We start from the raw sequence: 51,728 nt of genomic DNA, 5'->3' as shown, positions 1-51,728 counted from the left end.
AGCTTTGCTGAGCTGAAGGGCGGCAGTTGGCGACTGCGCAACCAAGCCCCCCAGCGGAACTCATGGAAGGGAATCAAAGGCGCCGAGGTGATCACCTTCTCGCGCTTCAACTTCCAGACCAGGCTGCGGTAGGGATCGTCCTGGGTTCCCAGCAGCGTGGGGGGTAAGACCGACGGATGCTGGGGCCCCAGGCCGCGACCGTCATAGAGGTAGAGCCATCCCCGGCGCTGCAATTCAGCCAGGACCACCGCGGGATCGGCGCTGTCCACCTCCAGCGCCACATAGCCGAAGGCCGTGGCCTGGGGATCCAGCTCAAGCAGGGCGCGCAGGCGATGGTGACGATCCACCATCCAGAGCTCACCGGCGGCTGAGCGCACCAGCGGCGTGGGTTTGCGCTTTAAGTACTGACGCTGCTCTTTGGGGTCATCCTCAGCAAAATCCCTTTGGCGGCTGACGATCTCCGCCATGCCCACGCAGAGCTGAGTCGGATGCAGATCCTGAATCGGAACCTCGAGCAGCGCGTTCTTTCCGCCCTTCGGGGGTGGCAAGGGATGAAACGGAGGCAAACGCAGGGCCATGGACCGAACCTAAACCGGGTTTTTCAACTGCTGCTGTCACTCTTGGCCGTTTTTTGTGTCGGCGTGAACAGTGCCTGGGCTGCGGATTCAACCAGCTGCCAGACCCTCACGGATCCCCAAGTAGCCGCTCTATTTGACCGCTGGAATGCGGCCCTGGCCACTGGGGATCCCGCCCAGGTCAGCGCCCTCTACCGCCCGGATGCGCTGCTGCTGCCCACCCTCTCGAACCAAGCACGCACCACGACGGCGGGAATCGAGGACTATTTCAAGGGCTTCCTGAGCAAACACCCCACCGGCCGCATTGATGAGCGGGTGATCCAAAGCGACTGCAACGTGGCCATCGACGCCGGCAACTACAGCTTTGAACTGGACGGTCAGGGCTGGGTTCGGGCCCGTTACACCTTTGTCTACGCCTACCAGGATGGAGCCTGGAGCATCGAGCACCACCACTCCTCGCTGCTTCCCTAGGCCGCGGCCTTGAGCATGTGCCGCAGTTCGCCCTTCGGGAATTCCGTCAGGGCGGAGGGCGAGGGGACCGGGGTGGACTTCAGCCGTGCTCCCTCTTGGTGCTCACGGATGGTGAGGCCATAAATCTCGAGGAAGAAATCGAGATCAGCCACCGAGCCCGTCAAACCACAAAGGCGGTAGAGCTCACGCAGAGGAGTCCAGGGCCGGTCCAGGACGAGGCTGTTCAGCTGATGCAGACGAAAACGTCTCAGGGCCTTGAGCGGTGGTTCACCGCAATGGCTATGGAAGAGGTTCTGCAGGGTGCGAACACTGACGTGAACATGGGACGCCAGGTCCGGCATCCGCAGATCGCTGGCGTAATGCTCAGCGACATACAAGGCCAATGCGCCCATCACTGCCACGTCGGCTGGATCCATCGCTCGCTGTTGAACAGAGCGCTCCAACCGAGGCGAAGTAAAAACTTCGGTCACAAATTACGAGAACTTGCGATCCCGTGAGGGCGAATATCACGGAATCCTGCGCACCATGCAAAACCTGCATAACGCTCAGCGTGAACGGCCTCGAGCGGCGACGGTTGTCGGGGCCAACAAGCAATGGGGAGCGCCGCGCCAGCGCCGCTGGCGGCGCCGCTGCAACCAGGTCAACAGCAGCCGCAGGGCAATAAAGCCGTAGAGGCCAAGCAACACCAAGCTCGCGGCATCTTTGGAGCTCGCCATGACCAGGGTCAATGCGCAACCCTGTCATCCAAGCGGCGCCTGATCACCCGTCAATCGGCATTTGTGCCGAGCTTCAGGCAACCTTCACCCCCTTCCAGAACGCCACCCGTTCGGTGATTTCTGCGGCGGCGGGCTTGGGGGTCTCGTAGCTCCAGGCGCAGTTGGCATTGACCTCACCGTTGACCACCACATCCCAGTAGCGGCAGGTGCCCTTCCAACCGCAGCTACTGGTGTGGCTGCTGTCGCGGAAGAACTCCTGCTTCAAAGCCGCCCGGGGGAAATAAGGATTGCCCTCCACCACGACGATGTCGTCGCTCTCGGCGATGACGGTTCCGTTCCAGCTGGCTTGCATGCTTGAGGGGATGCCATTGCCGCCATGATCTCGCCTGAGCCAAGCAAGTCGGGGCCCCGCTGGTTCGTTAGCGGAGATCTCGATGGGTTTCTCGGCCTGAGCCTGGACAACCTGATCCAGATCCTGCTGATCCTGGGGCTCTGCCGCGGGGTGCTGGGCTACCCCGATGCCCTGGTCTTTGGAACCATCCTTCCCGCCACCGGCATCAGCCTGTTAATCGGCAATGGTGCCTACGCCCTGCAGGCCTTCCGGCTGGCGCAACGGGAGAGACGCAGCGATCGCACGGCCCTGCCCTACGGCATCAACACCGTCAGCCTCTTCGCCTACATCTTTCTGGTGATGCTGCCGGTGAAACTCACCGCCCTGGGCCAGGGGCTGGATGAGGCCAGCGCCGTCCGGCTGTCCTGGCAGGCGGGCCTGGTGGCCTGCCTGGGCTCGGGCTTGATCGAGGCCTGCGGCGCCTTCTGCGCAGGCTGGCTGCGGCGTTGGCTGCCCCGGGCCGCCCTGCTCTCCACCCTGGCAGGGATTGCCCTGGGCTACATCGCCCTGGGCTTTTTGCTGCGCACCTATGCCCAACCGCTGGTGGGTCTGGCGGTGCTGGCGGTGATCCTGGCGACCTACTACGGCAAGGTCCGCTTCCCGATTCCGGGTGGCCTGCTGGCGGTCCTCGTCGGCAGCGCTCTGGCCTGGAGCAGTGGACTGATTGACGCCAACCCGGAGCGCTGGGCCCAGGAGGCCGCCCAAATCGGTTGGCGCTCGCCCCAGCTGCAGCTCGGGAGCCTCTGGGATGCCCGCGGGCAACTGCTGCCCTGGCTCGGGGTGATTGTTCCGATGGGGCTGTTCAACGTGCTCGGTTCACTGCAGAACATCGAGAGCGCGGAGGCCGCCGGCGATCGCTACCCCGTGCGCAGCTCACTGTTGATCAATGGCCTGGGAACGGTGGTCGCCGCTGGCCTGGGCTCCTGCTTTCCCACCACGATCTACATCGGCCATCCCGGCTGGAAGGGGATGGGGGCCCGCATTGGCTACTCCTGGCTGAACGGCCTGCTGATGGGCGCGGCCTGCCTGTTGGGGCTGTTTGGGGTGGTGGGCCAGATCGTGCCGATCGAAGCCGGGATGGCAATCGTGCTCTACATCGGCCTGGTGATCACGGCCCAGGCCTTTGAGGCCACACCCCGCGCCCACGCGCCAGCGGTCGCCCTGGGGCTGATGCCGGGCCTGGCGGGATGGGGGGCCCTGCTGATCAAGGCGGGGCTCCGCGCCGGTGGAGCCGGCGGTGCCGAGACCCCCTTTGGCCCTGGCTTGCTGGAGGCACTGCAACAGGCCGATGTCTGGGCTGCGGGTGCCTTTGCCCTGGAGCAGGGCCAGATCATCACGGCCATGCTCCTAGCGGCGATGGTCGTCTACGCGATCGAGCAGCGCTTCAAGGCCGCCTGCCTGGCGGCCCTGGTGGCCGCCGCCTGCTCCTGGTTTGGCGTGATCCACGCCTGGCAATTCAGCGCCAGCGACACCACCCTGCGATTGGGCTGGGGTGTGGGCGCAGCCTGGGCTCAGGGTTATCTGGCGATGGCCGCGGTCTTTGCCGCCGCCAGCCTCAAGGGCCGCCTCACCAGAAACGGCTCATGATCTCCAGCCGCGCGACCCCCAGCGGTGCTGGCACCGGGTCGGGGCCAGCGGGCAGGGCCTGCACCGCAAAGACATAGGTGTCAGCCCAGGTGGGATTCAGCGGCGGGCGCAGGGCCAGGGTCACCTCCTGACCGGGTTGCGGAGGCTCCGGGAAGACCGCCCGCAGCGTGCGCGTGGCCTGATCAAAGGTGGCCTCCACTGGCACGGCAGCACCCTCCCGCCGGGGGCGACCAATGAAGGCATGGGCACGCTGGGGCGCCAAGGAGAAATTGCGATCCACCCCGCGGATCTGGGTGATCACCAAGCCCCCCAGTCCGGCCCCGGCGTTCTCAGCCAGGGTGACGGTGAAGTAGTACTCCCCCTGGGCCTGATTGACATACCAGTAGTAGTTGGTGAAATCCACTTTCCAGGGTGGATTGGTGAAATAGGTCTGGCCCCGCAGCTCCAGGGCCGCCGCGGGCTCAGGCCGGATGCCGTCGGCCGCTGCACCAAGCAACAAACCAAGCGCCGTGCAGGCGGCGGCCGATGACGCTCTCCAGGCGGCCATAGCTGCATTGGTGTGGATGGTTGAACGCTAGCCAGCGTTTTTGAGAGCAGTTGATATCTTCAAAGCACTGCAGCGCACCTCGATGAACCGGGCTGAACTCGATGCCATCGAACTGATGCTGCGGGACCTCAACACCCGCCACGAAGAGATCCGCCACCGGGCGGCCTTCCGCGGTTGCACCCGCGAACTGGTCACCCTGCAGCAGGAACTGGTGCAGTACCTGATGGCCAAGAAGGCCCAGATCAGCGGCCGCTAATTCCGCCTAGGCCTCAACGAGAAAGGGAACGGGGTTCTGATCGCGGCGGTGCTGCACCGGCAGCGCTTCCGCTTGGGCGTTGCCATCGAGGGCGGCGGTGGTCTCCAGGGCGGCGCGCAGCAGACGGCCGGCATGCAGGGACATGTCCCGCGGCACCGAGATCCGATCGCGCAGGTAACGCAGACCCGCGGCCGTGCCGGCGGGTGGAGTAATCGCACCGTTGGCCGGCTTCAACAGCAGGGTCAGGGCCGCGCGCAGTGCCTGATCAAAAGCCGCTGAGGGGGCGGGATTAATCGCCAGCAAGCGCTCGCGGTGGCGCAGCACCCGGGCCACGGCCTCAAGGGCTGCCCCCTCGGGCGCCGGCTGGCGGGTCTCGATCACGGCCGGATCCTCCACGGGCCAGGGACCCTGGTCGATCAGCTCAGCGACGCGGCGTTGCTCGGCCGTGCCGCTGGCCAAGCAGCAACCCATCTGCGGCGGAAGGTCATGGGCATGGGTGTGGAAATCGCTCTGGGTACCCAGGTAGGTGCGGCGCTGCTCCAGCGCCGTGAACCAGCGGTCGATGGCCGGGTGCTGCTGGCGAATCCCGTAGCCCTTGTAGTAGGCGAGGGAGGCGTTCATCCGTTCGAGGTAGGGGATGAAGATCACATCGGCACTGCTGAAGCGCTCGAGGAAAAACGGACCAGGGGTGGCCTCCAGGGCCTCCTCCACCAGGGTCGCGATCCGGGCGAAGTGCTGTTCAGCCGGAGCGCTGTGCGCCCCTTGGCCCTCGCAGTAGCAGAGCCATTGGCACCAGGCGCGAAACAGGCGGCGCTCCAACTGCCGCAGGGGGAAGACATCGGGATCACTCAGGCCAGCCTCCAGCGGCCCAAAGGCATCCTCCAGGGCCTGAAGGATCACATCGCTCTCGGTGTAGAGGCGCCCGTCGAGCTCCAGGGCCGGCAGCATTCCCGAGGGGACAACCTGCTTGTACCAGCGCTCCTTCTCGCCGTAGCAGAACATCGTCACCTTGCGGATCCGGTAGGGGATCCGCTTCTCCTCCAGCCAGAGCCAGACCTTCTGGCAATAGGGACACCAGGCGTGGTGATCGCGATAGAGGGTGACGCGCACCTCCGATTCCGGCCGGCCAAACAGCCGCAGCCGCGCCTGGGCGTTGGTGGGGCCCTCCTGACGCAGCTGCAGCAGTTGCTCTTCGCTCTGCAGGGGCAGCAGCTCGGCAAGGTCCTCCCAGCTCAATGCTTGCGGGCCCGGGGAGCTGAACATCAACAGGAGGGCGGGACGATCTTCTGTTTTAGGGAATCAAAGCGGCAGCGCGGGTGCCTCTAGGCAACACTTGAGGCAAGCAAGGGCGAGGGCATGAGCGACCACTTCGATCTGATCGTGATCGGCGCAGGCTCAGGCGGACTGGCCGCCGCCAAGCGCGCTGCCTCCTACGGCGCCCGCGTGGCCATCGTTGAAGGGGATCGGGTCGGCGGCACCTGCGTGATCCGCGGCTGTGTGCCCAAGAAACTGATGGTCTACGGATCCGCCGTTCGCCACCAACTCAGCGATGCCGTGAGCTACGGCTGGAGCCTGGGCGAGGTGAGCCATGACAGCAGCGTCCTGCTCCGCAAGGTGCGCGCCGAGGTGGATCGCCTCAACCAACTGCACATTGGCTTCCTTGAGAAGGCTGGCGTTGAGCTGGTGCGCGGCTGGGGCCGTCTCGCCGACGACCGCAGCGTCAGCGTCCAGGACAGCAGCGGGAAGGAGACCCGGCGGCTGAGCGCCGAGCGAATCCTGATCGCCGTTGGCGGACGCCCCCATCGCCCCGAGATCCCGGGCGCCGAGCTGGGCTGGATCTCGGACGACCTGTTTGAACTCGAGCAGTTCCCCAAGCAGGTGGTCGTGGTCGGCGCCGGATTCATCGCCTGTGAGTTCGCCTGCATCCTCAATGGCCTGGGGGTCCAGGTGACCCAACTGGTGCGCGGCGATCACCTGCTGCGGGGCTTCGATCGGGAGTGCGGCCAGGCCGTGCTGGAGGCGATGGAGGCCGAGGGCATCACGGTGCGCCTCGCCCACAGCCCCGCCGCCATCGAAGGCGAACCGGGGGCGCTAACGGTGGTCACCCAAAGCGGAGAGCGCATCGCCTGCAACGGCGTACTGCTCGCCACGGGCCGCCGCCCCTTCCTGGCGGGCCTCATCCTCGAAGCCGCTGGGGTGGCGATGGAAGGCCATCGCATTCCGGTCGACGCGGATCAGCGCACCAACGTGCCCCACATCTACGCCGTGGGAGACGTCACCGACCGGGTCAACCTCACCCCGGTCGCCATTGATGAGGGCCGGGCCCTGGCCGACAGCATCTGGGGGAACAAGCCGCGCCAGGTGGACCATGACCTGGTGGCGGCTGCGGTCTTCTCCCAGCCGGAGCTCTCCAGCGTTGGCCTCAGCGAAGAGGCCGCGGTCGAGCGCTACGGCAAGGACGGCATCAAGGTCCATCGGGCCCGCTTTCGTCCCATGAGCCAGGCCCTACCGGCCCGTGATCCCAAGGTGCTGCTCAAGCTGGTGCTCGAGGCCGGCAGCGGCAAGGTGCTGGGCTGCCACATGGTGGGCGAGCACGCGGCCGAGATCATTCAGATGGCGGCCATCGCCATCGGCATGGGAGCGACCAAGGCGGATTTCGATCGCACCATGGCGCTGCATCCGACGATCTCAGAGGAGTTCGTCACGCTGCCCAACTAAGGCCATGCGCACACTCTTGATCAGCGGCGCCAGCCGCGGCATCGGCCGGGCCATGGCCGAGCGGCTCCTCGCAGGTGGCCATCGCCTGAGCCTTGGCCTGCGCAACCCAGGCGACCTCAAAGGCAGCCCCCTCGACCCCGAGCAGGCCGGCGCCGAGCGCGTGCTGCTGCATCCCTATGAGGCGGCCGAGCCCACGAGCGCCGAGGCCTGGGTGCAGGCGACGCTGGAGCACTTCGGAGCGCTCGACAGCGTGATCCACTGCGCTGGGATCTTCTCGCGGGTGCCGCTGCTGTTTGAGAGCGGCCAGGAGCAGGAGATCCAGCGGCTGTTCGACGTCAACGTCATGGGGCCCTGGTGGCTGACCCGGGCCGCCTGGCCTCAGCTCCAAGCCCATGGCTCCGGGCGCGTCGTCGTGCTGGTCTCCATGAGCGGCAAACGCACCAAGGGCCGCCTGGCGGCCTACAGCACCAGCAAGTTCGCCTTGATGGGGCTCTGCCAGACCATGCGCAATGAGGGCTGGGAGAGCGGGATCCGGGTGACGGCGGTCTGCCCGAGTTGGGTCAACACCGACATGGCCGCTGCGGTGAAGGCCCTGCCCCCCGAGCAGATGACCCAGAGCGAAGACCTGGCCGCCCTCACCAGCCAGCTGCTGGATCAACCCAACAGCTGCGTGCCCTTTGAGCTGGCGGTGAACTGCAACCTCGAGGCCTAGCGCTCGAACTTGTACTGACGGGTCAGCTGGAAGACCGTGCTGCTCAGCAGCAGCAGGGAGATCAGGTTGGGGATCGCCATCAGACCGTTCAGGATGTCGGCGACGGTCCAGATCAGATCAAAGCTGGCCACTGAGCCCAAGACCACCACGGCAACCCAGACCAGACGGAAGGGCTTGATGCCCTTCACACCCACCAGGAACTCCAGGCAGCGCTCGCTGTAGTAGCCCCAGCCCAGGATGGTCGTGGCGGTGAAGAAGACCGTGCCGAAGGTCACCAGCCAGGCACCACCGGGCAGACCCCAGTCAAAGGCGGCCATGGTCAAGGCAACGCCCTGGGGAGCCGTTGCCCCTTCCATGGGCAGCCATGCACCGCTGATGACGATCACCAGGGCGGTCATCGTGCAAACAATGATCGTGTCGATAAAGGTGCCGAGCATCGCGACGGAGCCCTGCAGCACCGGATCACCGGGCTTGGCCGCCGCCTGGGCGATCGGCGCGGTCCCCAGGCCTGCTTCGTTGGAAAACACGCCGCGGGCGATCCCCTTCTGGATCATCACGCCGATAGCACCACCGGCCACGGCCTGGGCCGAGAAGGCGTCTTGGATGATCAGCGCCAGGGCCGCGGGAATCTCACCCAGGTGAGCCAAGAGAATCGTCAGGGCGCCGCCGACGTAGACGATGGCCATGAACGGCACGACCGCCGAGGCCACCCGTCCAATCCGTTCGATGCCGCCGATGATCACAGCAAAGGTGATCGCAGCAAAGACCACACCGGTCACCAGAGGCGGGATCCCAAGACTCACGTTCAAGGCCTTGGCCAGCTCATGGGCCTGAACGCCATTGCCGATGCCAAAGCCGGCGAGGGTGCCAAAGAGCGCAAATAGAACGGCCAGCCAACCCCAGCCGCGGCCAAGGCCATTGCGGATCACGTACATCGGACCACCAACGTGCTCGCCCAGCTCATCCACCTCGCGGTGATGGACCGCCAGCAGCGACTCGGCGTACTTGGTGGCCATGCCCACCAGGGCAATCAGCCACATCCAGAAGACCGCGCCTGGACCACCAACGCCAATGGCACCGGCGACACCGGCAACGTTTCCGGTGCCGATCGTCGCTGCCAGGGCTGTCATCAACGACTGAAAGGCCGTGACATCACCCTCGCCGTCGGACTGACGAATCGAGGCCCAGGTCTGCCGCACGGCATAGCCGATCCGGCGGAGGGGCATGAAGCCGAGGCCCACCATCAGGTAGAGCCCCGTCAGGCCGATCAACCAGAGGGTGTAGGGCCCCCACACCACTGAGTTGATCTGATTGAGCAGATCCTGCATCCGATCCCGCCGGTCAAACCTGGCGGGATCGTGTCACATCTGCTGGCGTTCAGCTATTGGCGTTGAGGGCTTCGAAACGGAAGACCTGACGACCGGCCGGGGTGTCACCAAAGGCCTCGGTTTCCACCACCCGCTCGCTCAGCACCCAGGGACCCTCACCGGCCAGGGGAACAAAGGTGTCGGTGAAACGGCTCTTGCCGCCGCGGGCCTCGCCGCTGGCGGGATCGGCGTACTGGCTGGTGTAGCTGTGGCTGAGGTAGCCGCTGCCGGTGTCGGTGGTGCTCTCGGTGAAGATCGTCACCACGGTGCCGTGGATGTGGCGGTGCACCATCGTCACCACGTCGTCCTTGATCCGGTAGCGGTCGCCGGCGTTCTTACCGCCGACGATCACCTCGGTCCCAACCACATCGGTCTCACCGGCGGTGAAGGTGTTCTCGCCGTGGGTCTGCTCGAAGCTGCGGCGCACGCGGTGGATGCAGACCTCCCAGAGCTGGGAGGCGATCGCCTTATGGATCTCCTCGTTCTCGATGCCCTCCACCTGGGCCTTCAGGTCAGCGCCCACCTTGAAGCTGCCTTCGACGCGCTGGTCCTCCTGCTCCCAGATGCAGCGGCCGCTGTAGCCACCAAAGCCCGGGGCCCAGGTGTAGCGGTTTTCATAGGCCGCCCGGAAGGCAGCCGTGCAGTCAGAGCCTGAGCTAACCGGAGCAGAGCTAGGGGCGACAGTCACGGATACGCATGCAGCAAGGAACCAGCGTAGGGGGATGAAGCGATCGGTGATTTCACGGACGACTTAGCTCCACGCAGCCCATAGCGTTGAAGCCATGGGAGCAGGAACCAATGCTTCTGCGGAACAGAACTAAGATGAACGGGTGATCCGCTCGTTTCGATGCGCAGACACCGAGCGACTAGCGCAGGGATGGGCGATCCCCCGCTTTCAGGCCTTCGAACGGGTAGCCCGGCGCAAGCTTCGCCAGCTGGACATTGCCTCGCGCCCCGAGGATCTGCGCATTCCCCCCGGCAATCGACTGGAAGCACTGCGCGGCGACCGAGCTGGAGAACACAGCATCCGGATCAACGACCAATTCCGCCTTTGCTTTGTTTGGTCAGATTCCGGCCCTGAAGCCGTTGAGATCGTTGATTACCACTGATGACTGCCACACATCGCCTAAGCCCCATTACCCCAGGTGAACTGCTCGTTGAGGAGTTTCTGGTTCCGCTCGGGGTCAGCCAGTACCGACTGTCGAAGGCCATCAAGGTGCCGGCATCCAGGATCAGCGAAATCGTCTCCGGTCAGCGATCGATCAGTGCGGATACCGACCTGCGACTCTGCCGCTTCCTGGGCCTCAGTCCCGGGTACTGGCTTCGTGCTCAAGCCGCCTACGACACAGAGATTGCCGGAGCGGAGCTCGCTGAGGAGATCGCCAAGATTCAGCCCTTGGTGAGCAGCTGAGTCCCTATCCGTGGATGTCCTGCAGGGCGCGCACCTGCATCTCCTGGGCCTGAAGGGCGGCGATGCCCTCAACTGCGGCACGGGCACCGGCCAGGGTGGTGACGGTCGTGACGGCGTAGTCGATGGCCGCGCGGCGCAGGTACTTGTCGTCGTGGGCGGCCTGACGACCGACCGGGGTGTTGATCACCAACTGGATCTCACCGGAGCGAATCGCATCCTCGATATTCGGGCGGCCCTCGTGCACCTTCAGGACGGTCTCAACCTTGAGGCCGGCCTCCGCCAGCGCGCGGGCGGTGCCTTCGGTGGCCACCAGACGGAAGCCCATCTGATCAAGGCGCTGGGCGACGGGTAGCAGGGCTGACTTGTCGCGGTCATGGGTGGAGAGGAAGACCGTGCCGCTGGTGGGCAGGGCCTCACTGGCGCCCAACTCCGCCTTGGCGTAGGCCAGGCCGAAGCTGGTGGCCGTGCCCATCACCTCACCGGTGCTGCGCATCTCCGGACCCAGGATCGAGTCGGCGCCGGGGAAGCGCTTGAAGGGCAGAACCGCCTCCTTGACCGCCTGCAGGGGCGGCTTGGGCTCGCTGGTCAGACCGATCTGATCGAGGGTCTTGCCCGACATGATCCGGCTGGCGATCTTCGCCAGGGGCGCACCGGTGGCCTTGGCCACGAAGGGCACGGTGCGGGAAGCCCGGGGGTTGGCCTCAATGATGTAGACGAGTCCGTCCTTGATGGCGAACTGCAGGTTGATCAGGCCGTTGACCTGAAGGGCCAGGGCCAGGGCTTCAGACCACTGGCGAATCGTGGCCAGGGCCTCCTGCTCCAGGCTGACCGAGGGCAGCGCGCAGGCCGAGTCACCGGAGTGCACGCCGGCCGGTTCGATGTGCTCCATCAGGCCGCCGATGACGACCTTGCCGGTGGCATCACAGAGGGCATCGACATCGACCTCGGTGGCGTTCTCGAGGTACTGGTCAATCAGCACCGGGTGATCCGGCTCGACATTCACCGCCTCGTTCATATAGCGGTTCAGCTCGTCCTCGCCGTAGACCACCTCCATCGCCCGGCCGCCCAGGACGTAACTGGGGCGCACCACCACGGGATAACCAACACGCTCGGCCACCACGCGGGCCTCCGCTTCGCTGCGGGCCAGGCCATTGCGGGGCTGACGGATGTCCAGGCGACGCAGGATCGCTTCGAACTGCTCGCGGTCTTCCGCCGTGTCGATCGATTCGGGCGAGGTGCCCCAGATGCGGGTACCCGTGGCCTGACCGGCGGGGGACTGCAGCCAGTTCAGCAGGGGAATCGCCAGCTTGAGGGGGGTCTGGCCGCCGAACTGAACAATCACCCCCTCAGGCTTCTCGGCCTCGATCACGTTGAGCACGTCCTCAAAGGTGAGGGGCTCGAAGTAGAGGCGATCGGAGGTGTCGTAGTCGGTGGAGACCGTCTCGGGGTTGGAGTTCACCATCACCGTTGCGAACCCCTCCTCCTGCAGCGCAAAGGAGGCGTGGACGCAGCAGTAATCGAACTCGATGCCCTGGCCGATCCGGTTGGGGCCACCGCCCAGGATCATCACCTTGCGCCTGGACTCCGGCTGAACCTCGGACTCCGGAGCGATCAACTCCAGGCTGCCGTCGGGGAGCAGACGCTCCATCGGCCGCTCATAGGTTGCGTAGTGATAGGGCGTGCTGGAGGCGAACTCAGCGGCACAGGTGTCCACGGTTTTGAACACCGCATTGACGCCCAGGTTCTGGCGATGGGCGCGCACCTCCAGTTCCTTGCTGCCGGTGGCCCAGGCGATCTGACGATCGGAGAAGCCCAGCTGCTTGAGCTCCAGCAGGGCGGTGGCATCCAGGGCAGTGAGGTTCTGGCCCTTGAGCAGACGCTGCTCGCTCTCGATGATCCGGCGCAGCTTCGCCAGGAACCAAGGATCGATGGCGGAGATCCGATGGATGTCGGCATCGCTGTAGCCGTTCACCATCGCCGTGCGAACCGCAAAGATCCGATCGGGTGCAGGGGTGCGCAGTTCCCGGTCGAGGTCCGAGCGCTCGGGGCTGGGGTCCGGGCGATCGCAACCCCAGCCGGCGTGTCCGGTCTCCAGGGAGCGCAGGGCCTTTTGGAAGGACTCCTCAAAATTGCGGCCGATGGCCATGGCCTCGCCCACCGACTTCATTGCGGTGGTCAGCACGGCGGGGCTGCCGCGGAACTTCTCGAAGGCGAAGCGGGGGACCTTCGTCACCACGTAATCAATCGTGGGCTCGAAGCAGGCCGGTGTCTTGCCAGTGATGTCGTTGATGATCTCGTCGAGGGTGTATCCGACGGCCAGACGCGCAGCGATCTTGGCGATCGGAAAACCCGTGGCTTTCGAGGCCAGGGCCGAACTCCGCGAGACGCGGGGATTCATCTCGATCACGATCACGTCGCCATTGGCGGGATTGATCGCGAACTGAATGTTGCTGCCGCCGGTGTCCACACCGATCTCGCGAATGATCGCGATCGACTGATCCCGCAGGCGCTGGTACTCGCGGTCCGTCAGGGTCTGGGCCGGGGCCACGGTGATCGAGTCACCGGTGTGCACCCCCATCGGATCGAGGTTCTCGATCGAGCAGACGATCACCACGTTGTCGGCGGTGTCGCGCATCACCTCCAGCTCGAATTCCTTCCAACCGAGCAGGGACTGCTCAATCAGGATCTGATTCACCGGGCTGGCGTCCAGGCCGCTCAGGCAGATCGCCCGGAACTCCTCGGGGTTGTAAGCGATGCCGCCGCCGCTGCCCCCCAGGGTGAAGGCCGGGCGAATGATCCGCGGATAGCTGCCGATCTGATCCCCGACAGCCTCGGCCTCCTCCAAGGTCGTCGCGATGCCGGAGGGGCAGACACCCACCCCAATGCGACCCATGGCCCTTTTGAAGAGGTCCCGGTCTTCCGCCTTTTCAATCGCCTCGAGGTTGGCGCCGATCAGCTCCACCCCGTACTTCTCCAGGGTGCCGTCCTTGGAGAGGGCCACCGCCAGGTTCAGGGCGGTCTGTCCGCCCATGGTCGGCAGCAGGGCGTCCGGACGCTCCAGCTCGATCACCCGGCGCACCACATCAGGGGTGAGAGGTTCGATATAAGTGCGATCCGCCATGTCCGGATCGGTCATGATCGAGGCGGGGTTGCTGTTCACCAGCACCACCTCAAAACCCTCGGCCCGCAAGGCTTTACACGCCTGGGTTCCCGAGTAATCAAATTCGCAGGCTTGCCCGATCACAATCGGGCCTGACCCCAGCAGCAGGATGCGACGCAGATCCGTGCGACGGGGCATAGCAGGGGGCCGGCAGCCAAACCCATCCAGCCTCTCACGTGGCTGAAACCCCTTGCTGTTAAGCCAGACCCAGCCAACGATCCCGTCGTGGCTAGTGTTGTCTTCAACACGGCCGAAGCGTCCTCATGAGCGAACTCCAGCGCCTGAAGGGGCTGCTGCCTCCCGAGATGCAGAGCTGGGTGTTTGTGGAAGCCGCGGCCTCAGCAGACCCGCCGCTGATCACCATCGAGGAGATCGGCCGCGATGAGGTGGAGGTTCAGCTGGATCTCCAGAAGTGGGATGCCCTGGCGATCGACCACCGCAACCTGCTCTTCTGGCATGAGGTCGGCCGCATCCAGAACGACTCCGTCCCCCGGGACGGCTGGGAGATGGCGGCCCTGGCCATCGGCCTGGGTGGCGCCATCGGTGAACTCTGGGTTCAGGACGGCCTGCTGCTGCTGATGGCCATGGGCCTATCCGGCTTTGCCGGCTACCGCCTCTATCTCAAGAACAACTCCGAGAAGCGTCTGCAGGACGCCATCGCCGCCGATGAGCGGGCGATTGATCTGGCCTGCCGCTTCGGCTACACCCTGCCCAATGCCTACAAGAGCCTCGGCGGGGCCCTCAAGGAGCTGGTGGAGCAGACCCGCAAGAAGAAAAAGCGCAGCTTCTACGAGGACCGCCTGGAGGCGCTGCGCAAGAGTGCAGGGAAAGCCCGGGCTGAGATGGCCCAGCAACAGGGCTCCCGACACTCCGTGAGCAGCGAGAACGTTTATGGCTGAGGCCCAAGCCGCCAAGCCCAGACCCGACCCCAACCGACCCCGGCTCGACCTCGACGACAGCAAAGCCCTGGCGCTGCTGGCCGCCGATGCCTGTGACGACCGCAAAGCCACCGACATCGTTCTGATTCGGGTGGAGGAGATCTCCTCGATCGCCGACTGGTTCGTGATTGCCAGTGGCTTCACCGATGTCCAGGTGCGCGCGATGGGCCGCTCCGTTGAGGACAAGCTCGAGGAGCACACCGGCCGCCTGCCCCTGCGCAAGGAAGGGCAGAACGAGGGGCGCTGGGTGCTGCTGGATTACGGCGAGGTGATCGTGCACTGCCTCACCCCGGACGAGCGCAGCTACTACGACCTCGAGTCCTTCTGGGGCCACGGTGAGGTGGAGAGCTTCGTAGGCTCGGCCGAGGCTCCACCGGCCTGAGCCGGACACGCAATGGCTGCTAGCGATCCTTCGCCGGGGCTCAGCAACAGCACGCCCTGTCCGGTCCCGCCAGAGCAGCGCCCGCTGGAGCAATACAAGGAACTGCAGGACTCCCTGTTTTTTGCCTGGGCCCAGCAGAACATAGCCCAGCCCTTGATCCAGAGCTGGCTGATTGCGATGCCGCTGACGCTCTACCTGGCGACCGGCAGCTTTGCCCTACGCCACGACCCCGCAGCCCTCACCGCCGCCGGAGCCGCCGGCGCCTGCGTCGTGCCGCTGCTGATGCTGACGCGCCAGTGGCTGGGCTGGAGAACCGTGCTGCGGCGCCTGACCTCCACCCAGGTCGAGTACGAAGAATCCGGTTGGTACGACGGGCAGGTCTGGGAAAAGCCACTCGCCTGGAGACAGCAGGATCTGCTGGTGGCCAACCACGAAGTCAAGCCAGTCCTGCGCAAGATCCAACTCGCCCTGGCCGCAACCGGCGGACTGCTCTTGCTCTCGACGGGACTCTGTCAGGCTCTCTGACATGACCTTCTCCAGCAGCTTCGGTAGCCGTCCTGGGGTGCCCCCCCTGGAGGTGCGCCTCACCCGCAACGGGATCGGCGAATCGCTGCACCGCGTCCATGCCGTGGTCTGTGACCAACGCGGCCGGATCCTGATGCGCGCTGGTGATCCGCAGCAGCTGAGCTTCATCCGCTCCGCGCTCAAGCCCTTCCAGGCCCAGATCTTCGTCAGCAGTGGAGCGGCCGATCTAGGGCAACACGACGACCGCGCCCTCGCCATTGCCTGCGCCTCCCACGCCGGGGAAGCGGGCCAGGCCCGCGAGGCCTTCAAGATCCTCTGGAAGGCCGACCTCGAAAGCGAGCAGCTGCAGTGCCCCACCCCCGCCGGCAAGCAGAGCCCGCTGGAGCACAACTGCTCGGGCAAGCACGCCGCCTTTCTCGCCACCTGCCGCAAGATGCACTGGCCGCTGGAGACCTACCTCCAGATCGAGCACCCGCTGCAGCAGCAGGTCCTCAAGCGCGTCGCCGAACTGCTGGGGATGCCCGCCGCGGAACTGATCACGGCCCGCGATGACTGCGGCGCACCGACCCTGCAACTGCAGCTGGCTCAGATGGCACTGCTCTTTGCCCATCTCGGAGCCGGACAGAACCCCGAACTCGAGCGCCTCTGCCGCTCGATGCTCGCCCACCCCGACCTGGTGGCCGGCGAGGGTCGCTTTGACACCGCCGTGATGCGCAGCAGCCACGGCCAGGTGCTGAGCAAGGGGGGCGCCGAGGGGATCCAATGCCTCAGCCGAGTCGGCGAAGGGTTGGGATTGGCGATCAAGGTGGAGGACGGAGCCCGCCGCGCCAAGCAGGCCGTCGCCCTGCACCTGATGGAGCAGCTCGAGTGGCTCACGCCCATGACCCTCGAAGAACTCAGCACTCAGTTCCTGGTGCCCAACACCGCGGTCAAGCTCGAGGTCAGCGGCGAACTGCGCTTCGACAACGGCAACTAGAGCGCATCGCGCTCGAACTGGGCCGCCGCGGCCTCGGTGGCCTCAACGCTGAAGAGCGCCTGGGCGATCGCTGGGCTGATGGTGAAGGTGTTCAGGCCCTCGGCCGCCAGGCGCGGCAGATCTGAGGCGCTGCGCAGGCTGGCCACCAGCAGACGCAGGGTCGAACCCAAGGCATCGATGCAGCGCTGCATCGCGATCAGCTCCCCATGGCCATCGCGGCCCAGGTCACTGATGCGCCCGAGGTAGGGGGCGATGTAGTCCACCCCAAGGGCTGCCGCCAGCAGCACCTGCTGGGGTTCGTAGCAGGCGGTGAAGGTGATCCGGCAGCCCTGCTGCTGCAGCTCCCGGGCGGCCTCCAGGCCAGGGCGGGTGATGGGCAGCTTCACCCAGATGCGATCGGGCGCGATCGCCGCCAGGGCAGCTCCGCAGCCCACCAGGTCCGCACCCCAGGCCTGCAGATGCAACTCCTGCACACCCATCGCCAGGGCCCGCTCGCTCAAGGCCCGGAGGTTCTCCAGGGTGCAGGGCTGGCCCGCGCGCTTCAGCAGCGTCGGGTTGGTTGTCACCCCGCCGAAGAGCCCCGTGGGCAGCCACTGCTCCCAGGCGCTGGGGTCGGCCGAATCCAGCAGCAGATGCAGTGCCATGGCAGTCAGGGTCTGAGTCCATCCTGGCTCCATTGCCGGAGGGATCCGCTGTGCTGTAAGGTTTCTGGGTCGCCGCGGGGTAGAGCAGTCTGGTAGCTCGTCGGGCTCATAACCCGAAGGTCGGTGGTTCAAATCCGCCCCCCGCCACCAACTCCAAAAGCCCCGGCCTTCTCTGAAGTGCCGGGGCTTTTTTGATGGCTGAAACCCTGATGGCTGCTAGCAACCCTGACGCAATCGTCGTCGGCTCCGGGGCCACCGGTGGGGTGGCAGCCATGGCCCTCGCCCAGGCGGGCCTGCGGGTTCTGGTGCTGGAGGCCGGCCCGGAGCTCAGTGCCAAGCGGGCCTTTGGCAGCGAGCCCCTCAACAGCCTCAAACGCCTGGCCAACATCAGCAGCGGCCGGCAGCGGATCGCCGCGAATCACCCGGGCTACTGGAAGGCCAACCCGGAGCTGTTCGTCGATGAGCAGCGCAACCCCTACTCCACCCCCGACGATCGCCCCTTCCTCTGGACCCGGGGGAGACAAGTGGGCGGCAAAAGCCTCACCTGGGGAGGCATCACCCTTCGGCTCTCCGACTACGAGCTCAAGGGAGCAAGCCGGGATGGCCATGGCCAGGACTGGCCGATCGCCCATGACGACCTGGCCCCCTGGTACAGCCAGCTCGAGACGCTGCTGGCCGTGAAGGGCCAGCGGGATGGCCTACCGCAGCTGCCCGATGGGGAGTTCCAGGAGCCAATGCCCCTGACCCCCGCCGAAGAACACCTGGGCCGCTCGATTCGCCGGGATCTGGAGCTGCCCTTGATCCACTCCCGCGGCTTCGAGCTCAGCAAGAGCGCCCAGACCCCCTGGCCCCGTTCCTGCTCCCAGGGCGGCGCCCTGGCCATTGCCCTGGCCAGCGGCCGGGTGGAGCTGCGCAGCAACAGCGTGGTCAGCCACGTGCTGATCGACCGCGCCAGCGGTCGCGCCGAGGGCGTCGAGGCCATTGATCGCCAGAGCGGCGAGCACTTCTGCGCCAAGGCACCCCTGGTGGTGCTCTGCGCCAGCACGATTGAGAGCCTCAGGCTGCTGCTGCACTCCCAGCAGCAGAGCGGCCTGGAGGACGTCAGCGGCAGGCTCGGGCAGGGGCTGATGGACCACATCTCCCGCAGCTGCTTCTTCTCGATCCCCGATCAACCGGCCGCGGGGAGCAGCGAACTCTCCGGCGCGGGCAGCTGCTTCATTCCCAACACCCTGGAATCACGGGACTTCAAACGGGGCTATGGCCTCTGGTGCGGCATCCAACGCTTTGATCCGCCCCAACTGCTGCAGCGCGAGCGCGGCAGTGCCGTGGGCTTCCTGATCGGCCATGGCGAGGTCCTCAGCCAAAGCCACAACCAGGTCAGCCTGCACCCCGAGCGCAGGGATGCCTGGGGGATTCCCATCGCCCACATCGACTGCCGCTGGGGCGAGAACGAGCAGGCCATGGTCAACCACATGGGCCAGCGGATGGAGGCGGTCGTGCACGCCGCCGGCGGCCAGATCAAACCGCTCGCCGACCTCTTTGTGATGCCCCTGATCGAGCCGCTTGTTCAAGGCAGCCTGGCCCTCTCGGCTGGGGCGGCCCCACCGGGCTACTACATCCATGAACTCGGGGGAGCGCCCATGGCGGAACGCGAGGAGCTGGGCGTTCTCAACCGCTGGAACCAGCTCTGGCGCACCCCCAACCTGCTGGTGACCGACGGCAGCTGCTGGCCCAGCGCCGGCTGGCAGAGCCCCACCCTCACAGAAATGGCCCTCACCTGGAGGGCCTGTGACCACGCTGCGGCAGCGCTGAAGCGCGGGGAACTCTGAGGCGGGACTCAGGAGTCAGCTGCGCTGACGAACAGACCGTTGAGGTAGTGCTGGGTGACGGACTGGTCGCTGCAGCCGTTCTGGAACAGAAAACCAGCCAGGGCTGAGGTGATCACCCGGTACTGATCCCAATCGGGTCGATTGCTCAAGAAGGACTTCATCCCATCAAAGAGGGCCTCCGGCACCTCGGCCTCAAGGCTGATGCGAGGTGCCCCCTGGGGCTGATCGATCTCCGGCTCCGACTGCTCCAGACAGCGGTTCAAATGCGCCCGCTCCGGGTCCTCACCAAACAAGGGGTGATCGTAAACCTCTCGCTCTTGCAGGCCTTCAACACCCTGGTGGTTCAAGCGGCTGGGCTCCAACAATTCACTCCTGCGACGCCAACCAGCAAGCCACAAAGCGACGGCCCCCGTCAAAGCGTGTTGCATCCACGACACCGTGGGAGAGACAGGCTGAGACAGCAGTCGCTGACTGGGGTCTTGAACTGATTCCCAGACCGCTCAGGGCGTCGCCTAGCCATGGGCATCCCCCTGTCAAGCGACCTGCGGACGAAAGCGCGCATTCCCCAGGAATGCCCTTACCGCGCGCAAGCAGGTCGCGCAAGTTGTGGAAAAGATCAATCCCTCCTGGGGAAAAGCTCAGCCCCCTGGGGAAAGCCGGAAAAGATAAGCAGGGCTTATGCGGACCAGTCTCGTGGGACGCGCCTGGATTCGAGACGGATGAGCGGGGTTATTCCGAGGGGTTTTCTTCCGATTTGGGACGCGGTTTGTAAAGGGTCTTCGGACCGAGGGGGTGCTCGGCGTGGGGATAGGGGGTGTGGGTATGCCCGTGATCGTGCGCGTGATCGTGGCTGTGGTCGTGGCTGTGACCGTGCTCGTGGGAATGGTCGTGGTCGTGATGGTGGTGGTGGCCCAGGGGAATCGGGATGCCATCGGGCTGACAGGCACCGGTGCACTCGAGCTCGCAGAGGGTGCAGCCCTCGATCAGGCCCTCGACGTGGTGGTGGTGGCTCTGCTGGGGAGCCCCGACCTCGGTCTCAAAGCCCAGGACCTGAGCCCGGTACTTGCAGAGCGAGCAGTTCATCTGGGTCTCGCCGCGCACGACCTCCTCGACCCGCTCCTTAAAGGTGTCGATCACCAGAGGGTGATCCCCTAAGTAGGAGGCATCGACGAACTCCACCTCGGGATGGTCGGCCGCCACCAGCTGGGTGTGCTGGCGAATGCGACTGACCAGAACCCCAGAGAAGAGGAAATAGGGGAAGACGATCACCCGCTTGAAGCCCAGGCGCACCACATGGCGCAGGCCGGGCTCCACCAGGGGGAAGGTCACACCGGAATAGACGGTCTCGCCCCAGCCGAAGCCAAACCCCTCGACGAGCATCCGCGTCACCTTGGAGACGTTGGAGTTGGCATCGGGGTCGGAGGAGCCCCGGCCCACCACCACCAGCAGGGTCTCGGCCAGGGGCACCTCGGCCTGGGCGTTCGCCCGATCGAGGGCTTCGCGGATCCGGGCGCCGGCGGCCTGGATCATCTTGAGGTCGACCCCCAACTCGCGGCCGTAATCAATGCGCAGGCCGGTCTCGGCGGCGTAACTATTGAGAACCGAGGGGATGTCGTTTTTGGCGTGGCCCGCGGCAAAGAGCATCCCGGGCACCGCCAGAACCCGCTTGACCCCCTGGGAGCGCAGGCTGTCGAGGCCGTCCCGCAGGATCGGGCGGGCAAATTCCAGATAGCCGTATTCGACCGGTACATCCGGCAGCTGGCGGCGCAGGCCCTGGGCCAACTGGGCGAATTCGGTGACGGCCTGTTTGTTGCGACTGCCGTGGCCGCAGATCATGACCCCGATCGGACCGCCGTCGACCGCCTGAAGATCCAGTTGCTGCGAGGGGTCTGTCATGGGAAGGCCTGCCTGCCTTGACCCTATCGGCCTAGGGTGACCCAAAGCCAAGCGTCAAAGCGTGCAGACGAGCGAGAACCACCGGTCCGGCGAGCTGAAGGAACTGGGCTGGAGCCCCGAAGACTGCCGTAAATACGAAGAGCTCTGGGAATACCGCCACCGCTGGGGCGCCATCAACCTGGAGCGCGAGGACCGGATCTTCCTGCGCAAGGCTGAGGCAGCCCTGCCCAAGATCGTCACCGGCAAGGCCGAGAAGAAAAAGCTCCAGGACAAGTCCTACTACCGCTGGCTCGCCTTCTACCGCGATGCCATGGCCAGCAGCGATAGCGCCGCTGGTCTGGGTGAGAGCGAAGTGGCCGCCTGGCCGATCCTGCTGCAGGAGGAACTGCGGGCGATCGACTATTACCAGCCCGTGCTGGGTCTGCCCGACACCCTCAAGGCCAAGGAATTGATCGCCGTGCGCGAGCAGCTCGCCAGCAAGGCGGCCGCCGCCGGCCGAGTCGCCCAGTTCGGTTTCGTCGATGTGCTCGAGGAGTTCAAGCGCAACGAGAAGACCAGCTGGAAACCCCTACGCGGGGATGGCAACAGCGAGACCAGCTATCCGGTCCTGCCGGCCGATGCCGCTGAGGCCTTCCGCCAGGAAGCCCGCTCCACCTTGACCGCAGCGATCCGGGAGCTCTTCCCTTCCCTGAAGGACAGCGACAAGGAACCCCCGGCTGCCGACTGGCAGCCCTGAGCGGGCGCCCCACGCTCCAGACAGCAAAAAGCCCCCGGTGCACTGCACCGGGGGCTTTCGTTTGTCGATGACGACGGGATCAGCCGAGGCCGATCTGGGTCAGGATGCCCTGGCCGGTCAGCAGTTCGGTGCCCAGGCCGATCACGAAGCCCATCATGGCCAGGCGGCCATTCCAGGTCTCAGCGAAAGCGACGAAGCCGAAACGGGTGTTGGAGTCAGCCATTGGAAGGCGTCGTTACGAAACGTGTAGGAACTGTAAAGCCTTGTGAAGCGACCTGGGGGTATTGGGGGCGACGGTTTCCCGTGCTTTTCAAGCGGCACTCCCTGGCCTCAGGACTTGTCCTTGCGGAGCTCAATGCCCTCGACCCAGTGGCGGTAGACCGTCTGACGGGTGCCATCCATCTCCTGGAAGCGCAGCCAGGCATTCCAGACCCCCGCCAAGGCGGCGCTCTCCCACGGCAACTGCCGCGCCGCCGGAAGACTTTTCAGCGGCTGGGGCACCAACAAGGTGAGGTTGGGCTGGAGCACGTTCCAGGACGCCCCCTGCTGCGCCGTCACCAAAACCGCATCCAGCCGGCCCTCCTGCAGCGCCTTCAGCAATGCATCGGTCCCCTGGGAGCTGATGAATTTGGCCTGGGGCAACCAGCCGGCAACGAGGCGCAGCAGGAATGGGGCTTCAAACCCCAGGCCCACCCGCAGGCCTTGGACCTCCACCAGATCACTCCACTGGCGCTTGCTGCTCAGGGCTGAGCCCTTGATCAGCAGGGCAACGCCGTAGGTCAGGTGCGCATCGGTGAAGCGGGTGCGGGCCGCCTGCATCGGCGCCATGACGTCGCTGGAGAGCTTGAGGTCGCAGTAGCCCCGCTCCAGCGCCTGCAGGCCATCAGGGCGGGGGTCGTTCGCGTTGCCGATCCGGTCGATCAGGACGTAGCTGGGCTTGAGGCCCATCTGCTTGGCAAAGAGCATCCCCATCTCCACATCGGCTCCCACCAGCTCGCCATCCGCATTGCGATAGGCCATCGGATAGTCCTGCTCATGGACGCAGTAGCGAATCGCCCGGGCCCGGCGAATCGCCTGCCAATCCCCCGGCTGATCCACGGGTGTCCACCCCTGCACCACAGGGGCGCGGCCCTTGGCCAGGGCGAAGTCCTGGTGCATCAACTGGTCGCGGGCGCTGTTGACCGGCTTGGGCAGCAGCTGGAAGCCCACACGGCTCAAGAGGACAAATCCCGGGAAGACCGCCAGGGCGGTGGCCGCTGGCAGCAGGCGCCTGAAGCGCTTGGGGAACCCCTCAAGCGATACCCAGGTGCCAATGATCACCAGGGCGATGACGCTCATGCAGGCCAGCAGGGTGCCCAGACGCGCCACCGCCAGTTGATCAATGGCGATGTAGAGCTGCACCAGATCGCTCGGCAGGCCCATGCGATCCAGCAGAAAGGTCATCGCCAAAATCCCCTCAAGGAAGGCACTGGCCAGACCCGTCAGCAGGAAGCCCGGCATCTCCTGCAGGCTGATGGAGTTTCCCGTCAGCCAACCGGCAAAGGGCACAAAGGCGAGGGAGAGCAGGCGCCCCATGTCCGGAAAGACCAGGGCCAGCGGCGCCAACACCTCAACGGGCAGGTCCACCTGATCCTTGAGCTCCTGCTCGCTCACCCCTGGAGCCAAGTGCGCCGCACGGGCCTCGTAGAGGAGCTTCTTGGAGAGCTCCACCAAGATCGGCAGCACCACGAGCATGTTCGCGGTAGCAAAGGCGATGGTCAGTGGGGTGCGGAAGCTGCGCAGCAACTGGCGCACCGGAATCGGCGTCACCCCGGCAATCACCAGGGGCAGAAACAAGCCGGCCAGCAGCAGCGCGATCCCGCCCTGCAGCACGACATAGACCGCCAGTCGCGGCAGCTGAGAGCTCTCGATCGAGGCGCTGGCAGTCGCCAGGATCGCGAACACCCCAAGCGGGGTGAAACGGGCCACAAAGGCAGAGATGCCGAGTAGGGCCTCGGCGATCCGGTCAAAGACGTCGATCAGCGGTTGCCGTTTGGGAACGGCGATCAGGGCAATGCCAAGCGCCAGGGAGAACAGCACCACCGCCGGGATCTGCGTCTCCGCGAAGGCCGCAAAGGGGTTCACCGGAATGAAGAGCTCGGTGAGGTCCAGGGGCTTGGGGGCCTGCAGCAGGCTCGGCTTGAAGAACGAGGCGTCATGCCAGCTGGGGAAGCCCAAGGGCACCAGCAACACCGCCAGCAGCACCACCAGCCAAAAGCCGATCAGCACCAGGGCCGAGCGGCCCAGCAAGCGGCTGGCCTGAGCGAACTGCAGGCGCCCCACCCCGGCGATCAAGGACACGCTCAAAAAGGGCAGGACCGGCATCTGAAAGAGCCGAATGAAGCCATCCCCAAGGCCATTCAACGGCGCCAGGGCCGAGGCGGGCAGCAGCCGGCCCACCAGGATCCCGGCCACCAGGCCCTCCAGGATCTGAATGGCCAGGTTCTGGCGCAGAAACAGCCGCGCCGGAGCAAGCCAGGTGGCCCCTCGATCGATCCTCACCACACCCAAGTCCTGCCCTGCCTGCAGGATGCGCAGAGGCCGCGAGATCGCCAACCGCAGCCTCGCAACTGTTTAAAGAGCTGGTCTCTGGCTAGTTGGTGGATGTGGAACAGTCACCAACTAGGGAACGGCGAACGTCCTTCGTCGTGTTGCTGCTCGGTGCGGGCACGCTGATCGGCTTGCACGCCACGAACCTCCTGCCCTGGCTGCTGGAGGGAAGTGTCCTCTCCCTGCTGCTGGGTCTAGCTGGGCTTGGAGGGGTCATCCTGCTGCTCGCGCTGCAGGTGGTCCATTACGCCGATGCCCTGGCGATTCGGCTGGGGGAACCGTTTGGAACGCTGATCCTGACCGGTTCAGCCGTGGTGGTGGAGCTCGCCCTGATTGCCAGCACCATGGGCAGCGGAGAGGCCAACCCAACCCTGGCCCGCGATTCGATGTTCGCGGTGCTGATGATCGCCCTCACCGGAATCAAGGGCATCAGCGTCTTTGAGGCCGCTCGAGAACAGGAGAAAACGCTGCGGGAGCCCCTGCAAGACAGTGATCTGGCGGCGATGAACATCGGCGGGAGCATCACCTACGTGAACCTGATTACGACCATCAGTGTTCTGGCGCTCATCGTTCCGAACTTCACCACCCAAACCACAGAAGCCAACTTCAACGGCCCCGGAAATGTGGTTCTGATTGGTGCGGCTCTTGGCCTCTTCAGCGTCTTTATCGCCTTTCAAACCGGTAGCTACCGCGGGCTATTCACCGAAAGCCGCGAGCAACGCCAATGGCTCGGGGCAGCAGATGGCGGCCATGAGGGCATCCCAGAGGTTGCCCCGGCGGTGGCTTGGCTCGCTGCTGGGCTGTTGATTCTCGTGATCAACGCGGAGTCCATGGGCGAGCTGATTGAGGCCAGCCTGAATGGACTCGGGTTGCGCAGCGCCATTGGCGGCACGCTGGTTGGCCTCTTGGTGTTGGCCCCTGAAGCACTCAACGCCCTCAGAGCCGCCTCAAGGGGACAAGTGCAGCGCTCCCTCAACACCCTCTATGGCTCGGTGCTCTCCACGCTCTGCCTGACCGTGCCTGCGGTCCTACTGATTGGGGAACTCACCGGAACCAAGGTGATCCTTGGACTTGATCCCCTCGAGATGGTCCTGCTGGGACTGACGCTGCTCTTAATCAGGCCAACCCTTGGCAAGTTCACCCAACTGGATGGCCTGATGCTTCTGGTGGTCTTCGTGTTCTGGATCGCGCTGCAGGTGATCTAAGGAGCCGGCTTGGACTGACTGCCCAGGGCTAAACCAGCCAGCACGCTCAGACCATGGTTGACCGCGGCATCAATCCGGCCATTGGGACGTCTGCAGGGCTCCAGGGGAACCGAGTGATGCAGTTGCACCCATGTCAGGGCGGTGCAATTGAGCAGATCAAAGGCCAGAGCGAAGCCCTGGAAGCTCAAGATCCCAGCGGAGATCCAGACGACTAAACGGCGTGAGTCCATCGGTGTTCCGTGACTGAACACCGGAGGGTTCCGGGGCCCTGCTGATTCAGGTACTTCGGCTCATCGCGCCTGGCCACCGAGTTGAGCCATGACTGTTGTGTGCCTTGGCAAGCACAGGGAGAAAAAAGCCGGACTGGTGACCGGCTTTTTTCATGGCGCCTCCCCGGAGAGTGGCAGTCAGAGCTCCGCACACAGGCGACTTGCCTCCGGCTGCTCGGGCGAGATAGTTCTTTCGTGTGAGGAGTGAGGAACTCCAATCCGGAGTCGAAACGAGGACAGACGCCCGGATCGTTCCTGACCCCTAGCCCTGCCTTCGGCGGGGCTTTTTTCTTGCCTACGGCTCGGCATAGACGCCCCAGGCGGGGCGCGTCTTGAGCCAACCCTTGGCCATCAAGCCTTCCCAGAGCACCCGGGCATCGGCGCGACGCAGGTGATAGCGCTCCTTGAGGAGCGGCAGGTGGTCCGGCATGGCCTTACCCGTGTCCACAAACACCCAGGTCTCACGGCCCCAGGTGCGCTGATCCTTGTGAAAGCGAACCTGCCAACCGGCCTTGGGATCCTGCAGCCAAGCCTCCTCCATCAATCCACCACATGCAGAGTACAGGTGTACTACGGCAGGATGGGTTTTGCAAGGGACCAGCCGCAGGGATCAGCGGCTCACCACTCGCCAACAGGTCGCCTGATCGGCTTGGGCATCAGGCAATTGCGCTTCGTGGTGCTGGGTCGCTCATTGCGCCGGAGCACCTCCTCGGCGTTCCACAGGCCTTCGACGGATTGGCAGTGCCCCTGCGGGTCGCAGACCCTGAAGAAGTTCCCCCCCCAACGAATCCAGGGTTGAACCCTTCGCCGTGTGCGCGATGCGTGATTCCGGCATCTGGAGCTGGCAGCTACCCCCGCCCTAACTCCCCCTGGGCGACAGAACAAGGGCAGACAAAGGGCGCTGACAGGCTCCACTGGCCAGCCGTGAGGCCACCACCGCGATTGCGGCGGACCTTATGAAAAACAAACGATCAGTTGCCGCCGTTGCAGTAGCGGACGGCCTGGGCGTTGGTTTTGCCCTCGGCCACCACCTCTTCCACACATCCGTTGAAAAGCTTGCTCTGTTGCTTCAGCGCGCAGACGCCAACGGCGATCGAGGCCAGGGCGATAGCGGAGACGACCGTGGCCGAGATCTGAGCCACGCCGTAGACGAGCATCGCCTTCTTTTTGCCGCCGCAGTTCTGCTGGCTGTCGTTCGCTTCGCTCATCGCTCGGGTGTGACTGGCGCAACCCTATGGATCCGAAATCTGCTGGCGCGAGGCGGCCAGGACGAGATAACCGCCCAGGCGACATCCGCTCTCACTTCAGCTGAAACGGCCGAACCAACCTCGCCTTGAGACGCTGCAGAACTGTCGCTCCAGCCACCGTCTGGGCATCCAGACAGCTCGAGCAGAGCACCTGACCTTTAACGCTGCGGTAGTGCTGGGTGGAGCGCTCAATAAAGGTCCCGCAACCGCGGCAGGGAAAGATCGGACTCATGGCGCTGCGCTCGATCGGAGCATGCTGCAGGGCCGGGATGGGCCCCGTCTGCAACATCGATAGCCATGGGAGCCGGAACCCTTTGGGGTCTTTGCACCCCTCGCCATGGAGATCAGCGCAGCCGGATTGGACCTGCTCAAACGCCTTGAGGGCTGCCGGCTCGAGGCCTACCCCGATCCCGGCAGCGGCGCAGAGCCCTGGACCATTGGCTACGGCCACACCGGAGCCGAGGTCCGGCCTGGGCTGGTCATCAGCCAGGCGCAGGCCGAGCGCTGGCTCCTGGACGATCTGCAGGACCGCGGGCGGGCCCTGAAGACGCTGCTGGCGGGCGTGCCCCTGAACCAGGGGCAATTCGATGCGCTGCTGAGCTTCTGCTTCAACGTCGGTGCCGGAGCCCTGGGGCGCTCGACCCTGCGCAGACGACTGCTGGCCGGGGAGCCTGCAGGGCTGGTGATCCGCGAGGAACTGCCCCGCTGGATTCATCCCCTGCCAGGCTTGATCCAGCGCCGCGCCGCCGAGATCCGACACGCTGAACGCCACAGCGCCACTGCCCTGGCGGTGCCCTACTGCTGCCAGAACAACAGCGCCACGGTGCACGGCCCGCGGATGTGCTTCAGCTCCAGCTGCGCCATGGCGGTGGAATTTCTGCGGCCGGGCTGCTTCAGCGGTAGCGGCCAGATCGACGACCAGTACCTCGCGATCGTCCAGCGCTATGGCGAAAGCACGGAGGCCTCTGCCCAACTGCTGGCGATCGAGGCCTGCGGGCTGGCGGCCCGCTTCCGCCAAGACGGAACCATTCAGGACCTCATTGACCAGCTGGAACGCGGTATCCCGGCACCGGTGGGTTGGCTGCACCTCGGGCCAGTGGAGCAACCCACGGGCGTGGGCCACTGGAGTGTGGTCGTGGGCTGGGACCCCAGCAGCCGCACCTTCTTGATGCACGACCCCAACGGCGAGGCGAATCTCGTGGGCGGCGGCTACGTCAGCACTGCCCTCGGCAGCGGCCGGGCGCAGCGCTACTCCGAGCGCAACTGGGGCCGGCGTTGGCTGGTCGAGGGTCCGGGCAGCGGCTGGTGGATGGAGTTCAGCCAGCCATGAACTGCGACTTCTGCCTGCAGAGCGGGGAGCTGCACTACCGAATCCGCACGCAGGCCAGCGGCAGCTGGCGCTTCGCCTGTCCGGCCTGTTGGCAACGCCAGAGCCAAGAGCCCGGCTATCAATACGGAGGCACCCGCAAGGCCAACCGACGCGAGCGGGACAAACGCAAACGGCGCTAGCTGCGGTAGGCGTCGATGAAGCTCGCACGCACGGATGCGATCAACGTCTCAGGCAGCTCCAGTCCCGCCCCCTGGAGGTACTGATCCAGTGCTGGCCCGAGCTGATCCTGCAAGGCCAGGCACTGGGCCGCCGAGAGGGCTAAGGCTTTTTGATAGAGCTCTTTGTTCGTCTTGCCGAGATGGAACAAACGACAACCCTCATCGATGACCGCCGTCAGTTGCGGATCCCTGAGGCACTGGCTCTCGCTGCCGGCATAGGGAAGGCTGCGGTTGCGGATGACAGAACGAACCAGAGCAAAGGAGCGATGGGCCAATTCCGGGCCGACTCGATCCTCCGCTTCGCGGCGCTCCTTGATCTGGATCAAGGCATTGACCAACTCGGCAGCTTTGAAGAGCGCCAGACAGTGGCGTTGCTTTTGAGAGAGGGCCTCGAGTTGAACGAGATAGTCCGCGACTGCCGCCAGAAAAGCCTCGTCTTTGTCAGCCAGGGCTGGGCAGGACCGCCAACGCTCCATCGCCCCTGCCACAGCTCATGCTGACCGTAGCCAGAGGGTGCCGCGATGACCGTTGAACGCCTGCAGATCCCAACACAACGCCCCTTTCAGTGCATCGCTCTCACCGAAGCCCTGGAGCGCTTCATCGCCAAGCAAGGGGAGAAGGACGAAACGGTGCTGATCAGCGGGCAGCACACCACAACGGCCGTGATCATCAACGAGATGGAGGAGCGTCTGATCTGGGACCTCGAGGCCTGGCTTGCTGAGATCGCCCCTGCCCAGCGCCCCTGGAAACACAACGACCTCGAGCTTCGGCCCAACATCCCTGCCGATGAACCCCGCAATGCCCACGCCCACCTGCAGGCGCTGCTGCTCGGCAACCAGGTGATGGTGGCCGTCCAAGACGGGACGCCGGTGCTGGGGACTTATCAAGACGTGATCCTGGTGGAGCTGGACGGGCCGCGTCAGCGAACGGTCGCCCTGCAGTGGATTGCCTAGGGTCTGCGCCCAACGACATCCAGCCATGCCCAGCCGCGAACAGATCCTGGCCGCCTCCGCCGGCTGGGTGGCGGTGCTCTTGAACGTGGTGCCGGGCCTGGGGGCGGGCTACCTCTACCAACGGCGCTGGAAGGCCTACTGGATCACCTCGGCCCTGGCCACCGCTTGGTTTGTCGCCGGAGCGGTGCTCGGCCAGGACGCCGAACCCGCCGCCGAAGCCCAGAACCAGCTGGTGGGGCTGATCGGCCTGCTGCTGCTGGCCGGCGGCACTGCCACCGAAGCCGGTCTGGCGGTCAAGAAGGTGCGCGCCGGGCTGGAGTAGGTCCTCAGGTCTGCAGGGGGGCGAGCTCGCAGCGGCCCTCCTTGTCGACGGGCCGCACGGGCCGATCCGAGACCATCCGCAGCTGGGACGTCAGGCTCTTGAGGTTGAAGGTCTCATCGCTGCCCACCGGGGGATCCACGGCCTGCCAGCTGGAGGCGTCACCCTCACGGCTGAACTCACCCACCCGCGTCTCAATCCGCAGCTCATCACCCCGCAGGGAAGAGGTGGTCTGCACCGAGAAGCGCAGCTCCGGGGTCGGCCGGTAGGCGTTCAGGGGCTCAATGAATGCATAGAGGCGCCCGCTGCGCGCATCAAAGACCACCTCCTGGCGGCCGGGTCCACTGCAGACCAGGCGCTTCAAGGAGGGAGAGGGCGTGCACCCCCAGACCAGAAGCAAGGCCAAAGGAAGCAGGCCGCTCAGACGTTCCATCAGCCCTAGCCGAAGGTGCTGCCGTTCCAGCCCCAGCTGCTGGCTTTGACATCCTCGAAGGCCACATAGATGCGATTGGCCGGGATACCCGTTCGCGCTTCGATCAGATCGCAGAAGGCCGCGGTCATCGCCGGGGGCTTGAGGGCACCAATCGACTTGATCTCGACGTAGGCGCAGGGATCACTACTGCCGGCGAAGGTCATCGGCACCGACGTCTCCAGCAGGGTCATCACGTAGGACTCCGGCTTGCCGGTCTGCTGAGCCAGAGCCGCCGAGAGTTCCTTGAGCAACCCAGCGGCATCGGCCAGCTCAGGCAGGGACGTGCGCACGTTGATCAGGGGCATCGCAGCTCAGGGCACTGCTTTAAATCTGCCACGACGATTTGGTGTGGCACCAACGCCAGCTCTCGACGTTGATCAGTAACCCCAGCACCAACATCACTGCCATCAGCAACACCTGATCGGAGCGCGAATCAGGGATCAGGATGTCAACGACGAAATGGGCAGTGTTGGTCAGGGTGTAGACGACACTCAGACCGAACTGAAACCAGCGCCAGCGCCGCCAGCCCGGGGCACTGGAGGCGTAGCTGCTCAGGACATAAGCCCCAAGAGGAACGAGGAAGTAGAGCAGCATCGCCCAGAACACCAGGGGCAGACGTTCGGTGGCGACATGGCTCTCGATCTCAGGGGAGAGGCCATGGAAAAGCGGCATCAATCCCAGATCGGTGTGAAACAGCAGGCACAGGAACCAGGCTGTCCAGAGGCTCCGCACGCGTTGGGCGTGATCGATGGCCAGCGGCCTACGGGGTACAGGGGCCATCGGTCTTCACCTCCACCTGATCGCCCAGCTGCACCGAGGCGAGCATCGCCTTGAGGGTGGGTTCAGAGACGTTCAGGCAGCCGCCGGTGACCTGCTCGCCGATGCGCTGTTCGTTGTTGCTGCCGTGGATAGCGAAGCTGTACCAGCGGAATTTGCCGTCGTAGGTATTGAAGGCAAAGGGCTGCTTGACGCTGTCGATCGGCTCCAGGCTGATGTAGCCGATTCCGTATTCACCGACCTCACCATCGCCCTTGAAGTCGATGGCGTTCATGTTCTTGAAGAGCGTCTCCTTGAGCTCCGCCTTGCTCTTGCCGGACTGGGCGATCAGTTTGGGATCCATCTCAAAGCGGTCCTTGCTGAGGATCGCGTTGACCTTGAAGGAACCAAGGGGGGTGTAGCCCTCCTCGAAACGGGTCTTGGCACAGGTCACCCCAAGCCGGCCAAAGCCCACTTGAAAAGTGGTGCGCTCATCGCCGCGCACCATCACCCCTTGGCTCTTGGCGGGGATGTTCTGATCCAGCTCAATCGTGATCGGAGCCGTGATGGCCGGCGCGCCACTGGCCGTGGTCTTGGGAGAGCTGCCGCCGCAACCGCTCAGGGCCAGAGCCAGGCTGATCCCGGCCAGCGAGGGTAGACGTCGCATCCAAGACCAACCGCACTCACTCCATGTTGGCGAGGACGCCTGGATTTGCATGCAGCAACCCTGGACGGCCGGGGCCGCTGGATTCACCATGAGGGCAGGCACCCTGAACCGATGGACGACGCACTGCTGGCCCTGGTGGAAGATCTGGGATCGGGGAACGTGCTTGATGCCGAGACCCTCGAGGGCTGCACGGTCGAGCCCCATGAGCTCGATGAGATGGATGAGGACCAGGCGGCGATCGTCGCGGCCCATGTCTTTGAGCAGCTCTTTGACCACGACGTCTCCCAACAGCGCGGGGAGTCGGCCGATCCCGAGGAAGGGGTCTGGAGCGGCACGGTCGATTCCTTCAAGTTCACGATCGAGCGCGATGACGCCGGTGATCTGGTGCTGAACTTCAGCAGCGGGGACTAGGGCGATGGCACAGGCGACCTGGGCAGTGAAGCTGATCGATAAGGGCCGCACCCTGCAGGTTCAAGTGCAGGCCCACACCCAAGCCGAAGCACGGACCATCGCTGAACACCAGTACCCGGGCTACAAGGCGATGAGTGCCCAGCGGGCCTAGATCAGGAGGCTTCACGATGAACACCCCCGCCCCCGACTGGATGCCGGATGCCGCGAAAGGCACCTACCCGGGCTGGGTGCAGCGCAAAGCGGTGACACTGGCGAAGCGCGATCAGAAACGCGGTGGCGTGGGCAACGTGCAGCAGTACCGACTGGCGATCCACGAGGCGGTGCTGGCCTCAGAGGGCCGCGACCACTGGACCGGGGAATGGCTCGCCTGGGAGCTGATCGGCACCTACGACAACCGCGATGCGGCCACGGGCAAAGGTGAGAGCAAGAAGCGCTACGCGATGCTCCCCACCCTTGATCAACCCTCCAAACAACCGGAACCGGACTTCGTGATCTGCGCCTGGCGCACCAATGACGCCAAACACGACATGACGGCGCAGGAGCTCCTGCAGTTCTGCACTGCTGTGATCAGGCACAGCCCGAACTGGGTTGGCTGATGCACAGCTGACAAGTAATCAATGCTTTCGCCAATAAAAAACCGCCGGTACTCCTACCGGCGGCGCTACATCCCGTACCCATGACCTGCGTTCCACAAGTTCTGGCTACGGACGCACGCTAGAGACCAGGAACAACACGTCCATCGGCCTTAGCAGTTCTTAGGACGCTATTGCGGTGAGGCAATCGCGAGCTTGCGCTTGAGGTCTTCGTTTTCATCCTCCAAAGCCTGAATCCTGGCCTTGAGCTGATCAACCTCCGAGGCTTTCTCGCTCAGAGTTGTGATCTTGGCGTGATACGTCGAGGGGATTTCTTGAATCCAAGAATCAAGATCGCTGCGTTGCATGGTTCAACGTTCTTGCTGACCGCAAGCTAGGGCGGCTGCATGCCGATCACCAGGGGGCAGGCTCAGACCAACTGATGCCGGCTGCTCACCAGTTCCCCGGTGCACTCCACCGGCAGAAGCTTTGAGCGTCCCTTGCCGTACCAAAGCTCCACCAAGGCCGCGCTCTTGATTCCGGGATTAGCCCCCGCCAGCAGCCAGAGCTCGTCATGCAGCACCTGGGTCTGATCCGGCATTCCCACGTACCAAGGGGCCTCCGGATCCGCTGAGAGCTCCTCATGGAGCAGCAGCAGAGCCTCGAGAACGTCAGCAGCCAGTTCAGGCGTCATGCCTCCATCCAGGCACAGCGCCGGGGCCTAAAGCAAGCCGCAGAAGGACCTAGCGCACGGGAACGCCCTCACTGGGATTGAGCGTGCGCTGCAGCGCAGCCGGATGGCAGTGGGGATGGCGCATCACCTCCTCACGCCAGCTCCAGACGGCCTGCTGCACCGCAGGACGATCGTGTTGGGAAGCAGGACGTGGGGACGCAGACATGAGCGGTTGCCGGGGATGGTCTATTCAGCGTTGGCAGCGCAACAGCAGCGAACTGTCCGCTTTGAACACCTCTTGAAAAACAGGTAGAAGTGCGCACCGAGAAAGAGCGCAACTGCTGACGACTTTCCCCATCCGTAGCAACGACAACCGGATTCTGTGAACGGGGTTCAGATTGAACAAACCCAAAGGTCCATCGGGGGAGACAGTCAACTCACAACCACCACTTCCCCCCCCTGCCATGGAAATCCTTGCCGTCATCGCCATCGTCGGTGCAGCCTTCGGCGGAGCCGCTGCCCTGACCAAGAAGTGAGCGACTGACGCTCCAGAGGAAACCGCAACCCCTGGGCTCGTTTGGGTCCAGGGGTTTTTGCTGGGCTATAGCAGGGAGAACCGGCCCAGGAGCCATGCGCCGCTCAGTCCTGCCGCTGTTGACCCTGATCGGGATCGCCGCCCTGAGCCAGCAGCCTCCGGCCCGCGCCGACACCACCACGGCCTACTGCCAGCTCAGCCGCCACGACCACACCATTGCCCTGGAGTCCGGTCCTTGCCAGTTCTCCCAACACCAGGGGAACGTCAACGTTCAGATGGGCAAGCGCTGGGCCTTTCACTTCCCGGCCGATCAACAAGGACAGAGCTATCAGCGCAGCAACAGCGAGCAGGGCCTGCGCTTTACCCGCGAGGGGGACTACACCTTGAGCGTCTTCTGGCGGCACTCCCTGCAGTGCGCCGGCAGGAGCGAACCAGTCTCGGTGGCCTACACACCAACAGGGGCAGATCTGGCCATCGGCGATCAACACATCGCTCTAACCGGCAGCGACGCCCGCTACAGGGCGCCAGGCTTTGAACTCTGGGAGCATCAAGGCACGACCCGGATCGATTGGTTGGGCCAAGTGATCAGCTGTCGATAACAGCAAGGAGTGCAAGAAGTGCGGCATTCGGCCGCACTTCTGAGGCGTATCCCTGGCATCAACCATCGATTGAACAGATGGATTGTGTTGACTAGCAATAGATCCAATTGGCTTAGCCCAATGAAAGCTCTATCAAGGCGTGATTTGCTAAAACATCGCCTGAATGCCGCCGTAAAACACAGCAAGAGCTTGACCTTGCTCACCGATGAACTGTCGCTGTCCATTGAAGCCATCCACAATGAGCTGATGGGCATTCATGGCTGGAGTGACGAAGACGCCGCCCTGTCACTGGTCGATACGTTGCGTGGCATTGAACACAGCCTGATGGAAGCACTCGTCCTTGTGGATGGATCCGAGGGCTAGTTCAATTCTGAATCAACCCAGACAGGTTCCCCTGACTCGGAGGAACTTGTCCGTCTCCAGGACTTGGTTTTCAATGCTGCAGCAAGCGTGCTTGAGAGGCCATGCACCACCCTCAGCAGAGCCTCGGCTCAATCAAAACCTAGGGCTGCATTGAAAACATCTGGCACGGTAATTAACAAGGCCGCCAGCACCGTTTCCTTTGCTGTATTGATCTGCGCATCCAGTTCTGAATCCGCAAGAGCTGCACGAATCAGGCGTGCCTCTTGATGGGTCAACCGCTCCTGCACCACATGCTCGATGGCCAGGGCCACCAGCAAACCAATCAGCTCATCGACCTGATCGCTTGAGACGCTCTCCATCAGCGCAACCGCTCCAACAGCGCCCGAGAGATCACCAGTGCGTCACGCATCAGCAATGGCACCATCGTCTCCAGTGCCGCATCCTCTGGCTCGGACTTCAGTACATCCCTCAATCGACTCAGGGCCTGCAGCATCACGCCGGCTCGAAACTCAGGCTTCTGCTCCAGCTCCAGCAGAAACCCTTGCAAGTCACCTTGATATCCACCCTGGCCGCAAAGACAATCCCAGGCAGAACCGTCCTGATCCAATAGGAAGCGCCCCGGCAAGGCCGCGACTGGCTCGTCCCGTCTCGTCAGCGGATGACTCCCGCCGAGGAACGAATCGGCTGCGTCATGGGCTCCATCTGCAGACAGGCTCTGGTCCAACTCCTCTCCATGGGACCTCGACCAGGTCAGCCGTGCTGGGGGCTCAGACGTTGGCGGAAGCTTTGCCGCACCTCCAGCACCAACTAAAAACGAACCACAGACGCGCCAATCATCCATTGACCCACATTCATTCACCTCTCAACCTTCAGCAGTATCGAAGGCGTTGGCGTTCAATGCTGCACATCCACAGCAACATGAATCGCCCAGCGGTCAACCTGCTGTCCTAGAGAAACAAAGGTCGATTAGATTCGCCGCCAACTCAGCATCAAAGCTGCGTTCAGAGAAAGCGGTTCTCACTACTTTGAAGACAGAGTGTAGTGACCGAAGTGAAAGCAATCCGTTCTCCAGCACTCCGGTTAGTCCTCCCGTTTGAGCACGTTGGCCTCGAAGCCATCTCACTTGTAGGCGGCAAGAATGCTTCTCTCGGCGAGATGATCCGAGAGCTATCAAACCAAGGCATCAAGGTTCCCTCGGGCTTTGCAACGACCGCTCACGCCTACCGAGTTCTCCTGGATTCCGCCCATCTCAGCCAAGGCCTGCATGACTGCCTCGATGGTCTCGACGCAGAGCAGCTCCCCGCACTTCAACAAGCTGGAGCCGCCGCTCGCGACCTCCTTCTCAAGGCACCCCTGCCGATCGAGCTTGAGGAGCAACTGCTGCTGCACTACCGAGAGCTGGGATCACCTGCTGTGGCTGTGCGTTCCAGCGCCACTGCTGAAGATCTGCCACAGGCATCCTTTGCCGGTCAGCAGGAGACCTATCTCAATGTGGAGGGCGAGGCAGCACTGCTAGAGGCCTGCCGGCGTTGCTTTGCCTCACTGTTCACCGACCGGGCCATTTCCTACCGGCAACTGAACGGCTTTGATCACTTCGATGTGGCCCTTTCGATCGGCATTCAGCGCATGGTGCGCTCCGATCTGGCCTGCTCGGGGGTGATGTTCAGCCTCGATACCGAGTCGGGGTTTCGTGATGTGGTTCTGCTCACGGCGGCCTACGGCTTGGGCGAGAACGTGGTGCAAGGAGCCGTCAATCCTGATGAATACCTGATTTTCAAACCGACCCTTCTCGAGGGTTTTGCACCGATCGTCAGCCAACGGCTGGGAGAGAAGGCCATTCGCATGGTCTACGCCCAAGCGGGATCAACCCGGAACGAATCGGTGCCGGCCTGCCATCGGCAACGCTTTGCCCTCGATCAATCGGAGGTCCTGCAATTGGCCCGCTGGGCTTGCCAGATCGAGGCCCACTACAGCGAGCGACGCGGGCAAGCCACACCGATGGATATCGAGTGGGCCAAGGACGGCAAGACCGGAGAACTCTTCATCCTTCAGGCCAGACCTGAAACGGTGAAATCTCGCCGAGACGCCAACGTGCTGCGGAGCTGGCATCTCGAGCCCCATGACGCGGCGTTGCTTTGCAGAGGACGCGCCATCGGGACATCGGTCAGTAGTGGCGCAGCACGGATCCTGCATCACCCCAGTGAGATTCACCGTTTTCAAAGCGGTGATCTGCTGGTGACCGATCGCACCGATCCCGACTGGGAACCGGTGCTCAAGCGGGCCAGCGGGGTGGTGACCAACCGAGGCAGCCGCACCTGTCATGCGGCGATCATTGCTCGGGAAATGGGCATCACGGCCGTCGTCGGCGCGGACCAGGCGACAGAGCGCATCCTGGATGGAGAAACCATCACGCTGAGCTGTTGCGAAGGTGATGAGGGGCGCGTCTATCGCGGTGCCCTGCCCTTCCGGGTGGAGGAGAGCGCTGTGGGGGATCTGCCCGCGACTCGAACCCAGATCCTCATGAATGTGGGGAACCCGGAGGAGGCCTTCAACCTTGCGGCCATTCCATGCGATGGCGTGGGCCTGGCCCGGCTGGAGTTCATCATCGCCAACCAGATCCGTGTGCATCCGATGGCGTTGCTCCACCTCAACCGGGTGGTGAGCCAGGAGGAGCAGCAGGCGATCCTTCAGCTCACGGCCGGCTACGCCAACCCCGCCGACTACTACGTCGATCGACTAGCGCAGGGAATTGGACGTCTGGCCGCAGCCTTTTACCCAAGGCCTGTGGTCCTGCGTTTCTCCGACTTCAAAAGCAACGAGTACGCCAAGCTGCTGGGGGGCAGCGGATTTGAGCCCGTCGAGGCGAACCCGATGCTCGGCTGGCGTGGTGCATCGCGTTACACCTCACCGGCCTTTCGTGAGGCGTTCGCCTTGGAATGCATGGCCCTCATCGCTGTTCGCCAGCACATGGGACTGAGCAATGTCATCCCAATGGTGCCCTTCTGCCGCACCCCGGAAGAGGGGGATCGGGTGCTGGAGGAGATGGCCCTCCATGGTCTGGTGCGAGGAGAGCAGGGTCTTGAGGTTTATGTGATGTGTGAACTGCCAAGCAACGTCATGGCGGCCGAAGCCTTTGCCCAGCGTTTCGATGGCTTCTCCATCGGCTCCAATGACCTCACCCAGCTCACCTTGGGCCTGGACCGGGATTCCGCTCTGGTGGCCGAGCTCTTTGATGAACGTCACCCAGCAGTACTGGAGATGGTGCGCTTGGCCATTCGGACCGCGAAGCAATGCGGTTCCAAGATCGGAATCTGCGGACAGGCCCCGAGTGACTATCCAGAGTTCGCGGAGTTCCTGGTCAAGGAAGGCATCGACTCCATCAGCCTCAATCCCGATGCTGTGATCAAGACACGACTGGCCATTGCCAGCATTGAGCAGCAGCTCTGCTGAGGTTGCCGTTCGCCAGTCATCTCCTCAATACCTTGCGGAGATGAGCGAGCTGGGGCGATGTCGCCTGTTTTTGATGCGTTAGATCCAGTTCTGAGGCGTCACGGCTACCAAGCCGAGGCCCTGCTGGAGGTGCTCGCCGCCGCTCAACAGATCTATGGCCACCTCAGCCCCAGTCTTCTGCGCCATGTCGCCGGTCTCCTGCGATTGCCTTTGAGCCGCGTGCAGGGCACGGCGAGTTTTTATCACCTCTTTCGCCTCAGTCCTCCTCCTCGGCATCAGTGCCTGGTTTGCACCGGCACGGCTTGCCATGTTCAGGGCGCAGGCCTTTTGTTCAAGGCACTCCAGACAACCCTCAAGCAGCCCTGGTGCGAGCTGGGCTCCGTGCGCTGCATCGGCAGCTGCAGTGGAGGACCACTGCTGGTTGTCGATGGCGACATCTGGACTCACCAGACCAGTGCCACAGCGCTTGCTGGTCTTCGAAGGCTGAAGCCATGAGAAGCGGCCTTCGTTTCTGCACGTCCACCAGCTGCCGCAGCCGAGGGAGTGAGGGCTTGCTGCAGCACTGCGCTGCCGTCGCCAGGCAGGGTGAAGCAGGCCTATCGGTCAAGGGGGTCGGCTGTCTGGGCCCCTGCAGCGAGGGGCCGTTGATGGTCATCGATACCGAGGCTGGATCCCGGTTGATGGCGCTTGAGCACTCTGCGCTGGAGTCCCTCCCCACGGAGCTTGAGACAACCTTGAGTCGCGGTGCCCTGATCGCATGGCAACCCTCCGGGAGTCGAGAGATCCTGCCTGAGGAACCCTTCCTCGCCCTGCAGCGGCGCCTGGTGCTGGCGCAGTGCGGGCGCATTGACCCCGAGTCATTGGAGGAGGCCGAGGCAGCCGGTGCCTACCTCCAGCTGCGGCGTGTTCTGCAGGAGAACGATCCCCTGGCCATCATCGAGCGCGTCAGGCGCAGTGGGCTACGGGGTCGCGGCGGCGCGGGCTATCCCACGGGTTTGAAGTGGGCCGCCGTCGCCGCCATGCCGGGGGACTCCAAAGTCGTGGTCTGCAACGCCGATGAGGGCGATCCCGGTGCCTTTATGGATCGCACGGTGATGGAGGGAGACCCCCACACCCTGCTTGAGGGGATGGTGATTGCAGCCTTCGCTGTGGGGGCAGAGCGGGGATGGATCTATGTCCGCGGTGAATACCCCCTGGCGATTGAGCGGTTGCGGCGGGGAATCGAGCAGGCCCGCCAGAGCGGTTGGCTTGGTGGCTCGGTGGGCGCTAGCGGCTTCCGTTTTGATCTGGAGCTTCGCGTGGGAGCCGGCGCCTATGTCTGCGGAGAGGAAACCGCCTTAATCCATTCGATCGAGGGACGGCGCGGTGTGCCCAGACCCCGTCCGCCCTTTCCGGCAGAGCAAGGGGTCCATGGATTCCCGACACTGATTAACAACGTCGAAACCTTCGCCAACATCCCTGCGTTGTTGCGTCTGGGGCTGGAGGCCTACGGCCAAGGCACCAAGGTCTTCTCCCTGACAGGCCACGTGCAACGCAGTGGAGTCGTCGAAGTGCCCATGGGCACGAGCCTGCGCACGATTGTGGAGACGATGGCCGGTGGCCCAAAGAACGGCCATCAGATCAAGGCGGTCCAGACCGGAGGGCCATCGGGGGGCTGTGTCCCCGCCAGCCACCTGGACACCCCTGTGGATTACGACAGCCTGCGTGAGCTCGGCACGATCATGGGCTCGGGCGGGATGGTGGTGATGGATGACACCACCGACATGGTGGATCTGGCCGCCTTCTTCATGGCCTTCTGCCGAGAAGAGTCCTGCGGCAAATGCATCCCCTGCCGCTGCGGCACGGTCCAGCTGGAGATCCTGCTGCGCAAGCTGCTGGCGGGCCAAGGGACAGGCTCCGACCTAAGCCAGTTGGAGAGCCTCTGCCACACCGTCAAAGAGGCCAGTTTGTGTGGATTGGGCCAAAACGCACCCAATCCAGTGCTGAGCAGCCTGCGTCATTACCGGGGCGACTTTCTCGCCTTGCTGCAGAGGGACCGGCGCCCATGAGCATCGTCACCCTGCGCATTGACGACCGCGATGTAGCGGTCTCATCCGGAACGACTCTCTTGGCGGCCATCCGCTCCGAGGGCCTCTCCGTTCCCACCCTTTGCGATCTCAAGGGGGTGTCACCGGTGGCGGCCTGCCGTCTCTGCCTGGTGGCACTGGAAGGAACAGAGAAGCTGCAGGCCGCTTGTGTCACCAGCGTGCAGGAGGGGATGAGGGTCAAGACCAACACCCCGCAATTGGAGGAGATCCGACGTTCGGTGATCGAAATGCTGTTCACCGAGGGGAACCATGTCTGTGCGATCTGTGTCGCCAATGGGGATTGTGAACTTCAGGACCTGGCGGTGCAGGTGGGCATGGATCACAGCCGCCTCCCCTATCGATTTCCAGAGCGGTCAGTGGATCTTTCCCACGCGCGATTTGGCTTGGATCACAACCGCTGCATTCTCTGCACCCGTTGCGTTCGGGTCTGCGATGAAGTGGAGGGCGCCCACGTCTGGGATGTGGGCTGGCGGGGCGAGCAGTGCCAGATCATCTCCGGCCTGGCTGAGGCCTGGGGGGAGGTCCAGGCCTGCACCGATTGCGGCAAGTGCGTGGAGGTCTGCCCCACCGGTGCCCTCTTCCACAAGGGGGACAACAGCGCAGAAAAGCACGGTCATCCAGAGCGGCTCCAGGCCCTGGTCGAGGCACGCACCCATCAGCACTGGCAGCCATGAGCACCTCCTCCCCCCGCAAGCGTCTGGCCACGGTTTGGTTGGCGGGTTGTTCGGGCTGCCATATGTCGTTTCTCGATCTTGATGAATGGCTCCTGGAGCTCACCGAGCAAGCCGACATCGTCTACAGCCCGGTGGGATCGGACCAGAAGCTCTATCCCAAAAATGTCGACATCGCCCTCGTGGAGGGAGGGGTCGCCAACGAGGACAACCTGGAACTGCTGCTGCAGGTGAGGGCCAACTCACAAATCCTGGTGAGCTTTGGCGATTGCGCCATCACGGCCAACGTCCCAGGGATGCGCAACATGCTCCAGGGCGCCGATCCCGTGCTCCGGCGCGGCTACCTGGATCTAGCCGACAGCAGCGCCCAACGCCCCCATGCACCAGGTCTCATCCCTGAGCTCCTCGATCGGGTCCTGCCAGTCCATGAGTTGGTCGCCGTGGAGATGTTCCTGCCGGGATGTCCGCCCAGTGCGACGCAGATCCGATCAGCGCTAGAGGCACTGCTGCAGGATCAGCGGCCTCCGCTCCAGGCCAACCGGGAGATCCGTTTTGGCTGAAGCGAGCCAGCAACGGCGCCGGATTCAGATCGATCCAGTGACCCGAATCGAAGGTCACGCCAAGATCTCGATCCAGCTCGATGCCTCGGGGGCGGTGGAGACGGCCCGCTTCCACGTCACTGAATACCGCGGTTTTGAGACGTTCTGCGAGGGCAGACCCTTCACCGAGATGGCCGCCATCACGGCCCGGATCTGCGGGATCTGTCCGGTCAGTCATCTGCTGACCGCAGCCAAAACCGGAGACAAGATCCTCGGGGTCTCGATCCCCCCTACGGCGGAGAAGCTGCGCCGCCTCATGAACTTGGCGCAGATCACCCAATCGCACGCCCTGTCCTTCTTTCACCTCAGCAGTCCCGATTTCCTCTTGGGCTGGAACAGTGATCCGGCACGACGCAACATCTTTGGTCTGATCGCGGCGAACCCTGATCTGGCCCGCAGTGGAATCCGCCTACGTCAATTCGGCCAGGGCGTCATCGAGGCCTTGGGGGGCGCAAAATCCATGCCGCCTGGGCCGTCCCGGGGGGAGTACGCAGCCCGTTAGCGATCGAGACCCGCGACCAAATCCGAGCCGGACTGCCCGAGGCCTTCGCCGTTGTCGAGCAGGGGCTGAGGGTGTTCAAAGAGTTGCTCGATCGACAACTGCGTGAAGAACTCGAGGTCTTTGGCCACTTTCCCTCGCTCTTTGTGGGGTTGATCGGCCATGGCGATCGCTGGGAGCACACCAGTGGATCCCTCTGCCAGGGCATCCGGGTCATCGATAGCCAAGGTGGAGTGCTTGCCGATGGCTTGCGGGAAGACGACTACGCCTCCTTCATCGCCGAAGCGGTGGAGCCTTGGAGCTACCTCAAATTCCCCTACTACCGGCCCTTAGGCCTGGAGGCCGGGAGTTATCGCGTCGGCCCCCTGGCCCGGCTGAACCTCTGCACGCGGATTGGCACGGAACGGGCCGATCGCGAGTTGCTGGAGTTCCGCCAACGGGGGGGGCGCGTGGTGACGGCCTCGTTCCTCTATCACCTGGCCCGCTTGGTGGAGATCCTGGCCTGCCTTGAGCAGATGGAGCAGCTGCTGGATGATCCCGAGCTGTGCTCCCCCCACGTGCGCGCCCGAGCAGAGGTCAACTGCCTGGAGGCCGTGGGCGTGAGTGAGGCACCCCGCGGCACCCTGCTGCACCACTACCGGGTGGATGCCAATGGGCTGATTGAGAAGGTGAATCTGATCATTGCCACCGGCCAGAACAACGGGGCTATGAATCGCACGGTGACCCAGATCGCCAGGCATTACCTCACCCCAACGCAGACCCAGGCGACCCAGCTCAACGAGGCACTGCTCAACCGCATCGAAGCGGGGATTCGTTGCTTCGATCCGTGCCTGTCCTGCAGCACACATGCCGCAGGAGCCATGCCCCTGCAGGTGCAGCTGTTGAGTGCAGAGGGAGATCTACTCCAGGAGCTGAAACGCGAATGAGCACTGCGCTGAAGCCCCTTGTGATTGGCATCGGCAACCTGCAGAGGGGTGATGACAGCGCGGGCTATCGCATCGCTGCTGCCCTGCAGGACGAGTTAGCGGTGCCCTGCCGAGTGATTGCGAGCCACCAGCTCATGCCGGAGTTTGCGGAGCCGATTGCCACCGCAAGTCGGGTGTTGTTCATCGATTCCACCATCGATCCGGCGCGATGTTCGCGCTGGTCCTCTCCCCAACTCGAGCCCCTGGGGTGCCTCCCCCTGACGAAGACGTCCTTGAGCCATCAGGGCACCCCCCAGGATCTCTTGGCCCTGGCTGAGGCCTTGTACAGCTCGCGACCACCGGCCTGGCAGCTGCTGATCCCCTCCCTGCATTGGGAGCATGGAATGGAACTCTCCCCCTTGACCTCAACAGCGGCGGCCATGGCCGTGCCCCTGGTCCGCGCCTGGGGATCAGGTCATGCATGAGTTAGCGCTGATCGATGAGCTCTGCCGCATCGCCCAACAGGCGGCCAAAGATCAGGGAGCCAGCACGATCCATTCGCTCCTGTTGCGAATCGGCAACCTCTCCGGCGTGGATGCGGAAGCCTTGCGTCAGGCCTTTGCAGTGGTGGCGACAGCCCCCCCCTGGAGCAGCACTCGGCTTGAGCTGGAGGTGGTGAGAACCCGCTGTTTCTGCGCTCACTGCCGCCAGGCCTTTCGGCCCACGGATCTGATTCATCAGTGCAGCCGCTGCGGTGCGCTCTCCAGCGACGTTCTCGAGGGCCGCGAACTTGAACTGGTTTCGATGGAGGTCTCCTGATGTGTGGCCAGTGCGGCTGTGAGCAGGGCGCTCCATTCACACCAGAGCCAACGCGGATCGTTCTCCAACGCAACCTGCTGGAGCGCAATGAGCAGCAGGCCTTGCACAACCGCATCCACTTCGAGCAACACGGTTTGCTCGCGGTGAATCTGGTCTCCGCACCGGGGTCAGGGAAGACCGCCCTGCTCGAGCAGCTGGCGCGCCAGTGGCCGCGACCACCCATCGGGGTGATCGTTGGCGATTTGGCCACCGATAACGACGCCCAGCGTCTGAAGAGTGCAGGGGCACGCTCTGTGCAGATCCAGACAGGCGATCTCTGCCATCTGGAGGCTGATCTGGTGGCTCGCGCCTTTGATCAGCTGGAGACCAGGGGGATGGATCTCTTGATGATCGAGAACGTCGGCAATCTCGTCTGCCCCACGGCTTTTGCGTTGGGGGAACACCTGCGTATCGCCTTGATCTCGGTCACCGAGGGTGAGGACAAACCCCTGAAATACCCGGCCCTATTCAAAAGTGTCGATGCAGTGCTGATCAACAAGATCGACCTGGAGGAGGTGGTGGGCTTTGATCGCCGCGCCGCCCTCGCCAATCTCAGGGACACGGCTCCCCAGGCAGAGGTCTTTGCCATCTCTGCTCGATCGGGAGCCGGGGTAGAGGCTGTCATGGCCTGGCTGCAGGATGAGCAGCGGAACTGAGTGGGCGCTGCAGCTGCAGCTCAGTGGGCAGGTGCAGGGCATTGGGTTTCGCCCGGCCATCCATCGCAGGGCCACACGACTGGGGCTGGGTGGCTGGGTCGCCAACAACACAAGCGGCGTGATCCTGGAGCTGCATGGCTCGAGGCCTCAACTCGAGGTGTTTCTCAAACAACTGCTGAGGGATCCCCCAACACACAGTCGGATGGACCAGGTGCAGGCGGGTTGGCGTCAGATCCCCTGCGGCAAGCGACCGTTCCGGATTGTGCCCTCCCAGCCTTCACCGGGTTCCTCGGCACTGATCGCACCAGATCTGGCCCTCTGCAGGGCATGCCTGGCCGAGCTTCTGGATCCGAGCAACCGACGCTTCGGCTATCCCTTCATCAGTTGCGCCCAGTGCGGACCGCGCTACAGCCTCCTGCAGACGTTGCCGTTTGAGCGGGACAACACCAGCTTCTCCGCCTTCCCGCCGTGCGCCACCTGCGCTGCGGAATACGCCAATCCCGAGGACCGCCGCTTTCATGCTCAGACGATTAGCTGCCCGGCCTGCGGACCAAGCCTGAGCTGGAACCAAAGGATTGCGGACTACGGGGAAGGCCTGCAGGCCGCGACGCAGCTACTGCGAGCAGGCGGCATCCTCGCCCTGCAGGGGGTCGGGGGCTTTCAACTCCTGGCTGATCCAACCCACGGCCAAGCGTTGGCAAGGCTGCGGAGCAGAAAGGGGCGGCCTGAAAAACCCCTGGCCCTACTGAGCAGCAGAGCAGCGCTCGAGGAGATCTGCCGACCATCAGAGCCTGAACTGGAGCTCTGGCAGTCCCCTCTCGCCCCAATCGTGCTGATGCGCCGTAGCCCTGATGCTGGTGTGGATGCACGGGTGGCGGGATCGAGTCCCTGGTTGGGGGTGATGCGCCCGGCCAGTGGCTTGCAACAGCTCTTGCTCGAGCACGTTGGTTCCCCCTTGGTCTGCACCAGCGCCAATCGTTCCGGGGAGCCGATTGCGGCCGATGTCAACGCCGATGAGGCCTTGCTCGCCTCCCTGGCGGATGGTGTGCTGAGTCATGGATTGCGCATCGTCAACCGCATCGACGACAGCGTGATGCGCTGGGCCGCTGGTGCCCCCCTAGTGCTGCGGCTCGGGCGTGGTCTCGCGCCCCTCGCCCTTCCAACCCAAGCCCAGCCATGCTCCGCTCCGGTGCAACTGGCCGTGGGTGCACAAGTCAAAGGTGCTTTTGCGCTACAGCTGAAGACGCATCGGGTGTTGAGCCCCGATCTTGGTGATCTCTCCACTCGCTGCGGTGCCGAGCATTTCGAGAGCACTAGCCGCACCTGGATGCGGCGCCACGCCGTCACTCCAAGGTGGATTGTGAGTGATCGCCACCGGAGCTACAGCTCCAGTGCCTACGCCGAACACCTCAGCCAGTCCCTTCCAGCGAGGCGACTGCAGGTGCAGCATCACCAGGCCCATCTGCTGGCGGTGATGGTCGAACACGGCCTGAGCGGAGCGCAATGCGGACTGGCCTGGGATGGATCTGGACTCGGAGATGACGGCACGATCTGGGGCGGGGAAGCCCTGGAGCTTGAAGGCGACGGCTACCGGCGGGTCGCCACCCTTCGCTCATTCCCATTGCCAGGAGGAGAGCGCGCCCTACGGGAACCCCGACGGGCGGCCCTGGGGATACTGCTGGAGGCCTATGGACCCAACTGGCGATCCAGGCTGCAGCCACTGGAGACGCCCTGGTGGTCCGCGTTCCCTGAGGCGGATCGTGCGCTACTGGAACAGAGCCTGGTCTGCGGGGTGAATCGCCATCGCTGCTCCAGCATGGGGCGGCTGTTTGATGGCTTCGCGGCCTTGCTTGGGGTGCAGCAAACCTGCAGCTTCGAGGCCCAGGCGGCGATGGCACTCGAGGGGTTGGCGACCCAGGCACTGGAGAGGGGAGAGGCCTCGCCGACTTACCCCCTGCCGCTGGAGTGGTCTGCCGCTGAAGGGATCTGGGTGTGGAACTGGGCGCCACTGCTCGAGGCCGTTCTGAATGGCTTGGGGGAGAACATCTCCCCGGCCGCGCTCTCACTGGCGTTTCACCAAAGCCTGGCCCAGGCGGTCGTGAACCTGGCGCAGTCCCAGGGCGTTGATCAACTGCTTCTGGCGGGGGGCTGCTTCCAGAACAAGTTGCTCTTGGAACGTTGCGTTCTGGGGCTGCAACAGGTCGGTGTCCGAGCGATTTGGTGTCAGCAACTGCCCTGCAATGACGCCAGCCTCCCGATCGGTCAGCTGCTGGCTGTGCCGCAGATCTGAGGCAGCGGCCAACGGGCGCCAAAACCCCGCATAGAACGAGCTGAACGCCACTAGGAAGGCATGTGCCTGGCCGTCGCTGGTGAGTTAGTCAGCAGCAATCACCACCCCGACCCCCTCTGGCGTGTGGGGGATGTTTCCTTTGCAGGGGTCCTGCGCCAGGTCAGCCTGGCCTGCGTCCCGACGGCTCAGATCGGGGACCAGCTGCTGGTGCATGTCGGGGTGGCTCTGAAGGTGATGGAGCCGGAGCGATGACGCTGCAGCTGGGCAGATGAGTGAATGCGTCGCTTTGCTCGAGCAAATACGGGGCTGCTGCAGCCAGCGCTGGACAGTGATGGAGGTCTGCGGCGGTCAGACCCATGCCCTACTGCGCCATGGGCTGGATCGGCTGCTGGAAGACTCGATCGACCTGATCCACGGGCCTGGCTGCCCGGTCTGTGTGACAGACAGCGAACGCATTGATCAGGCCATTGCTTTGGTCAAAAAGCCTGAGGTCACGCTCTGCTCCTACGGCGACATGCTTCGAGTGCCTGGTAGCGATGGGAGCAATCTGCTGGGGTGCCGATCGGAAGGTGCCGATGTACGTGTGATCTACTCCCCCCTTGATGTGCTGGAGATCGCAAGGCGGGAAACGGATCGTCAGGTGGTGTTTCTGGCGGTGGGCTTTGAGACCACGGCCCCCGCGACGGGCCTACTGGTTCAACAGGCCCATCAGCAGAGGCTCACGAATCTTCGACTGTTGATGGCCCATGTCCGGGTTGCGCCAGCACTGGATCAATTGCTCGGGGACCCGGCCTGCACTGTGCAGGGCTTACTGGCTGCTGGGCACGTCTGTGCGGTCATGGGAGAGGCTGAGTACGTGGATCTGGCGGCGCAGCACAGACGCCCGATCGTGATGACTGGGTTCAGCCCGGAGGCATTGCTACGAGGGATTTTGTGCTGCATCAAGCAGCTGGAGGAAGGACGCCATGACCTCAGGAATGCCTACGAGGCGGTCGTCGATCAGGGGGGGAACAGGGACGCTCGCCGGTTGATTGAGACCGTCTTTGAACCCGTCGACAGGGTGTGGCGAGGTCTCGGGGTCATCGGCAAAGGCGGATATCGGTTGCGTGACCCTTATTCAGCTCTGGCGATGGAGCCGGAGGAGCTGGACGGACAGCCCTACGGCAATGGGCAATGCCCAAGTGGTCAGGTTCTCAGGGGCTTGATGCGGCCAGGCGAGTGTCCAAGCTTTGGAGACGCCTGCACTCCCGCTCACCCATTGGGGGCACCGATGGTCTCAAGCGAGGGGGCCTGTGCCGCCTATTTCAGGTTTCATCACTGAGCGATGCAGCCACCCGACGGAAGAATCCAGATGGGGCATGGGGGTGGCGGCCGCCTAATGCGGGAGCTGATCACCGAGTTGGTGGTGCCAAAGCTCGGCCACCAGAAGAACGTGCTGCATGATGCGGCACTCCTCTACACACCCGGCCCGCAACTGGCGTTCAGCACAGACTCCTATGTGGTGAGGCCCTTGTTCTTCCCCGGGGGAGACATCGGACGACTGGCGGTCTATGGAAGCGTGAACGACCTGGCCATGGCGGGGGCAAGACCACTCGCCCTGAGCCTGTCGCTGATCATCGAGGAGGGTCTTGAAGTCGACTGTCTGGCTCGGGTGATCGATTCAGTGGGCGAGGCCTGCCGAGGCATCGGCGTGGAGGTGATCACCGGGGACACAAAGGTGGTGGAACGGGGAAAGGGTGATGGGTTGTTCATCAACAGCACAGCCATTGGAGTGGTGGAACACCCGCTGAACATCAGTCCAAGCGCCATCAGGCCAGGTGATGCCGTCATCGTCAGTGGCGACCTTGGGCGCCACGGATTAGCCGTGCTGTCGGCGCGCGCTGAATTGGGTTTGAGGAGCCCAATCGAGAGTGATCTGGCCTGCCTGCTGGAGCCGGTGATGGAGCTACTGGCAGCCGGAGTGGAGCTGCACTGCCTTCGTGATCTGACGAGGGGGGGCTTGGCGAGTGCAAGCGATGAGATCGCAAGAAGTGGTCAGTGCACCCTGCAGCTCGAGCAGCAGCGCATTCCAGTGCATCCAAGCGTGAACGCGGCCTGCGAGGTCCTTGGGCTCGATCCAATAGCAATGGCGAACGAGGGTCGGATGCTGGTGATCTGCCCTGCCGAGCAGGTGGGTCTTGCCTTGACGGTGCTTCAGCGATATGAACCAGAAGCAGCAAGGGTTGGCACGGTTGGAAAGAGATGGGCCGATGGATCATCTCTAGACGTGCGCTATCCGGTCAGCTTGATCAGCGAGCTGGGGGTGAATTGCCCAGTGGTTCTCGCTGAAGGGGAGCAGATACCGAGAATCTGTTGACCGCAAAGGAACGTGACACGGAGGCAGATGCAATGCAGATGTGATCAAAAACGAAAAGAGCAAAGAATCAAAGTCACACTTGAGTGATGCTTGAAGGACCTCGTGGACAGACCGATCACAGTGCAGCTCAACAAACAGGAAGCGCGACTACTCTTCAACACAATCCAGGCGAGATCACGTTATCGGCCGATAAAGCACCCCTACGGCCGGGTGGTATGGCAACCGTGGATGGGGGTGCTGCTAAAGAAACTCAGCCAGGCATTGGCCGAGGAAGGAGTCGTAGACGCAGCGTAGAAAGAAGCGTGGTGCCAACCAACATCAAAGAAGAAGTGAAAAGCTGACCACAAGCGAGCAGAAGGTAACGCTCAACGCCGCAATGATGCCGCGATTCCGGAAGGAAATAGGCGAGGAGGGAAACACGGGCTAGGACAGAAGAGAAGAGACAGGGTTGCAATGCTTGATCCTAAGGAGATTCACAGGACACCGAATGGAGGCACCATTGAATCGATTGGAAACGGCAATTATCGTGTGTGCGACAAGGATCTCAATTGCGCCATAATCGAAGGACTCTGGAAAGCACACAAAGCAATGAGGCAGAAGGAAGACAACAGGACACATCAACGCTTCTGCCGGCCGCATCTAAGCGCTAACCGAAAAACTGAAACGCGAAGAACGGGTCGACACAGAAACGGGAGATCCAATCACGCGAGAAGGAAGTAAAGCGATCGAGGCAACTGGCCAGCGGCGAGAAGTGGAACCAAGAGACAGCAGAACGAGTGCAAGACTGCCCAGGCTGGGCCAGGCAACAGCACGTCCGATGGCCAAGAAGACGAAGGCGGAGCAAATCAGATTCGATGGCGCGGGAGATCTGACACAGGGCAGGAGAAAGAGGGTGGTCAATGACTAGAAGGAAGTCGAGAGAGGATCGCTCATGTACAGAACGAACCTGTGCGACTACCACCATCACGTCACAAAGACAGGCCATAGCATTCACCACCGCGGCTACATAGAGTCCTTCCTAGTCAAGACAAACGGGCAACAAGGAAGCAGTGTCGACTTGAAATGGAGAAGGTCAAAGACGGCCCCGATGGGCCTCAATGACGAAAACCACAGAGCCCGTGGAACACAAACAGAGGCGCTCCAAACAGGGCATCCAGGAAGACGCTGATCACCAAGAACCGTTGCAGTGCAGTGGAACTCAAGGAAAGGCAGTGACGTCAGGGGAGCCTGCCGTGGCGGCAGGTCCCGCGGTGATGCAGATTGGATGTAGACTCACCCAAGGGATGCCATGTCTGCGGCAGGGCTACGGGGAACAGCTAAAAACAGCTGGGGAATAACAGGGGTTCTTCTTGGCACATCGGTACTGGTACACACCCAGGTCGACAGCCGTTACTTGAGTGACTTCGCTCTGCGATCACCGCCATGGGCGTTCTTGGTAGCAGTTGCAGGGATATTGGTGCTGAACCATTGGCAGGAAAGCCTTCTCCTGATTGCGTCCATGGGCATGCAGGGATCGTTCCTGATCACCCAGGAAATCGAACTAACGCAAAACGAATGGACTCTGTTGGTCCTGCGCCGGCTTGTATTGATAGCGGTGTGCATCTGGGCTGCATATTTGAGAAGCCAACTGGAGCAGAAGCACTCCGAGCAGGTGAAGCAGCAAGGCCGCCTGCAATCAAAGCTGGAGCAAAGCCTGAGAGCCTCAATACTTGCTCATGAAATACGGCAACCGCTGAGTCACGTAATTATTGAGTGCAAATTACTGTGCTTCCGCACAGCACAGAAATCTGATCTAACAACAAAAGTCAGAACAGAGATCAGACAAATCCAGCAAAGCGCCGAGGAGATCGATCAGCTGGTGCGAACAGTCACACGCCTATTGCGAGAGGACAAGAATAGTTTCGAAACAGTCGACGTAACAAGTTTGGTTGAAAACCGCTTAAAAAGGTGGAAGCACAAAGAAGAGAATACCAAGATCGATATTGAGTTCAAACGCAGCACGAACCATCAATGTGTACACGGGGACAAGGATCAGCTCCTAATAGCGGTCGATAATCTACTGAAGAATGCAAGCGATGCCGCCAATAAGAACTACAGACGAAAACGTAGGATTCAAGTCTCGGTTACTCGAAAGAGAGGCAATGTCCTGTTGCAGGTCGCCGATAGCGGGAAGGGACTGCCAAGCAAGAGAAGTCAGGAACTACTCCTTGAGAGCAAGGGCGAGAGTGGGATGGGCGTTGGAATTTTGTGTGTAGAGACAATTGCTTTAGGGCACAGCGGGGAGCTCATCCTGGGCAGCTCCAAACAACTTGGCGGTGCACAGATATGCCTGAGTCTTCCAG

At 63.5% G+C, this 51,728-nt stretch carries 64 protein-coding genes, 1 tRNA gene and 1 pseudogene (1 of these 66 running past the window's edge); 38 read left to right on the top strand and 28 right to left on the bottom strand.

Features of this window, described 5'->3' with window-relative positions:
- Window positions 1-578 carry the 5' portion of a ParB-like protein gene (locus CB0205_RS0112210; protein WP_010317746.1) on the bottom strand. It extends 82 nt beyond the left edge of the window, so only the first 578 of its 660 coding nucleotides appear in the window; its start codon is at window positions 576-578; the stop codon falls past the left edge of the window.
- A 42-nt stretch (window positions 579-620) separates the two neighbouring features.
- Here CB0205_RS0112210 and CB0205_RS0112205 point away from each other — a divergent pair, with 42 nt between their 5' ends.
- Entirely contained in the window at window positions 621-1,046 is a 426-nt protein-coding gene (locus CB0205_RS0112205; protein ID WP_010317745.1) for an SgcJ/EcaC family oxidoreductase, read from the top strand.
- On the opposite strand, the gene CB0205_RS0112200 is transcribed toward CB0205_RS0112205, so the two are convergent.
- From CB0205_RS0112200 to CB0205_RS0112190, 3 genes are all read right to left on the bottom strand, one after another.
- Window positions 1,043-1,462 carry a helix-turn-helix domain-containing protein gene (locus CB0205_RS0112200; protein ID WP_010317744.1) on the bottom strand — a complete coding sequence of 140 codons (420 nt, stop codon included), beginning with the start codon at window positions 1,460-1,462 and terminating at the stop codon, window positions 1,043-1,045. The two genes, CB0205_RS0112205 and CB0205_RS0112200, sit on opposite strands and share 4 nt — an antisense overlap.
- A gap of 129 nt (window positions 1,463-1,591) precedes the next feature.
- Window positions 1,592-1,762 (bottom strand): hypothetical protein, encoded by a 171-nt coding sequence (locus tag CB0205_RS0112195; protein WP_156797969.1) that lies wholly within the window; start codon window positions 1,760-1,762, stop codon window positions 1,592-1,594.
- Between the two features lie 73 nt (window positions 1,763-1,835).
- A complete protein-coding gene (locus CB0205_RS0112190) occupies window positions 1,836-2,114 on the bottom strand; it encodes a DUF427 domain-containing protein (protein WP_010317742.1) in 279 nt (92 codons plus the stop codon).
- Between the two features lie 24 nt (window positions 2,115-2,138).
- Between CB0205_RS0112190 and CB0205_RS0112185 the strand changes: the two genes are divergently transcribed.
- Window positions 2,139-3,740, top strand: a complete 1,602-nt coding sequence (locus tag CB0205_RS0112185; RefSeq protein ID WP_010317741.1) for a permease — start codon at window positions 2,139-2,141, stop codon at window positions 3,738-3,740.
- Here the strand turns inward: CB0205_RS0112185 and CB0205_RS0112180 are convergent.
- Window positions 3,721-4,287 carry a DUF2808 domain-containing protein gene (locus tag CB0205_RS0112180; protein ID WP_010317740.1) on the bottom strand — a complete coding sequence of 189 codons (567 nt, stop codon included), beginning with the start codon at window positions 4,285-4,287 and terminating at the stop codon, window positions 3,721-3,723. The genes CB0205_RS0112185 and CB0205_RS0112180 overlap by 20 nt on opposite strands.
- Before the next feature lie 82 nt (window positions 4,288-4,369).
- Here CB0205_RS0112180 and CB0205_RS16420 point away from each other — a divergent pair, with 82 nt between their 5' ends.
- Window positions 4,370-4,543, top strand: coding sequence for a hypothetical protein (locus tag CB0205_RS16420; RefSeq protein ID WP_010317739.1), 174 nt, complete (start codon window positions 4,370-4,372; stop codon window positions 4,541-4,543).
- A gap of 6 nt (window positions 4,544-4,549) precedes the next feature.
- Here the strand turns inward: CB0205_RS16420 and CB0205_RS0112170 are convergent, their stop codons facing one another.
- A complete protein-coding gene (locus CB0205_RS0112170; RefSeq protein WP_029626378.1) occupies window positions 4,550-5,806 on the bottom strand; it encodes a glutathione S-transferase family protein in 1,257 nt (418 codons plus the stop codon).
- A 93-nt stretch (window positions 5,807-5,899) separates the two neighbouring features.
- Here CB0205_RS0112170 and gorA point away from each other — a divergent pair, with 93 nt between their 5' ends.
- Window positions 5,900-7,261, top strand: a complete 1,362-nt coding sequence (gorA, locus tag CB0205_RS0112165; protein ID WP_010317735.1) for a glutathione-disulfide reductase — start codon at window positions 5,900-5,902, stop codon at window positions 7,259-7,261.
- 4 nt (window positions 7,262-7,265) lie between these two features.
- Entirely contained in the window at window positions 7,266-7,973 is a 708-nt protein-coding gene (locus tag CB0205_RS0112160) for an SDR family NAD(P)-dependent oxidoreductase (RefSeq protein WP_010317734.1), read from the top strand.
- On the opposite strand, the gene CB0205_RS0112155 is transcribed toward CB0205_RS0112160, so the two are convergent.
- Window positions 7,970-9,301 carry a sodium:alanine symporter family protein gene (locus CB0205_RS0112155; RefSeq protein ID WP_010317733.1) on the bottom strand — a complete coding sequence of 444 codons (1,332 nt, stop codon included), beginning with the start codon at window positions 9,299-9,301 and terminating at the stop codon, window positions 7,970-7,972. The two genes, CB0205_RS0112160 and CB0205_RS0112155, sit on opposite strands and share 4 nt — an antisense overlap.
- A gap of 49 nt (window positions 9,302-9,350) precedes the next feature.
- Complete coding sequence (locus tag CB0205_RS0112150; protein WP_010317732.1) at window positions 9,351-10,028, bottom strand: DUF3386 domain-containing protein; 678 nt, start codon at window positions 10,026-10,028, stop codon at window positions 9,351-9,353.
- A 142-nt stretch (window positions 10,029-10,170) separates the two neighbouring features.
- On the opposite strand from CB0205_RS0112150, the gene CB0205_RS0112145 reads away from it, so the two are divergent.
- Together CB0205_RS0112145 and CB0205_RS0112140 are read left to right on the top strand one after the other, a co-directional pair.
- On the top strand, window positions 10,171-10,449 hold the full coding sequence (locus CB0205_RS0112145; protein WP_010317731.1) for a type II toxin-antitoxin system RelE/ParE family toxin: 279 nt from the start codon (window positions 10,171-10,173) through the stop codon (window positions 10,447-10,449).
- Window positions 10,449-10,751: a HigA family addiction module antitoxin gene (locus CB0205_RS0112140; RefSeq protein ID WP_010317730.1), complete on the top strand. Its 303-nt coding sequence runs from the start codon at window positions 10,449-10,451 to the stop codon at window positions 10,749-10,751. The genes CB0205_RS0112145 and CB0205_RS0112140 overlap by 1 nt, the downstream gene beginning before the upstream one ends.
- Window positions 10,752-10,755: 4 nt before the next feature.
- Here the strand turns inward: CB0205_RS0112140 and carB are convergent, their stop codons facing one another.
- Window positions 10,756-14,049, bottom strand: a complete 3,294-nt coding sequence (carB, locus tag CB0205_RS0112135; protein WP_010317729.1) for a carbamoyl-phosphate synthase large subunit — start codon at window positions 14,047-14,049, stop codon at window positions 10,756-10,758.
- Between the two features lie 125 nt (window positions 14,050-14,174).
- On the opposite strand from carB, the gene CB0205_RS0112130 reads away from it, so the two are divergent.
- The 4 genes from CB0205_RS0112130 to CB0205_RS0112115 are packed head-to-tail and all read left to right on the top strand — an operon-like array spanning window position 14,175 to window position 16,732.
- On the top strand, window positions 14,175-14,810 hold the full coding sequence (locus tag CB0205_RS0112130) for a DUF3318 domain-containing protein (protein WP_010317727.1): 636 nt from the start codon (window positions 14,175-14,177) through the stop codon (window positions 14,808-14,810).
- Window positions 14,803-15,231, top strand: coding sequence for a ribosome silencing factor (gene rsfS, locus CB0205_RS0112125; RefSeq protein ID WP_010317726.1), 429 nt, complete (start codon window positions 14,803-14,805; stop codon window positions 15,229-15,231). Before CB0205_RS0112130 ends, rsfS begins: the two co-directional genes overlap by 8 nt.
- 12 nt (window positions 15,232-15,243) lie before the next feature.
- Window positions 15,244-15,756 (top strand): CGLD27 family protein, encoded by a 513-nt coding sequence (locus tag CB0205_RS0112120; protein ID WP_010317724.1) that lies wholly within the window; start codon window positions 15,244-15,246, stop codon window positions 15,754-15,756.
- 1 nt (window position 15,757) lies between these two features.
- Entirely contained in the window at window positions 15,758-16,732 is a 975-nt protein-coding gene (locus tag CB0205_RS0112115) for an asparaginase (protein WP_010317723.1), read from the top strand.
- Here the strand turns inward: CB0205_RS0112115 and CB0205_RS0112110 are convergent.
- A complete protein-coding gene (locus CB0205_RS0112110; protein ID WP_029626377.1) occupies window positions 16,729-17,376 on the bottom strand; it encodes a transaldolase family protein in 648 nt (215 codons plus the stop codon). The two genes, CB0205_RS0112115 and CB0205_RS0112110, sit on opposite strands and share 4 nt — an antisense overlap.
- A gap of 73 nt (window positions 17,377-17,449) precedes the next feature.
- Here CB0205_RS0112110 and CB0205_RS0112105 point away from each other — a divergent pair.
- Window positions 17,450-17,526, top strand: a tRNA-Met gene (locus CB0205_RS0112105).
- Between the two features lie 59 nt (window positions 17,527-17,585).
- Entirely contained in the window at window positions 17,586-19,205 is a 1,620-nt protein-coding gene (locus CB0205_RS0112100; RefSeq protein ID WP_029626376.1) for a GMC oxidoreductase, read from the top strand.
- Between the two features lie 8 nt (window positions 19,206-19,213).
- On the opposite strand, the gene CB0205_RS16560 is transcribed toward CB0205_RS0112100, so the two are convergent.
- Both CB0205_RS16560 and CB0205_RS0112090 read right to left on the bottom strand, forming a co-directional pair.
- Window positions 19,214-19,567 carry a DUF2811 domain-containing protein gene (locus tag CB0205_RS16560; protein ID WP_369791663.1) on the bottom strand — a complete coding sequence of 118 codons (354 nt, stop codon included), beginning with the start codon at window positions 19,565-19,567 and terminating at the stop codon, window positions 19,214-19,216.
- 367 nt (window positions 19,568-19,934) lie between these two features.
- Window positions 19,935-21,101: a sirohydrochlorin chelatase gene (locus tag CB0205_RS0112090; RefSeq protein WP_010317719.1), complete on the bottom strand. Its 1,167-nt coding sequence runs from the start codon at window positions 21,099-21,101 to the stop codon at window positions 19,935-19,937.
- Between the two features lie 61 nt (window positions 21,102-21,162).
- Here CB0205_RS0112090 and CB0205_RS0112085 point away from each other — a divergent pair, with 61 nt between their 5' ends.
- A complete protein-coding gene (locus CB0205_RS0112085; RefSeq protein WP_010317718.1) occupies window positions 21,163-21,837 on the top strand; it encodes a hypothetical protein in 675 nt (224 codons plus the stop codon).
- A gap of 79 nt (window positions 21,838-21,916) precedes the next feature.
- On the opposite strand, the gene CB0205_RS0112080 is transcribed toward CB0205_RS0112085, so the two are convergent.
- A complete protein-coding gene (locus CB0205_RS0112080; RefSeq protein WP_010317717.1) occupies window positions 21,917-22,060 on the bottom strand; it encodes a chlorophyll a/b-binding protein in 144 nt (47 codons plus the stop codon).
- A gap of 107 nt (window positions 22,061-22,167) precedes the next feature.
- Complete coding sequence (locus tag CB0205_RS0112075; RefSeq protein WP_010317716.1) at window positions 22,168-24,432, bottom strand: cation:dicarboxylate symporter family transporter; 2,265 nt, start codon at window positions 24,430-24,432, stop codon at window positions 22,168-22,170.
- A gap of 44 nt (window positions 24,433-24,476) precedes the next feature.
- On the opposite strand from CB0205_RS0112075, the gene CB0205_RS0112070 reads away from it, so the two are divergent.
- Window positions 24,477-25,631, top strand: coding sequence for a calcium:proton antiporter (locus CB0205_RS0112070; protein ID WP_232197323.1), 1,155 nt, complete (start codon window positions 24,477-24,479; stop codon window positions 25,629-25,631).
- On the opposite strand, the gene CB0205_RS0112065 is transcribed toward CB0205_RS0112070, so the two are convergent.
- The 4 genes from CB0205_RS0112065 to CB0205_RS14840 form a co-directional block, all read right to left on the bottom strand.
- On the bottom strand, window positions 25,628-25,861 hold the full coding sequence (locus CB0205_RS0112065) for a hypothetical protein (RefSeq protein WP_010317713.1): 234 nt from the start codon (window positions 25,859-25,861) through the stop codon (window positions 25,628-25,630). The two genes, CB0205_RS0112070 and CB0205_RS0112065, sit on opposite strands and share 4 nt — an antisense overlap.
- Before the next feature lie 334 nt (window positions 25,862-26,195).
- The gene (locus tag CB0205_RS0112060; RefSeq protein ID WP_010317712.1) at window positions 26,196-26,441 is read right to left on the bottom strand and encodes a DUF1651 domain-containing protein; all 246 of its coding nucleotides are present in this window, start codon (window positions 26,439-26,441) and stop codon (window positions 26,196-26,198) included.
- A gap of 430 nt (window positions 26,442-26,871) precedes the next feature.
- Window positions 26,872-27,108 (bottom strand): hypothetical protein, encoded by a 237-nt coding sequence (locus CB0205_RS0112055; RefSeq protein ID WP_010317711.1) that lies wholly within the window; start codon window positions 27,106-27,108, stop codon window positions 26,872-26,874.
- A gap of 91 nt (window positions 27,109-27,199) precedes the next feature.
- Window positions 27,200-27,379 (bottom strand): hypothetical protein, encoded by a 180-nt coding sequence (locus tag CB0205_RS14840; protein WP_156797968.1) that lies wholly within the window; start codon window positions 27,377-27,379, stop codon window positions 27,200-27,202.
- A 105-nt stretch (window positions 27,380-27,484) separates the two neighbouring features.
- Between CB0205_RS14840 and CB0205_RS0112045 the strand changes: the two genes are divergently transcribed.
- Window positions 27,485-28,477 (top strand): glycoside hydrolase family protein, encoded by a 993-nt coding sequence (locus tag CB0205_RS0112045; RefSeq protein WP_010317709.1) that lies wholly within the window; start codon window positions 27,485-27,487, stop codon window positions 28,475-28,477.
- A complete protein-coding gene (locus CB0205_RS0112040) occupies window positions 28,474-28,656 on the top strand; it encodes a hypothetical protein (protein ID WP_010317708.1) in 183 nt (60 codons plus the stop codon). Before CB0205_RS0112045 ends, CB0205_RS0112040 begins: the two co-directional genes overlap by 4 nt.
- Here CB0205_RS0112040 and CB0205_RS0112035 read toward each other — a convergent pair.
- On the bottom strand, window positions 28,653-29,171 hold the full coding sequence (locus CB0205_RS0112035) for a hypothetical protein (protein ID WP_010317707.1): 519 nt from the start codon (window positions 29,169-29,171) through the stop codon (window positions 28,653-28,655). The two genes, CB0205_RS0112040 and CB0205_RS0112035, sit on opposite strands and share 4 nt — an antisense overlap.
- A gap of 45 nt (window positions 29,172-29,216) precedes the next feature.
- Here CB0205_RS0112035 and CB0205_RS0112030 point away from each other — a divergent pair, with 45 nt between their 5' ends.
- Both CB0205_RS0112030 and CB0205_RS0112025 read left to right on the top strand, forming a co-directional pair.
- Window positions 29,217-29,648: a secondary thiamine-phosphate synthase enzyme YjbQ gene (locus CB0205_RS0112030; protein ID WP_010317706.1), complete on the top strand. Its 432-nt coding sequence runs from the start codon at window positions 29,217-29,219 to the stop codon at window positions 29,646-29,648.
- A 25-nt stretch (window positions 29,649-29,673) separates the two neighbouring features.
- Window positions 29,674-29,970 (top strand): hypothetical protein, encoded by a 297-nt coding sequence (locus tag CB0205_RS0112025; RefSeq protein ID WP_010317705.1) that lies wholly within the window; start codon window positions 29,674-29,676, stop codon window positions 29,968-29,970.
- Window positions 29,971-29,974: 4 nt separating this feature from the next.
- Here CB0205_RS0112025 and CB0205_RS0112020 read toward each other — a convergent pair whose 3' ends face one another.
- From CB0205_RS0112020 to CB0205_RS0112005, 4 genes are read right to left on the bottom strand one after another with little or no spacing between them, the layout of a single operon-like run.
- Window positions 29,975-30,400 carry a hypothetical protein gene (locus tag CB0205_RS0112020; protein WP_010317702.1) on the bottom strand — a complete coding sequence of 142 codons (426 nt, stop codon included), beginning with the start codon at window positions 30,398-30,400 and terminating at the stop codon, window positions 29,975-29,977.
- 5 nt (window positions 30,401-30,405) lie between these two features.
- On the bottom strand, window positions 30,406-30,744 hold the full coding sequence (locus CB0205_RS0112015) for a phenylpyruvate tautomerase MIF-related protein (RefSeq protein ID WP_010317699.1): 339 nt from the start codon (window positions 30,742-30,744) through the stop codon (window positions 30,406-30,408).
- Window positions 30,745-30,763: 19 nt separating this feature from the next.
- A complete protein-coding gene (locus CB0205_RS0112010; RefSeq protein WP_010317697.1) occupies window positions 30,764-31,219 on the bottom strand; it encodes a hypothetical protein in 456 nt (151 codons plus the stop codon).
- Window positions 31,200-31,862 (bottom strand): L,D-transpeptidase, encoded by a 663-nt coding sequence (locus tag CB0205_RS0112005; RefSeq protein WP_010317694.1) that lies wholly within the window; start codon window positions 31,860-31,862, stop codon window positions 31,200-31,202. The genes CB0205_RS0112010 and CB0205_RS0112005 overlap by 20 nt, the downstream gene beginning before the upstream one ends.
- A 111-nt stretch (window positions 31,863-31,973) precedes the next feature.
- On the opposite strand from CB0205_RS0112005, the gene CB0205_RS0112000 reads away from it, so the two are divergent.
- From CB0205_RS0112000 to CB0205_RS14835, 3 genes are read left to right on the top strand one after another with little or no spacing between them, the layout of a single operon-like run.
- The gene (locus CB0205_RS0112000) at window positions 31,974-32,273 is read left to right on the top strand and encodes a hypothetical protein (RefSeq protein ID WP_029626373.1); all 300 of its coding nucleotides are present in this window, start codon (window positions 31,974-31,976) and stop codon (window positions 32,271-32,273) included.
- Window positions 32,274-32,277: 4 nt separating this feature from the next.
- Window positions 32,278-32,424, top strand: coding sequence for a hypothetical protein (locus CB0205_RS16170; protein ID WP_010317690.1), 147 nt, complete (start codon window positions 32,278-32,280; stop codon window positions 32,422-32,424).
- A 16-nt stretch (window positions 32,425-32,440) separates the two neighbouring features.
- Window positions 32,441-32,869: a hypothetical protein gene (locus CB0205_RS14835; RefSeq protein ID WP_010317688.1), complete on the top strand. Its 429-nt coding sequence runs from the start codon at window positions 32,441-32,443 to the stop codon at window positions 32,867-32,869.
- 167 nt (window positions 32,870-33,036) lie between these two features.
- Here the strand turns inward: CB0205_RS14835 and CB0205_RS16165 are convergent, their stop codons facing one another.
- The 3 genes from CB0205_RS16165 to CB0205_RS16160 all read right to left on the bottom strand — a co-directional run bounded on the left by CB0205_RS16165 (window position 33,037) and on the right by CB0205_RS16160 (window position 33,744).
- The gene (locus tag CB0205_RS16165) at window positions 33,037-33,213 is read right to left on the bottom strand and encodes a hypothetical protein (RefSeq protein WP_010317686.1); all 177 of its coding nucleotides are present in this window, start codon (window positions 33,211-33,213) and stop codon (window positions 33,037-33,039) included.
- Window positions 33,214-33,275: 62 nt separating this feature from the next.
- The gene (locus tag CB0205_RS0111980) at window positions 33,276-33,539 is read right to left on the bottom strand and encodes a hypothetical protein (protein WP_010317684.1); all 264 of its coding nucleotides are present in this window, start codon (window positions 33,537-33,539) and stop codon (window positions 33,276-33,278) included.
- A gap of 49 nt (window positions 33,540-33,588) precedes the next feature.
- Window positions 33,589-33,744, bottom strand: a complete 156-nt coding sequence (locus CB0205_RS16160; protein ID WP_156797966.1) for a hypothetical protein — start codon at window positions 33,742-33,744, stop codon at window positions 33,589-33,591.
- 404 nt (window positions 33,745-34,148) lie between these two features.
- On the opposite strand from CB0205_RS16160, the gene CB0205_RS0111970 reads away from it, so the two are divergent.
- Both CB0205_RS0111970 and CB0205_RS0111965 read left to right on the top strand, forming a co-directional pair.
- Window positions 34,149-34,652 carry a hypothetical protein gene (locus tag CB0205_RS0111970; RefSeq protein ID WP_010317680.1) on the top strand — a complete coding sequence of 168 codons (504 nt, stop codon included), beginning with the start codon at window positions 34,149-34,151 and terminating at the stop codon, window positions 34,650-34,652.
- Between the two features lie 189 nt (window positions 34,653-34,841).
- Window positions 34,842-35,015: a hypothetical protein gene (locus CB0205_RS0111965; RefSeq protein ID WP_010317678.1), complete on the top strand. Its 174-nt coding sequence runs from the start codon at window positions 34,842-34,844 to the stop codon at window positions 35,013-35,015.
- A gap of 128 nt (window positions 35,016-35,143) precedes the next feature.
- On the opposite strand, the gene CB0205_RS0111960 is transcribed toward CB0205_RS0111965, so the two are convergent.
- Together CB0205_RS0111960 and CB0205_RS16155 are read right to left on the bottom strand one after the other, a co-directional pair.
- Window positions 35,144-35,326, bottom strand: coding sequence for a hypothetical protein (locus tag CB0205_RS0111960; RefSeq protein ID WP_156797965.1), 183 nt, complete (start codon window positions 35,324-35,326; stop codon window positions 35,144-35,146).
- A 47-nt stretch (window positions 35,327-35,373) separates the two neighbouring features.
- A complete protein-coding gene (locus CB0205_RS16155; protein ID WP_156797964.1) occupies window positions 35,374-35,856 on the bottom strand; it encodes a hypothetical protein in 483 nt (160 codons plus the stop codon).
- A 218-nt stretch (window positions 35,857-36,074) separates the two neighbouring features.
- On the opposite strand from CB0205_RS16155, the gene ppsA reads away from it, so the two are divergent.
- The 14 genes and pseudogenes from ppsA to CB0205_RS0111875 all read left to right on the top strand — a co-directional run.
- The gene (gene ppsA, locus CB0205_RS0111950) at window positions 36,075-38,465 is read left to right on the top strand and encodes a phosphoenolpyruvate synthase (protein ID WP_198001941.1); all 2,391 of its coding nucleotides are present in this window, start codon (window positions 36,075-36,077) and stop codon (window positions 38,463-38,465) included.
- Window positions 38,466-38,522: 57 nt separating this feature from the next.
- Window positions 38,523-38,960: an NAD(P)H-dependent oxidoreductase subunit E gene (locus tag CB0205_RS15530; protein WP_010317670.1), complete on the top strand. Its 438-nt coding sequence runs from the start codon at window positions 38,523-38,525 to the stop codon at window positions 38,958-38,960.
- Window positions 38,957-40,513: a NuoF family protein gene (locus tag CB0205_RS14825; RefSeq protein ID WP_043706083.1), complete on the top strand. Its 1,557-nt coding sequence runs from the start codon at window positions 38,957-38,959 to the stop codon at window positions 40,511-40,513. The genes CB0205_RS15530 and CB0205_RS14825 overlap by 4 nt, the downstream gene beginning before the upstream one ends.
- A complete protein-coding gene (gene hoxU / locus CB0205_RS0111935; RefSeq protein ID WP_010317666.1) occupies window positions 40,510-41,226 on the top strand; it encodes a bidirectional hydrogenase complex protein HoxU in 717 nt (238 codons plus the stop codon). Before CB0205_RS14825 ends, hoxU begins: the two co-directional genes overlap by 4 nt.
- A complete protein-coding gene (locus tag CB0205_RS0111930; RefSeq protein WP_010317664.1) occupies window positions 41,223-41,783 on the top strand; it encodes an oxidoreductase in 561 nt (186 codons plus the stop codon). The genes hoxU and CB0205_RS0111930 overlap by 4 nt, the downstream gene beginning before the upstream one ends.
- Window positions 41,776-43,247 (top strand): annotated as a pseudogene (locus CB0205_RS14820) (Ni/Fe hydrogenase subunit alpha). The gene CB0205_RS0111930 and the pseudogene CB0205_RS14820 overlap by 8 nt, the downstream one beginning before the upstream one ends.
- Window positions 43,244-43,711 carry a hydrogenase maturation protease gene (locus CB0205_RS14815; RefSeq protein WP_010317660.1) on the top strand — a complete coding sequence of 156 codons (468 nt, stop codon included), beginning with the start codon at window positions 43,244-43,246 and terminating at the stop codon, window positions 43,709-43,711. The pseudogene CB0205_RS14820 and the gene CB0205_RS14815 overlap by 4 nt, the downstream one beginning before the upstream one ends.
- Complete coding sequence (locus tag CB0205_RS0111915; RefSeq protein WP_010317658.1) at window positions 43,704-44,045, top strand: hydrogenase maturation nickel metallochaperone HypA; 342 nt, start codon at window positions 43,704-43,706, stop codon at window positions 44,043-44,045. The genes CB0205_RS14815 and CB0205_RS0111915 overlap by 8 nt, the downstream gene beginning before the upstream one ends.
- Window positions 44,045-44,740, top strand: a complete 696-nt coding sequence (gene hypB / locus CB0205_RS0111910) for a hydrogenase nickel incorporation protein HypB (RefSeq protein WP_010317656.1) — start codon at window positions 44,045-44,047, stop codon at window positions 44,738-44,740. The genes CB0205_RS0111915 and hypB overlap by 1 nt, the downstream gene beginning before the upstream one ends.
- On the top strand, window positions 44,724-47,030 hold the full coding sequence (gene hypF, locus CB0205_RS0111905; protein ID WP_010317653.1) for a carbamoyltransferase HypF: 2,307 nt from the start codon (window positions 44,724-44,726) through the stop codon (window positions 47,028-47,030). The genes hypB and hypF overlap by 17 nt, the downstream gene beginning before the upstream one ends.
- Window positions 47,031-47,090: 60 nt before the next feature.
- Window positions 47,091-47,282 carry a HypC/HybG/HupF family hydrogenase formation chaperone gene (locus CB0205_RS0111900; protein WP_010317651.1) on the top strand — a complete coding sequence of 64 codons (192 nt, stop codon included), beginning with the start codon at window positions 47,091-47,093 and terminating at the stop codon, window positions 47,280-47,282.
- A 16-nt stretch (window positions 47,283-47,298) separates the two neighbouring features.
- Window positions 47,299-48,351, top strand: coding sequence for a hydrogenase formation protein HypD (gene hypD / locus CB0205_RS0111895; RefSeq protein WP_029626367.1), 1,053 nt, complete (start codon window positions 47,299-47,301; stop codon window positions 48,349-48,351).
- 3 nt (window positions 48,352-48,354) lie between these two features.
- Window positions 48,355-49,386, top strand: coding sequence for a hydrogenase expression/formation protein HypE (gene hypE / locus CB0205_RS0111890; protein ID WP_029626366.1), 1,032 nt, complete (start codon window positions 48,355-48,357; stop codon window positions 49,384-49,386).
- 1,288 nt (window positions 49,387-50,674) lie between these two features.
- Window positions 50,675-51,728: HAMP domain-containing sensor histidine kinase (locus CB0205_RS0111875; RefSeq protein ID WP_156797963.1), on the top strand; the 1,054-nt coding region annotated here is incomplete at its 3' end.

It is taken from the genome of Synechococcus sp. CB0205, assembly GCF_000179255.1.
In the GTDB taxonomy this organism is placed as follows: domain Bacteria; phylum Cyanobacteriota; class Cyanobacteriia; order PCC-6307; family Cyanobiaceae; genus Vulcanococcus.
Note: the sequence above shows the minus strand (reverse complement) of the source record. Positions and strands in the feature narration are given on the sequence as shown.

Excerpts from the sequence above, each read along its gene's own strand:
- CB0205_RS0112200 (WP_010317744.1), bottom strand. The coding sequence starts at position 1,462 with ATGGATCCAGCCGACGTGGCAGTGATGGGCGCATTGGCCTTGTATGTC.
- CB0205_RS0112195 (WP_156797969.1), bottom strand. The coding sequence starts at position 1,762 with ATGGCGAGCTCCAAAGATGCCGCGAGCTTGGTGTTGCTTGGCCTCTAC.
- CB0205_RS0112190 (WP_010317742.1), bottom strand. The coding sequence starts at position 2,114 with ATGCAAGCCAGCTGGAACGGAACCGTCATCGCCGAGAGCGACGACATC.
- CB0205_RS0112185 (WP_010317741.1), top strand. The coding sequence starts at position 2,139 with ATGATCTCGCCTGAGCCAAGCAAGTCGGGGCCCCGCTGGTTCGTTAGC.
- CB0205_RS0112180 (WP_010317740.1), bottom strand. The coding sequence starts at position 4,287 with ATGGCCGCCTGGAGAGCGTCATCGGCCGCCGCCTGCACGGCGCTTGGT.
- CB0205_RS16420 (WP_010317739.1), top strand. The coding sequence starts at position 4,370 with ATGAACCGGGCTGAACTCGATGCCATCGAACTGATGCTGCGGGACCTC.
- CB0205_RS0112170 (WP_029626378.1), bottom strand. The coding sequence starts at position 5,806 with ATGTTCAGCTCCCCGGGCCCGCAAGCATTGAGCTGGGAGGACCTTGCC.
- gorA (WP_010317735.1), top strand. The coding sequence starts at position 5,900 with ATGAGCGACCACTTCGATCTGATCGTGATCGGCGCAGGCTCAGGCGGA.
- CB0205_RS0112160 (WP_010317734.1), top strand. The coding sequence starts at position 7,266 with ATGCGCACACTCTTGATCAGCGGCGCCAGCCGCGGCATCGGCCGGGCC.
- CB0205_RS0112155 (WP_010317733.1), bottom strand. The coding sequence starts at position 9,301 with ATGCAGGATCTGCTCAATCAGATCAACTCAGTGGTGTGGGGGCCCTAC.
- CB0205_RS0112140 (WP_010317730.1), top strand. The coding sequence starts at position 10,449 with ATGACTGCCACACATCGCCTAAGCCCCATTACCCCAGGTGAACTGCTC.
- carB (WP_010317729.1), bottom strand. The coding sequence starts at position 14,049 with ATGCCCCGTCGCACGGATCTGCGTCGCATCCTGCTGCTGGGGTCAGGC.
- CB0205_RS0112130 (WP_010317727.1), top strand. The coding sequence starts at position 14,175 with ATGAGCGAACTCCAGCGCCTGAAGGGGCTGCTGCCTCCCGAGATGCAG.
- rsfS (WP_010317726.1), top strand. The coding sequence starts at position 14,803 with ATGGCTGAGGCCCAAGCCGCCAAGCCCAGACCCGACCCCAACCGACCC.
- CB0205_RS0112120 (WP_010317724.1), top strand. The coding sequence starts at position 15,244 with ATGGCTGCTAGCGATCCTTCGCCGGGGCTCAGCAACAGCACGCCCTGT.
- CB0205_RS0112115 (WP_010317723.1), top strand. The coding sequence starts at position 15,758 with ATGACCTTCTCCAGCAGCTTCGGTAGCCGTCCTGGGGTGCCCCCCCTG.
- CB0205_RS0112110 (WP_029626377.1), bottom strand. The coding sequence starts at position 17,376 with ATGGCACTGCATCTGCTGCTGGATTCGGCCGACCCCAGCGCCTGGGAG.
- CB0205_RS0112100 (WP_029626376.1), top strand. The coding sequence starts at position 17,586 with ATGGCTGCTAGCAACCCTGACGCAATCGTCGTCGGCTCCGGGGCCACC.
- CB0205_RS0112090 (WP_010317719.1), bottom strand. The coding sequence starts at position 21,101 with ATGACAGACCCCTCGCAGCAACTGGATCTTCAGGCGGTCGACGGCGGT.
- CB0205_RS0112080 (WP_010317717.1), bottom strand. The coding sequence starts at position 22,060 with ATGGCTGACTCCAACACCCGTTTCGGCTTCGTCGCTTTCGCTGAGACC.
- CB0205_RS0112065 (WP_010317713.1), bottom strand. The coding sequence starts at position 25,861 with ATGGACTCACGCCGTTTAGTCGTCTGGATCTCCGCTGGGATCTTGAGC.
- CB0205_RS0112060 (WP_010317712.1), bottom strand. The coding sequence starts at position 26,441 with ATGGAGGAGGCTTGGCTGCAGGATCCCAAGGCCGGTTGGCAGGTTCGC.
- CB0205_RS0112055 (WP_010317711.1), bottom strand. The coding sequence starts at position 27,108 with ATGAGCGAAGCGAACGACAGCCAGCAGAACTGCGGCGGCAAAAAGAAG.
- CB0205_RS14840 (WP_156797968.1), bottom strand. The coding sequence starts at position 27,379 with ATGAGTCCGATCTTTCCCTGCCGCGGTTGCGGGACCTTTATTGAGCGC.
- CB0205_RS0112045 (WP_010317709.1), top strand. The coding sequence starts at position 27,485 with ATGGAGATCAGCGCAGCCGGATTGGACCTGCTCAAACGCCTTGAGGGC.
- CB0205_RS0112040 (WP_010317708.1), top strand. The coding sequence starts at position 28,474 with ATGAACTGCGACTTCTGCCTGCAGAGCGGGGAGCTGCACTACCGAATC.
- CB0205_RS0112035 (WP_010317707.1), bottom strand. The coding sequence starts at position 29,171 with ATGGAGCGTTGGCGGTCCTGCCCAGCCCTGGCTGACAAAGACGAGGCT.
- CB0205_RS0112030 (WP_010317706.1), top strand. The coding sequence starts at position 29,217 with ATGACCGTTGAACGCCTGCAGATCCCAACACAACGCCCCTTTCAGTGC.
- CB0205_RS0112025 (WP_010317705.1), top strand. The coding sequence starts at position 29,674 with ATGCCCAGCCGCGAACAGATCCTGGCCGCCTCCGCCGGCTGGGTGGCG.
- CB0205_RS0112020 (WP_010317702.1), bottom strand. The coding sequence starts at position 30,400 with ATGGAACGTCTGAGCGGCCTGCTTCCTTTGGCCTTGCTTCTGGTCTGG.
- CB0205_RS0112015 (WP_010317699.1), bottom strand. The coding sequence starts at position 30,744 with ATGCCCCTGATCAACGTGCGCACGTCCCTGCCTGAGCTGGCCGATGCC.
- CB0205_RS0112010 (WP_010317697.1), bottom strand. The coding sequence starts at position 31,219 with ATGGCCCCTGTACCCCGTAGGCCGCTGGCCATCGATCACGCCCAACGC.
- CB0205_RS0112005 (WP_010317694.1), bottom strand. The coding sequence starts at position 31,862 with ATGCGACGTCTACCCTCGCTGGCCGGGATCAGCCTGGCTCTGGCCCTG.
- CB0205_RS0112000 (WP_029626373.1), top strand. The coding sequence starts at position 31,974 with ATGGACGACGCACTGCTGGCCCTGGTGGAAGATCTGGGATCGGGGAAC.
- CB0205_RS16170 (WP_010317690.1), top strand. The coding sequence starts at position 32,278 with ATGGCACAGGCGACCTGGGCAGTGAAGCTGATCGATAAGGGCCGCACC.
- CB0205_RS14835 (WP_010317688.1), top strand. The coding sequence starts at position 32,441 with ATGAACACCCCCGCCCCCGACTGGATGCCGGATGCCGCGAAAGGCACC.
- CB0205_RS16165 (WP_010317686.1), bottom strand. The coding sequence starts at position 33,213 with ATGCAACGCAGCGATCTTGATTCTTGGATTCAAGAAATCCCCTCGACG.
- CB0205_RS0111980 (WP_010317684.1), bottom strand. The coding sequence starts at position 33,539 with ATGACGCCTGAACTGGCTGCTGACGTTCTCGAGGCTCTGCTGCTGCTC.
- CB0205_RS16160 (WP_156797966.1), bottom strand. The coding sequence starts at position 33,744 with ATGTCTGCGTCCCCACGTCCTGCTTCCCAACACGATCGTCCTGCGGTG.
- CB0205_RS0111970 (WP_010317680.1), top strand. The coding sequence starts at position 34,149 with ATGCGCCGCTCAGTCCTGCCGCTGTTGACCCTGATCGGGATCGCCGCC.
- CB0205_RS16155 (WP_156797964.1), bottom strand. The coding sequence starts at position 35,856 with ATGGATGATTGGCGCGTCTGTGGTTCGTTTTTAGTTGGTGCTGGAGGT.
- CB0205_RS15530 (WP_010317670.1), top strand. The coding sequence starts at position 38,523 with ATGTCGCCTGTTTTTGATGCGTTAGATCCAGTTCTGAGGCGTCACGGC.
- CB0205_RS14825 (WP_043706083.1), top strand. The coding sequence starts at position 38,957 with ATGAGAAGCGGCCTTCGTTTCTGCACGTCCACCAGCTGCCGCAGCCGA.
- hoxU (WP_010317666.1), top strand. The coding sequence starts at position 40,510 with ATGAGCATCGTCACCCTGCGCATTGACGACCGCGATGTAGCGGTCTCA.
- CB0205_RS0111930 (WP_010317664.1), top strand. The coding sequence starts at position 41,223 with ATGAGCACCTCCTCCCCCCGCAAGCGTCTGGCCACGGTTTGGTTGGCG.
- CB0205_RS14815 (WP_010317660.1), top strand. The coding sequence starts at position 43,244 with ATGAGCACTGCGCTGAAGCCCCTTGTGATTGGCATCGGCAACCTGCAG.
- CB0205_RS0111915 (WP_010317658.1), top strand. The coding sequence starts at position 43,704 with ATGCATGAGTTAGCGCTGATCGATGAGCTCTGCCGCATCGCCCAACAG.
- hypB (WP_010317656.1), top strand. The coding sequence starts at position 44,045 with ATGTGTGGCCAGTGCGGCTGTGAGCAGGGCGCTCCATTCACACCAGAG.
- hypF (WP_010317653.1), top strand. The coding sequence starts at position 44,724 with ATGAGCAGCGGAACTGAGTGGGCGCTGCAGCTGCAGCTCAGTGGGCAG.
- CB0205_RS0111900 (WP_010317651.1), top strand. The coding sequence starts at position 47,091 with ATGTGCCTGGCCGTCGCTGGTGAGTTAGTCAGCAGCAATCACCACCCC.
- hypD (WP_029626367.1), top strand. The coding sequence starts at position 47,299 with ATGAGTGAATGCGTCGCTTTGCTCGAGCAAATACGGGGCTGCTGCAGC.
- hypE (WP_029626366.1), top strand. The coding sequence starts at position 48,355 with ATGCAGCCACCCGACGGAAGAATCCAGATGGGGCATGGGGGTGGCGGC.